The sequence below is a fragment of the Photobacterium makurazakiensis genome (assembly GCF_050336715.1).
GTDB lineage: Bacteria > Pseudomonadota > Gammaproteobacteria > Enterobacterales > Vibrionaceae > Photobacterium > Photobacterium makurazakiensis.
Genome location: NZ_JAKJSJ010000009.1, coordinates 1 through 57,671 on the forward strand (window position 1 = coordinate 1; position 57,671 = coordinate 57,671).

The 57,671-nt window shown below is 43.5% G+C and carries 50 protein-coding genes (1 of these 50 running past the window's edge); 26 read left to right on the forward strand and 24 right to left on the reverse strand.

Annotation, left to right across the window (positions count from 1 at the left end; all coding sequences use genetic code 11):
* Positions 1–87: 87 nt before the first annotated feature.
* Entirely contained in the window at positions 88–678 is a 591-nt protein-coding gene (mocA, locus tag L4D09_RS00365; protein WP_428455501.1) for a molybdenum cofactor cytidylyltransferase, read from the reverse strand.
* A 44-nt stretch (positions 679–722) separates the two neighbouring features.
* On the opposite strand from mocA, the gene yqeC reads away from it, so the two are divergent.
* The 4 genes from yqeC (at position 723) to L4D09_RS00385 (ending at position 4,188) form a co-directional block, all read left to right on the forward strand.
* Positions 723–1,631 carry a selenium cofactor biosynthesis protein YqeC gene (yqeC, locus tag L4D09_RS00370; RefSeq protein ID WP_428455502.1) on the forward strand — a complete coding sequence of 303 codons (909 nt, stop codon included), beginning with the start codon at positions 723–725 and terminating at the stop codon, positions 1,629–1,631.
* 24 nt (positions 1,632–1,655) lie between these two features.
* A complete protein-coding gene (gene yqeB, locus L4D09_RS00375) occupies positions 1,656–3,254 on the forward strand; it encodes a selenium-dependent molybdenum cofactor biosynthesis protein YqeB (RefSeq protein ID WP_428455503.1) in 1,599 nt (532 codons plus the stop codon).
* A gap of 82 nt (positions 3,255–3,336) precedes the next feature.
* Positions 3,337–3,780 carry a MauE/DoxX family redox-associated membrane protein gene (locus L4D09_RS00380; RefSeq protein ID WP_428455504.1) on the forward strand — a complete coding sequence of 148 codons (444 nt, stop codon included), beginning with the start codon at positions 3,337–3,339 and terminating at the stop codon, positions 3,778–3,780.
* Between the two features lie 171 nt (positions 3,781–3,951).
* Complete coding sequence (locus L4D09_RS00385; RefSeq protein ID WP_428455505.1) at positions 3,952–4,188, forward strand: hypothetical protein; 237 nt, start codon at positions 3,952–3,954, stop codon at positions 4,186–4,188.
* Between the two features lie 33 nt (positions 4,189–4,221).
* On the opposite strand, the gene L4D09_RS00390 is transcribed toward L4D09_RS00385, so the two are convergent.
* The 7 genes from L4D09_RS00390 to ygeW form a co-directional block, all read right to left on the reverse strand.
* Positions 4,222–4,815, reverse strand: coding sequence for a DUF3157 family protein (locus tag L4D09_RS00390; protein ID WP_428455506.1), 594 nt, complete (start codon positions 4,813–4,815; stop codon positions 4,222–4,224).
* Between the two features lie 65 nt (positions 4,816–4,880).
* On the reverse strand, positions 4,881–5,765 hold the full coding sequence (gene yddG, locus L4D09_RS00395; protein WP_428455507.1) for an aromatic amino acid DMT transporter YddG: 885 nt from the start codon (positions 5,763–5,765) through the stop codon (positions 4,881–4,883).
* Between the two features lie 111 nt (positions 5,766–5,876).
* Positions 5,877–6,782, reverse strand: a complete 906-nt coding sequence (gene arcC, locus L4D09_RS00400) for a carbamate kinase (protein WP_428455899.1) — start codon at positions 6,780–6,782, stop codon at positions 5,877–5,879.
* A 103-nt stretch (positions 6,783–6,885) separates the two neighbouring features.
* Positions 6,886–8,349 (reverse strand): dihydropyrimidinase, encoded by a 1,464-nt coding sequence (gene hydA / locus L4D09_RS00405; protein WP_428455508.1) that lies wholly within the window; start codon positions 8,347–8,349, stop codon positions 6,886–6,888.
* Between the two features lie 166 nt (positions 8,350–8,515).
* The gene (locus L4D09_RS00410) at positions 8,516–9,733 is read right to left on the reverse strand and encodes a YgeY family selenium metabolism-linked hydrolase (protein WP_428455509.1); all 1,218 of its coding nucleotides are present in this window, start codon (positions 9,731–9,733) and stop codon (positions 8,516–8,518) included.
* Positions 9,734–9,962: 229 nt separating this feature from the next.
* Complete coding sequence (dpaL, locus tag L4D09_RS00415) at positions 9,963–11,165, reverse strand: diaminopropionate ammonia-lyase (RefSeq protein ID WP_428455510.1); 1,203 nt, start codon at positions 11,163–11,165, stop codon at positions 9,963–9,965.
* Between the two features lie 179 nt (positions 11,166–11,344).
* Positions 11,345–12,532, reverse strand: a complete 1,188-nt coding sequence (gene ygeW / locus L4D09_RS00420) for a knotted carbamoyltransferase YgeW (RefSeq protein WP_428455511.1) — start codon at positions 12,530–12,532, stop codon at positions 11,345–11,347.
* A 480-nt stretch (positions 12,533–13,012) separates the two neighbouring features.
* Between ygeW and L4D09_RS00425 the strand changes: the two genes are divergently transcribed.
* Positions 13,013–14,728, forward strand: a complete 1,716-nt coding sequence (locus L4D09_RS00425; RefSeq protein WP_428455512.1) for a sigma 54-interacting transcriptional regulator — start codon at positions 13,013–13,015, stop codon at positions 14,726–14,728.
* A gap of 74 nt (positions 14,729–14,802) precedes the next feature.
* Here the strand turns inward: L4D09_RS00425 and L4D09_RS00430 are convergent, their stop codons facing one another.
* A complete protein-coding gene (locus tag L4D09_RS00430) occupies positions 14,803–15,267 on the reverse strand; it encodes an RNA-binding S4 domain-containing protein (RefSeq protein WP_428455513.1) in 465 nt (154 codons plus the stop codon).
* 23 nt (positions 15,268–15,290) lie between these two features.
* Between L4D09_RS00430 and L4D09_RS00435 the strand changes: the two genes are divergently transcribed.
* The 5 genes from L4D09_RS00435 to L4D09_RS00455 all read left to right on the forward strand — a co-directional run bounded on the left by L4D09_RS00435 (position 15,291) and on the right by L4D09_RS00455 (position 20,413).
* Complete coding sequence (locus tag L4D09_RS00435) at positions 15,291–15,863, forward strand: NUDIX hydrolase (protein ID WP_428455514.1); 573 nt, start codon at positions 15,291–15,293, stop codon at positions 15,861–15,863.
* 212 nt (positions 15,864–16,075) lie between these two features.
* Complete coding sequence (locus tag L4D09_RS00440; RefSeq protein ID WP_428455515.1) at positions 16,076–16,237, forward strand: hypothetical protein; 162 nt, start codon at positions 16,076–16,078, stop codon at positions 16,235–16,237.
* A gap of 306 nt (positions 16,238–16,543) precedes the next feature.
* On the forward strand, positions 16,544–17,395 hold the full coding sequence (locus tag L4D09_RS00445; protein ID WP_428455516.1) for a TPR end-of-group domain-containing protein: 852 nt from the start codon (positions 16,544–16,546) through the stop codon (positions 17,393–17,395).
* Between the two features lie 110 nt (positions 17,396–17,505).
* Entirely contained in the window at positions 17,506–19,050 is a 1,545-nt protein-coding gene (locus tag L4D09_RS00450; protein ID WP_428455517.1) for a DEAD/DEAH box helicase, read from the forward strand.
* A 76-nt stretch (positions 19,051–19,126) separates the two neighbouring features.
* Positions 19,127–20,413, forward strand: a complete 1,287-nt coding sequence (locus L4D09_RS00455) for a sulfurtransferase (RefSeq protein WP_428455518.1) — start codon at positions 19,127–19,129, stop codon at positions 20,411–20,413.
* A gap of 83 nt (positions 20,414–20,496) precedes the next feature.
* On the opposite strand, the gene L4D09_RS00460 is transcribed toward L4D09_RS00455, so the two are convergent.
* Together L4D09_RS00460 and torS are read right to left on the reverse strand one after the other, a co-directional pair.
* A complete protein-coding gene (locus L4D09_RS00460; protein WP_428455519.1) occupies positions 20,497–22,659 on the reverse strand; it encodes a DUF6351 family protein in 2,163 nt (720 codons plus the stop codon).
* 180 nt (positions 22,660–22,839) lie between these two features.
* Positions 22,840–25,812 carry a TMAO reductase system sensor histidine kinase/response regulator TorS gene (torS, locus tag L4D09_RS00465; protein WP_428455520.1) on the reverse strand — a complete coding sequence of 991 codons (2,973 nt, stop codon included), beginning with the start codon at positions 25,810–25,812 and terminating at the stop codon, positions 22,840–22,842.
* A 139-nt stretch (positions 25,813–25,951) separates the two neighbouring features.
* Here torS and torT point away from each other — a divergent pair, with 139 nt between their 5' ends.
* The 3 genes from torT to L4D09_RS00480 all read left to right on the forward strand — a co-directional run bounded on the left by torT (position 25,952) and on the right by L4D09_RS00480 (position 28,916).
* The gene (gene torT, locus L4D09_RS00470) at positions 25,952–27,025 is read left to right on the forward strand and encodes a TMAO reductase system periplasmic protein TorT (RefSeq protein WP_428455521.1); all 1,074 of its coding nucleotides are present in this window, start codon (positions 25,952–25,954) and stop codon (positions 27,023–27,025) included.
* 286 nt (positions 27,026–27,311) lie between these two features.
* Positions 27,312–27,770 (forward strand): methylglyoxal synthase, encoded by a 459-nt coding sequence (locus L4D09_RS00475; protein ID WP_428455522.1) that lies wholly within the window; start codon positions 27,312–27,314, stop codon positions 27,768–27,770.
* Positions 27,771–27,929: 159 nt separating this feature from the next.
* Positions 27,930–28,916 carry an alcohol dehydrogenase catalytic domain-containing protein gene (locus L4D09_RS00480; protein ID WP_428455523.1) on the forward strand — a complete coding sequence of 329 codons (987 nt, stop codon included), beginning with the start codon at positions 27,930–27,932 and terminating at the stop codon, positions 28,914–28,916.
* A 40-nt stretch (positions 28,917–28,956) separates the two neighbouring features.
* On the opposite strand, the gene helD is transcribed toward L4D09_RS00480, so the two are convergent.
* Complete coding sequence (helD, locus tag L4D09_RS00485) at positions 28,957–31,056, reverse strand: DNA helicase IV (RefSeq protein WP_428455524.1); 2,100 nt, start codon at positions 31,054–31,056, stop codon at positions 28,957–28,959.
* Positions 31,057–31,257: 201 nt separating this feature from the next.
* On the opposite strand from helD, the gene yccS reads away from it, so the two are divergent.
* Positions 31,258–33,444: a YccS family putative transporter gene (gene yccS, locus L4D09_RS00490; RefSeq protein ID WP_428455525.1), complete on the forward strand. Its 2,187-nt coding sequence runs from the start codon at positions 31,258–31,260 to the stop codon at positions 33,442–33,444.
* 42 nt (positions 33,445–33,486) lie between these two features.
* Here the strand turns inward: yccS and L4D09_RS00495 are convergent, their stop codons facing one another.
* The 7 genes from L4D09_RS00495 to L4D09_RS00525 form a co-directional block, all read right to left on the reverse strand.
* A complete protein-coding gene (locus L4D09_RS00495) occupies positions 33,487–33,855 on the reverse strand; it encodes a RidA family protein (protein WP_428455526.1) in 369 nt (122 codons plus the stop codon).
* Between the two features lie 90 nt (positions 33,856–33,945).
* Entirely contained in the window at positions 33,946–34,239 is a 294-nt protein-coding gene (locus tag L4D09_RS00500; protein ID WP_428455527.1) for a GNAT family N-acetyltransferase, read from the reverse strand.
* A 294-nt stretch (positions 34,240–34,533) separates the two neighbouring features.
* A complete protein-coding gene (locus L4D09_RS00505) occupies positions 34,534–35,313 on the reverse strand; it encodes a DUF1194 domain-containing protein (protein ID WP_428455528.1) in 780 nt (259 codons plus the stop codon).
* A gap of 281 nt (positions 35,314–35,594) precedes the next feature.
* Positions 35,595–36,920 carry an ethylbenzene dehydrogenase-related protein gene (locus L4D09_RS00510; RefSeq protein WP_428455529.1) on the reverse strand — a complete coding sequence of 442 codons (1,326 nt, stop codon included), beginning with the start codon at positions 36,918–36,920 and terminating at the stop codon, positions 35,595–35,597.
* Positions 36,913–37,446: a cytochrome b gene (locus L4D09_RS00515; protein ID WP_428455530.1), complete on the reverse strand. Its 534-nt coding sequence runs from the start codon at positions 37,444–37,446 to the stop codon at positions 36,913–36,915. Before L4D09_RS00515 ends, L4D09_RS00510 begins: the two co-directional genes overlap by 8 nt.
* Positions 37,447–37,835: 389 nt before the next feature.
* Entirely contained in the window at positions 37,836–38,468 is a 633-nt protein-coding gene (locus L4D09_RS00520) for a response regulator (RefSeq protein ID WP_428455531.1), read from the reverse strand.
* Positions 38,465–39,844 (reverse strand): sensor histidine kinase, encoded by a 1,380-nt coding sequence (locus L4D09_RS00525; protein ID WP_428455532.1) that lies wholly within the window; start codon positions 39,842–39,844, stop codon positions 38,465–38,467. Before L4D09_RS00525 ends, L4D09_RS00520 begins: the two co-directional genes overlap by 4 nt.
* Positions 39,845–40,153: 309 nt before the next feature.
* Between L4D09_RS00525 and pstS the strand changes: the two genes are divergently transcribed.
* The 4 genes from pstS (at position 40,154) to pstB (ending at position 43,892) form a co-directional block, all read left to right on the forward strand.
* Positions 40,154–41,200, forward strand: coding sequence for a phosphate ABC transporter substrate-binding protein PstS (gene pstS, locus L4D09_RS00530; protein ID WP_428455533.1), 1,047 nt, complete (start codon positions 40,154–40,156; stop codon positions 41,198–41,200).
* A 72-nt stretch (positions 41,201–41,272) separates the two neighbouring features.
* Positions 41,273–42,202, forward strand: coding sequence for a phosphate ABC transporter permease subunit PstC (gene pstC / locus L4D09_RS00535; protein ID WP_428455534.1), 930 nt, complete (start codon positions 41,273–41,275; stop codon positions 42,200–42,202).
* A complete protein-coding gene (gene pstA / locus L4D09_RS00540) occupies positions 42,199–43,035 on the forward strand; it encodes a phosphate ABC transporter permease PstA (RefSeq protein WP_428455535.1) in 837 nt (278 codons plus the stop codon). The genes pstC and pstA overlap by 4 nt, the downstream gene beginning before the upstream one ends.
* Entirely contained in the window at positions 43,032–43,892 is an 861-nt protein-coding gene (pstB, locus tag L4D09_RS00545; RefSeq protein ID WP_428455536.1) for a phosphate ABC transporter ATP-binding protein PstB, read from the forward strand. The genes pstA and pstB overlap by 4 nt, the downstream gene beginning before the upstream one ends.
* 65 nt (positions 43,893–43,957) lie before the next feature.
* On the opposite strand, the gene L4D09_RS00550 is transcribed toward pstB, so the two are convergent.
* Positions 43,958–44,395: a GNAT family N-acetyltransferase gene (locus L4D09_RS00550; RefSeq protein ID WP_428455537.1), complete on the reverse strand. Its 438-nt coding sequence runs from the start codon at positions 44,393–44,395 to the stop codon at positions 43,958–43,960.
* A 110-nt stretch (positions 44,396–44,505) separates the two neighbouring features.
* On the reverse strand, positions 44,506–45,342 hold the full coding sequence (locus tag L4D09_RS00555; RefSeq protein WP_428455538.1) for a helix-turn-helix domain-containing protein: 837 nt from the start codon (positions 45,340–45,342) through the stop codon (positions 44,506–44,508).
* Positions 45,343–45,674: 332 nt separating this feature from the next.
* Between L4D09_RS00555 and L4D09_RS00560 the strand changes: the two genes are divergently transcribed.
* The 3 genes from L4D09_RS00560 (at position 45,675) to L4D09_RS00570 (ending at position 47,738) form a co-directional block, all read left to right on the forward strand.
* A complete protein-coding gene (locus tag L4D09_RS00560; RefSeq protein ID WP_428455539.1) occupies positions 45,675–46,313 on the forward strand; it encodes a LysE family translocator in 639 nt (212 codons plus the stop codon).
* 327 nt (positions 46,314–46,640) lie between these two features.
* Positions 46,641–47,144 (forward strand): hypothetical protein, encoded by a 504-nt coding sequence (locus L4D09_RS00565; RefSeq protein ID WP_428455540.1) that lies wholly within the window; start codon positions 46,641–46,643, stop codon positions 47,142–47,144.
* A gap of 189 nt (positions 47,145–47,333) precedes the next feature.
* On the forward strand, positions 47,334–47,738 hold the full coding sequence (locus L4D09_RS00570) for a hypothetical protein (protein ID WP_428455541.1): 405 nt from the start codon (positions 47,334–47,336) through the stop codon (positions 47,736–47,738).
* A gap of 64 nt (positions 47,739–47,802) precedes the next feature.
* On the opposite strand, the gene treC is transcribed toward L4D09_RS00570, so the two are convergent.
* The 3 genes from treC to treR form a co-directional block, all read right to left on the reverse strand.
* The gene (treC, locus tag L4D09_RS00575) at positions 47,803–49,482 is read right to left on the reverse strand and encodes an alpha,alpha-phosphotrehalase (RefSeq protein WP_428455542.1); all 1,680 of its coding nucleotides are present in this window, start codon (positions 49,480–49,482) and stop codon (positions 47,803–47,805) included.
* A gap of 69 nt (positions 49,483–49,551) precedes the next feature.
* Positions 49,552–50,976, reverse strand: coding sequence for a PTS trehalose transporter subunit IIBC (gene treB, locus L4D09_RS00580; protein ID WP_428455543.1), 1,425 nt, complete (start codon positions 50,974–50,976; stop codon positions 49,552–49,554).
* Positions 50,977–51,200: 224 nt separating this feature from the next.
* Entirely contained in the window at positions 51,201–52,145 is a 945-nt protein-coding gene (treR, locus tag L4D09_RS00585; RefSeq protein WP_428455544.1) for a trehalose operon repressor TreR, read from the reverse strand.
* A 410-nt stretch (positions 52,146–52,555) separates the two neighbouring features.
* Between treR and L4D09_RS00590 the strand changes: the two genes are divergently transcribed.
* The 5 genes from L4D09_RS00590 to L4D09_RS00610 form a co-directional block, all read left to right on the forward strand.
* Positions 52,556–53,722, forward strand: a complete 1,167-nt coding sequence (locus L4D09_RS00590; RefSeq protein ID WP_428455545.1) for a Card1-like endonuclease domain-containing protein — start codon at positions 52,556–52,558, stop codon at positions 53,720–53,722.
* Positions 53,723–54,028: 306 nt separating this feature from the next.
* The gene (locus L4D09_RS00595; RefSeq protein WP_428455546.1) at positions 54,029–55,168 is read left to right on the forward strand and encodes a tetratricopeptide repeat protein; all 1,140 of its coding nucleotides are present in this window, start codon (positions 54,029–54,031) and stop codon (positions 55,166–55,168) included.
* 179 nt (positions 55,169–55,347) lie between these two features.
* Positions 55,348–56,862, forward strand: coding sequence for a reductive dehalogenase (locus L4D09_RS00600; RefSeq protein ID WP_428455547.1), 1,515 nt, complete (start codon positions 55,348–55,350; stop codon positions 56,860–56,862).
* Positions 56,862–57,173, forward strand: a complete 312-nt coding sequence (locus L4D09_RS00605; RefSeq protein ID WP_428455548.1) for a hypothetical protein — start codon at positions 56,862–56,864, stop codon at positions 57,171–57,173. The genes L4D09_RS00600 and L4D09_RS00605 overlap by 1 nt, the downstream gene beginning before the upstream one ends.
* Before the next feature lie 65 nt (positions 57,174–57,238).
* A protein-coding gene (locus tag L4D09_RS00610; protein ID WP_428455549.1) for an FMN-binding protein crosses the window boundary here: on the forward strand, positions 57,239–57,671 show its 5' end (the start). Its footprint extends 812 nt past the window's final position; only the first 433 of its 1,245 coding nucleotides appear in the window; the start codon lies at positions 57,239–57,241; its stop codon lies off the right edge, out of view.

Here is a 57,671-nt window from a genome sequence, read left to right on the forward strand (position 1 = left end):
GGATTAAAGTGAATACACCTCATAATCAGATTGATTACTTATATCAAAATGAGAGTGATATTTTCAACAGTCTCATTTTGATAGCAATTAATGCTCTTGCTCACAAAGTTGTTTATACGCTTCGGGAGTATCGACATCAAAATAAATTGAATCGGAACCTAAGTTCAAATATTTAACTGAATAACGATAAATAATGGCTTTCATTGACTGGTTAATATCAGCGTCAATAATATTTTGCTTTATCGTGCTAGGGAGTAAAACGGGGTGWCCAGGCTTAGTCAGCGTACCGGGGAAAACCGTATACTCTCCGCGGTTCACCCATGTTTGATAGAAGATATTCGAACTAATACATGGCATATCAGCATGGCAAATGAAAAAATGTTTTGACTCAACCCATTGCACCCCCTGCTGAATAGAACCAAACATCCCCAGTTTAAAGTGTGGATTTACAACCACTTTTACACCTTTACATGACTGATATTTTTTCACTAATTCATCCGAGCGATAACCTACAACTAAAATAACCCTGCTACAGAATGAAAGTGCATTTTCGATACTTACATCAAGGACTGTCTTGTTTTGATACGGTAGCATCAATTTCCAACGCCCCATTCTGCTCGACAGCCCAGCCGCGGGCATAACACAGTCTAGATGATTTGGGCGAGTTCTGATCTTCATAATTTACCTTATAAACTAGTAATTCTATATTGTGGGTGATGAGTATGAATAATCGATATGGTTCGCAACCTCAATTACTATCACTCTTTCCTATGTTAGATATTAGTCGCCTACATGCTCTGCAAGTTTCCCCTCTAGTTATTTCATTAGTTGGTGCTGGCGGGAAAACAACAACAGCTTATTGGCTTGCTGATTTGTTCAAACGTTGGGGACACCGTGTCTGTGTTACCACTACAACAAAAATGTACTTACCTGAATCCAATCACGTTGATTATATTGTTCAATACGATTATTTGAATGATATTAATCGTCACTTTTATGCACCGATAAACGATAAAGAGCACCACCAATATCTACCAGATAATGACTTCTATTTTTCTGAGCCAAGTATCACTTTTTGCTATCAAAGTTTGATTAAAAGCCGTAATGATAAAAATAAGATAAAAGTCTCAGGATTAACAATTAACGAGATAGAAATATTAAAAAATACCGGCCATTTCACAGTATTCATTATTGAATCTGACGGTGCCCGTTCATTACCGATAAAAGCACCGTTTGGGCACGAGCCTTGCATTCCAAACTGTACGGATATGGTTATCGGTTTAACAGGCGCAGAAGCGATTAATAAGCAGGCAGACCCCGATGCAATTCATCGTTGGTCGGCATTTTCTTCCATAACCCAGTGCCAACAAGGTGATGAAGTTAACCATAATATCTTAAATAAACTCATCGCCCACCCTAATGGGATGTTCAAGAATACACCTGAACACGCTATTAAAATATGGCTTATCAACAAGGTAGATTTACATCATGACCTTCATCAACTTTGCGCAACCGCTGAAGTAGTCATGATGCAAAATAAACTGCTTGATGCCATTTGGCTTACAGAAATGATGTCTGTTACACCGATAAAAAAGATTTTAGTGAAGGAACAGTTTGCACTTGCAACCTGACCTCACAGCACAGAGGTTGAATGAATGAACATTTTTGCCAAGGCAGCCCAGCTCGAAGAACAAAACACCCCTTTTGCCCTTGCTAATATTATCGAAACTCGGGGGTCGGCTCCGCGCCACTCAGGGCAAATGATCGTCAAGACTGATGGCAGTATCATAGGTACGGTTGGCGGTGGAATGATTGAGCGCTATGTTATAGAGCAGGCTCTCGAAGCTCTGCAGCAAAGAAAATCTCGAGTTATTAAAGGACGAATGACACGCTCTGGACCAGAAGCAATGGGAATGGATTGTGGTGGTGCCATGAGCGTACTTATAGATGTCTATGGCCTACGCCCCAGCCTACTACTAATTGGGGCGGGTCACGTTAATCGCGCCGTTGCACATGCGGCGGATGTCGTTGGCTTTGATATTACCGTCGCAGACGCCTATGCCGAGAGCCTCAACAAAGATTACTTTCCAACAGGTACCAAACTTGTGCAAGGAAGCTCTATGGTAGAGGCAATTGATAAACTGGATATTACCAAAGATAGTTTCGTTGTTATCGCCACTAACCATCAAGATCAAGATGCGATCACGAAGGTCGTTAACTGTGACACCCAATACTTAGGACTTATGGCAAGCCGCCGTAAGGTGCAAACCTTATTTACTCATCTACGACAATGTAATGTCAGCGAAAGCCACATTCAGGCTATCCACTCTCCCATTGGCTTCAACATTGGCGCAGAAACCCCTGAAGAAATAGCAATTAGTATCATGGCCGAAATCCTTAAAGTGAAACATCAATCGGCAGGTGGGCTAATGAAAGATGATTCCCGGTTGAACAAAAATAAATTGGTTCTTATCCGTGGCGCAGGAGATATTGCAACAGGGGTGGCTATCCGGTTATTTAATTCAGGTTTTAAAGTAGTCTTGAGCGATATTGCCCAACCAACCATGATCCGCTGCTCTGTCTCTTTTGGTCAATGTTTATATGGAGAACCATGTAACGTTGAAGGGATCACAGCGCGTAAGGCGCTTAACTGCGAAGATGTATTCAAGGCTATTGACGATGGCCAAGTACCGGTAATGATCGATGAAACCTGTTGTTCGTTAGCCAAGATGAAACCAGCGATAATAATAGACGCCATTTTGGCCAAACGTAATATCGGCACCACCAAAGATATGGCCCCCATCACCATTGCCTTAGGCCCCGGTTTTACCGCGGGTATAGACTGCGATGCAGTCATTGAAACTAACCGTGGCCACCACCTTGGGCGGATTATTTATAATGGCGTAACCCAAGCAAATACAGGGATTCCCGGTAATATCGCTGGTTATACCCATCAGCGGGTTTTACGAGCCCCCTGTGCTGGTGTCATGCATAACCACGTTAAACTTGGTGATATTGTCGAAGAAGGTGATGTCATTGCCCATGTTGACGATAGCCCTGTTATTGCTCCACTTGGCGGCATGATGCGGGGGTTATTAAATGCTGGATTATCGGTGACTGAAGGCTTCAAAATTGGCGATATCGATCCAAGAGGTATCGAAGCTGATTTTACAACCATTTCAGACAAAGCACGTGCTATTGGCGGCAGTGTACTTGAAGCCATTATGCACCTAGAAAATAAAAAGTTGGACTAGTTATTCAAAACAACGCCTTTGCACTGGCAATGTTCGCCGTTGAAACAATAACGTATAACGACAACATACAGGGATGAAAACAATGAAAACTAAAGGGTATTTTCATTTTATTATCACCAGCTTTGTGCTGATATATGTCTCGGCTTTGAGCCTCAAGGGGTTTATCGTGCCAGAGCAAATGGCTTTGTTACTCACAGATACTGGTTTGTTCTCATCAACATATGCCAAACCCATTTCTTTTGCCCTTCCACTGGCGCTTTGTCTTAGCGCCATCATGGCTTATACCAAGCTCACCTCTTTTCTACCAGTGGTGATTTGCTTCAGCCTCTATATCGCTTTGAAAGGGCTAGCGCTATATCAAGGTCTTCATTTCGAGTGCGCCTGCTACCTCCCTGGATCAATCCAATCAGAAGTTTATAGTAAACTTGAACCGCAATTTCTGATTCTAGCCCTTGTGACCTTAACCTCTGGTGCACTGTATTATTACAATGGTCACTATCCTGCACTGTCACCAGACGATAACTGATGCCAACATCTGACAGTTAGAGCCTCATGACACCATCTAAGCGAGTCTATTCATCTGCTCGTAAACCACACACCTGCAACAACAATGCACTAATAGTGCAAAACCATTGAAATATTCCGCCATTAGAATCGCTTCAAAATTAAACCTTCACACAATATAGCTGGAAACATAATGACAACCGCAGCAAGTAAACCTGTAATCAATGGGATGAATGAAGCGATAGATACTATTTACACCACCTTTCCTAACTTAAGCTACAAGCCAAGGCCAGATGATGTAAAGCTGCTGGCCGCATATATAAAAAGTCAGAAAACTGCTTATCCCGCTCATTTGGATATATTACTTTCAGAAGAAAACCGCCATATAGAGCAAGCATTAAAAAAGTACCATAACATCAACAAAATCTAGCTAGAGATTGTTTCAGTACCATTATTCAGAGGCTTACCAATGTTCAACCTCTGTAATTTCCAGCTCTAAATAGTAATGCTTTGCTGCTGGTACACTGAAGTCCAGTACCTTCCCTTCCCGTTCTGTATCAGGGCGAAAGTAGGTTTCTGGCATGCGCTTAATAGATGTCCACACCTTCTTCTCTTTACGGGCCATTACCTCACCTTTCTCACTATGCAGCTTAAGTGCAAGCTTCACTAGAACGATAGCGTCTGTTCCATCATTTTTAAGCAATGTTGGGATCACTAACTCACCATTTTGATAATAGGCAGGTTCTAGCATTACCGTTACTCCGCTACGTTGCGCTGCTTCAACCTGCTTGCCAGTACCGGGTTCAATCAATATTCCATCAGGTGTGGGAAAACTTGGCTGAGGTACTGAGCTAACCACAGACAAGGCTGCTGCAGATGCCGTCGTACCCGCATTCGGTGTTAAGAAGCGCCAAGTATTATCTGAATAAAGGATCACTTCACGCCCGTCAGCTAAAGTAGCCTTCAACGGTTCAGCGACCACACTCGTTGCCAATAATCCAACCCCGAGCAGGGTAAACACAAGTTTTATTAGATACATGAAATTCAGTCGTTTCACAGCAGCCCCCTCTTTTGAACGATTGTAGTCAAATTAAAGGAAGCTGCTGACTTATCGATGAGTTTTTACTGTTTTCTAGTCAGCCACCAGCAACTTAGCGATGCAACAGTTACCATTACCACACCTTGCCAGAACGACGTCGTTAATTCGATATCAAGCAAAATTGCAGATAAGAACGTCGAAAAAATCGGGGTAAAATAGGAAAAAGTTGCCAGCATCACCATGTTGCCGCCAATAATGGCAATATTCCACAACGCATATCCTGCTCCCATCACTGACGCAGCGAGCATTAAATCGATACCAGCTTGAAGTGTCCAGGCCATTGGCGGCTCGTTGCTCAACAAGTACTTAACCCACAGAGCAATCGCCGTCCCAATGAAAAACCAGGTGATCCCGTTTTCACCCTTTGCCAATCTTTTTGTTAAATTACAGTAAATTGCCCAAAGAAATGCACCGACAAAAGCGAGGCTGTAACTTACAGGGTTCGATGCCACATTGGCAGCAAGCAGGGCAACGGACAACCCCTCATCCCCGCTAACTGTCCATGCTACACCAAAAAAGGAAAGTGCCATTGCAGGGTACAATAGAGGGTTAACGGGCTTTTTACTCACGATTACGGCCAGCAAGACAGTTAAGCACGGCCACAAATAGTTGATAACCCCCATTTCGACAGCCTGATGGCGAGAATTCGCCATACCTAAAGCCAGCGATAAACACATTTCATAGGCAACAAATAAGCCACCACCAATCAACAAGTATTTAAGGGAAAATCGTTTAGGGTTGGGTAAACCAATGAACAGTGCCAGAAAAACTGAGCTTACTGTGTAAATCATGGCTGCGCCCCCAATCGGACCGAGCTGCTCGGTAACGTTACGAATAAACGCAACAATACAGCTCCAAAGTAAAATGGCAGTACAGCCAGCTAAAGTGAACTTATGTGTTGAAAGCAAGGGATAGACCAACAAAAACAAAAAAGGAAACGCAGATTAACAGAGTTATTATGGGCTTTGAAGCGAGGAAGTGGCAGATAGTTTAGCTACCTACCACCGAATAAGGAATGGTTATACACTCACGCAGGTACCTGCTTTTTCAGCTAATACATCTAAGCCTTGTTCTAGCGCACCGATATAAGCTTTACCACCGAACGTGGCAAAATCTACTGCCGCTTCTACCTTTGGTCCCATTGAACCGGCTGGAAATTGATATTCGCTGAGTTGGGTTGGTGATGCTAGGCGTAACGCTCGCTGGTTATCTGTGCCCCAATCAAGGTAAACGGCATCTGCATCGGTCAAGATCAGTAGCTTATCGGCTTTAAGCTGCTTCGCAAGCAAGGTCGCCGACAAATCTTTATCGATCACCCCTTCTACACCAACATAACCAAAATCACCTTTCCGGACTGGAATACCACCACCTCCGCAACAAATCACAACCTGCCCGGCATCAAGCAAAGTTTCAATTGACTGTTTATCGATAATATTTAACGGCTTAGGTGATGGAACAACGCGCCTGACATATTCGCCATCTCGCTTCATGGTCCAGTTGTTGGCCTCAGCCAGAATACCAGCTTCATCTTCGTTATATACAGGGCCAACAAATTTTGTTGGATCCAACATGCTTGGATCATTTGGGTCGACTTCGATACGTGTTAATAAGCTAGTTACTTCAGTTTGTGGCATCAAATTTTGCAGTTCTTGCGCTAACATATAACCAATCATACCTTCACTTTCAGCACCAAGAACATCAAGTGGATATGGCGATACTTTGTCATAAGCGAGATTTTGTAGTGCTAGCAGCCCTACTTGCGGACCATTACCATGCACAATAGCAACCTGATACTCTTTGGCTATTTGCGCGATCGCTTTTGCGGCAATTTTGATGTTAATGAGTTGGTTTTCAAAACTTGGGGCATCGCCACGACGCAGCAACGCATTGCCGCCAAGGGCAACAACAGCAATAGGCTTCATAATAGTTCCTTGAATTATCCTTGTTAGTTGGGTGAAGCCTTCCCRTCGGTGATATGGGAAAACCTCTCCTTAAGCCGTTACAATAAACTCGCTATAACCAATCTCGTTATAGTAATTGATGAGTGTGAAACGGATGGCGGCGAATAAAGCGGCCATTCCCAGCTTTCCCCGTAAATTCGCCATTGCACGCCACCACCTGTCCTCGGCTAATAGTCATCACTGGCCAGCCTTGAACTTGCTTACCTTCATACGGGGTGTAATCGGTGTTGTCGTGTAATAATTCGTGTTTGATCGTTACTTGCCGCTTAGGATCGAACATCACCAAATCGGCATCTGCACCGACCTGTAATGTCCCTTTCTGCGGGTACAAGCCGAAGAGTTTCGCTGGCATATAACTAGTCAATTCAACAAAACGGCTGGGGCTAATTCGCCCCGCCATTACCCCATCAGAAAACAGTAATGGCATCCGTGTTTCCACACCGGGTAATCCATTTGGGCAAGCACTGAAATTATCTTTACCCTGTTGTTTCTGTACTTGATAAGTAAAAGAGCAATGGTCTGTCGCAATCGTATTGATGCTACCATCTTCTATGCCCTGCCAAAGTTTGCGGGACTCCTCTACCGGGCGCAGTGGTGGACTGAGAATAAACTTGAGTGCATCTTCGCGTTCATAACACGCATCGCATAGCACAAGGTACTGTGGGCAGGTTTCTGCCCATACGGGTTGATGGTTCTGCCGAGCAAGTCTGACGTAATCCAAACCCAAGCCATTCGACAGATGAACAATATAAAGCGGCGCGTTATCGGCGAGGCTTGCCAAGTTAATCACTCTTGCAATGGCTTCTGCCTCACAAGCTAGCGGTCGACTCTCGGCATGGTATTTAGGGGCGGTTTTTCCTTGGGCAAGTAGCTGTTCTCGTCGTAATGCGATCGCGGCGTCGTTCTCAGGGTGAACCGTGGTTAGCGCATTGACCTTGTTCAACTCAATCAATGCTTTCAGCACATCGCTATCATCCAACTTGTAATTGTAAGTTAGATACAGCTTGAAGCTCGAAATCCCCTCTTCTTCCACCATCGAGGCCATTTCCGCCAAGATCTCTGCATTAATGTGCTGAATCACGCCATGAAAGCTATAGTCAATCACAGCCTTGTCTTTGGCATACTCTTTGTATACGGATAACTGGTGGTGAAGATTACAGCCTTTAGGGCCAAACCCCATATGATCGACTATGGTTGTGGTTCCGCCGCAGGCTGCTGAGCGAGTACCAGTGTAAAAATCATCGCAGCTACGGCTGATCCCAACATCAATATTAAAGTGGGTGTGAACATCAATCCCGCCTGGCATTACATACAAACCGGCGGCTTCAATCACATCACAACCAGAGGGAACACGATGGATTTCAGGTGCAACGTCGGCAATCTTGCCGTCAATAACTAAGATATCAGCCTGTTGGGCTTTCAAATGATCAACGACGATTCCTTGGCGGATCAGTACGGCATCACTTATACCTGAAGTGTGCTGAGAAACGTCACTTACCCGTATGTTTCCATTCAAATTATTGTGACCCATGATTCCCCCACCGCTGTCAGGTTACTGTTTCGTTTTAAGGCTCTGTATCAGTACCAACAAGTTAAGCCTGAAAATGAAACAGAAAATCCATCCTAGGGGGGTATGAGGCCAACGTTAGGCATAGGGTCGGCACCCCTAGGACAGAAAAGCTTAAACCACTAACGGGTTATTTTTTTAGTTCTTTCAAGTACATCTGTGGGATCACCGCGTACATGGCAGCACAGGTGACTAAATGCTTTTTCCACGTTTTTTCGTTTGGCGCATGAGCTTCTGGCTCTTTACCTGGACCAAAGCCAATTACTGGAATGCCGTAACGACCCATAATTGATACGCCGTTGGTTGAGAACGTCCACTTATCAACGATTGGTTTTTGGTCAAATAGCAGCTCGTAAGACGCTTCTAATGTTTTGGTTGCAACATGTTCTTCATCGATTAACCACGTTGGGAAATAACACTCTGTTGGGTATACCAAGCCGGTATAAGCAGGACGGTCATATTCATACATAGAAACCACCGCTTGGGCTTCTTGTACGGCAGGTAAAGCACGGATCTCTTCCAATGAACCTTCCCATGTTTCGCCCCAAGTTAAGCGACGGTCAATTGATACAGCGCAGCTATCAGCTACGGCACAACGGCTAGGTGAGGTAAAGAAAATTTCAGAAACAGTCAGCGTACCTTTACCTAAGAATGGATCGTCTTTTAGGTTATGAGAAAGATCTTCAAGCTGGTTGAGGATTGGCCCCATTTTAAAGATGGCATTATCACCACGCTCAGGTGCTGAACCGTGGCAGCTCACACCGGACACATCGACACGAATTTCCATACGACCACGCTGACCACGGTAAATTTGGCAATCTGTCGGCTCAGTCGATACCACAAACTCAGGGCGTATTTTGCTCTCTTCAATAATATACTGCCAACATAGGCCGTCGCAGTCTTCTTCCTGCACGGTACCGGTTACCAGCAAGGTATACTCATCTTCAAGGCCGAGATCCTTTATGATTTTTCCTGCATACACCATTGATGCCATGCCGCCTTCTTGATCCGATGCTCCACGGCCACCAATCACTTCATCATCTTCCATACCTTGGTATGGGTCGAATTCCCAGTTATCCATATTACCGACACCAACGGTATCGATATGAGCATCCATCGCAATTAAATGTGGGCCATGGCCGATCCAACCTAGCACATTCCCCATAGGATCGATTTCAACCTTATCAAAACCCACTTTTTCCATTTCTTCTTTAATACGGAGTACCACTTTTTCTTCATCACAGCTTTCGCTTGGAATAGCAATCATGTCACGGAGGAAACGGCTCATATCCGCTTTATATTCTTGAGCTTTTTCTAATACTTTTGCGAATGGAATATTCATTGTCATTGTAATTCTCCTTGCGCCGGATTAGGTTTTTCGCCTCCGGCATGTGTGATTTTTCAGGTGCTTGAAAGCGGTTATCACCACCAAACACCATGTAATTTGTTTTGAAAGATTGATAGTTTGCGCATTTAATGACGCGAGTAAGTGCAAATAAAATCATGGCGTTTATAAGCATAAATAAGCACTCCTGTTGCAATATCGAACTAAAGCGCAATATGAATGGCTTCAGGACTCAAAGCGTTGAGTGCAAACCTTGCCATACGACTTCCCGATAATGCACCGGGTCGGTATCCCCCTCGGTATTAACCAGCAATACTACCGAGTCTTTATTCAGACCAAGCTTCTCCATTAATTGCTCTCGCTCTGGGTGATAATGCACCGCAGCTAACAGACCTGCACCAACGGCGCCGGACTCTCCAGATACGACTCGAGGATCATCGCCTAGCGGGTTACCAAGCACACGCATTCCTAATGCAGCAACACTGTCTTGGCATGAAACAAACTGGGTTGAACAATCACGTAACACTGGCCAGCCAATTGGGTTCGGCTCTCCACATGCAAGGCCAACCATGATGGTTGCCATATCACCACCGACATTGACCATTTGGCCATTTTCACTAATACCGGAGCGATAAATACAATCAGCGAGATCAGGCTCAACAATCACTGAGTGCAATCTGTCAGAACCAAATTGGTCGCAAAGATAACCTAGAACCCCACCAGCCATCGCCCCGACACCCGCTTGTAGAAAAACATGGGTTGGATGCTCGATCTGCTGAGCTTTCATTTGATCTACGGCCTCAGCTGCCAGAGTGGTATAGCCTTGCATGATCCACGTTGGAATTTCGGTATAACCTTCCCACGCGGTGTCTTGCACGACTTTCCAACCATTTTCTTCAGCCGTTTTAATTGCTAAACGTACGGTATCGTCATAATTCATCTCGGTAACAATGCATTCAGCACCTAAGGCACGAATATTATTAACCCGCTCATCTGCAGCCCCTTTGGGCATATATACCACAGCATTTTGACCGAGCTTATTGGCAGCCCAAGCAACACCACGACCATGATTACCATCCGTTGCTGTTGCAAACGTCATCTTTTCAGTTATGTCTTTTTTCAAGGCATCGAAATCAAAGGCTTTAATATCAAGTTTGTATTCATCACAGAGCAAACGCGCTATCGCGTAGGCGCCTCCCAACATTTTAAATGCGCATAAATCAAAGCGATGAGCTTCATCTTTAACTAATATTTTTCCGACACCAATTTCTTTGGCTAAATGGTTGAGAGAATGTAATGGCGTTGGCTGATACCCTTCTACTTTTTGGTGAAAAGCGCGCGCTTTTTCCGCTTGTTCAATGGTGAATAGAGGAGATAGCTGACCGTTATAATGGCGGTTATCGGCGATCTCCATTTTTAGAGAGAATGTAGACACGACCAGACCTCATTGAATATATAAAAAGAAAATGCGGGGGGTACCAAGGAGTAAACGCATGATGATTACCCCCGCCATGAGCAAGCAATTAGCTCAAACTGTATAATTTCAGATAGATCGACTTTGGACCTCACTGCCTGCCTATTTACTGGCAGTGAGTAACTGGAGTATTAAGTGATTTATTTCACCCGCTTTTGCCCGTCATCTAGCAATTCTTGTAAGATTTGAGCAGGATTCTGGTATTTTCGGTTCATGATCATTGCCGCGATGACGTATGGCTTCCAGCTAGCTTCTTTGTAGGTTGCGATACGATATTTTTCAAATACCGACTCTTCCACCTCACCTTCTTCACACGACACACCGGTAATATCGGCTGGCAAGCAGTGCATGTATAACGCTTCGCCTTGCTTAGTCAATTTCATCATTTCTTCAGTGCAATGCCAGTCTTTATGATTAGCATTCTGAGCAAGACACTCTTGCTCAAGCGCTTTCAAGCCATCATGATCGTTAGCGCGAAGTAGCTCGGTACGGCGGCCCATAACTTGATAAGGTGCCCAAGACTTCGGATAAACGATATCGGCATCTTGGAAAGCCTCTTCCATAGACGACACTTCCGTGAAACTACCGCCAGATAACTCGGCATTCTTACGCGCTTCTTCTACCACTTCAGGGATCAGGTCATAGCCTTCTGGATACGCTAGTGTTACATCCATACCAAAGCGCGTCATCAAACCGATAATGCCCTGCGGCACAGATAATGGCTTGCCATAACTTGGCGAGTACGCCCACGTCATCGCAATTTTCTTGCCTTTAAGCTTATCTAAACCACCAAAATGCTCTTCTAACCATGCTAAGTCAGCCATTGATTGAGTTGGGTGGTCGATGTCGCATTGCAGGTTTACCAAGGCAGGGCGATGCGGTAGTACACCTTCTTTAACACCATCATCCAATGCTTCACCGACTTCGCGCATATAAGCATTACCGGCACCTAAGTACATATCATCACGAATACCTATCGCATCTGCACAGAATGAAATCATATTTGCGGTTTCACGTACCGTTTCACCATGAGCGATCTGTGATTTACCTTCGTCAAGATCCTGCTGTGCTAACCCCAGCATATTGATGGCTGAAGCGTAAGAGAAACGGGTCCGAGTAGAGTTATCACGGAACAACGAAACAGCAAGGCCATTTTTAAACACGTTTGTCGCTAAATTTTCCTGGCGCATTGCTTTAAGCACCTGCGCTGTTTTTAGTACACTCTCGAGCTCTTCAGGCGTTTGCTCCCACGTTAATAGGAAATCTTTCTCATGTAGATCAGACTTTAGTTCATTGATTTCCTTTATTAGTTCATTAATACTTTTCATTTTATTCTTCCCAATATTTGATTGTGATTTTATCTACATATGGAAACGCATTGAATAATGCATACAAGCTATTAGTTTTGATTCAGAGTAACGATTAGTTTTCACTGTTATTTAATAGCTTCCAATATCTATGCCACTTTTCAAAAATCGGGGGAAACATAAAATAAAAATCGTTCAAAGCCGCATTACCATTGGCCTACTCATAAAACTCCCAAGTGGATTTTTATTTTCATCAGATGATTTTTCAATAAAACTATCAAAATTTATCAGGCCTCAAAACCAAAATGATAGTTATACTCTGGACTAATATCATATTGATATTAGCTTGTGACATTGTTAACACTTATCTTTATTTTCCTTATACGCAACATAAAACACTGATATATATCAAACAGAGATTTATTAAATTCATCTAACTTGTTTTATTTACATATTTCGAAGTCTTATATTATGCTGAATATGCCTGTGACCTCCGAGCTGATGAAACTTCAACCTACGATCCTTCGTTTCACCCAATCGCTCTCGGCGGTATTAAAGCTCGATGCTGAAGTCGTCGATGCTGATTTAGTTCGTATCGCTGGTACTGGGCCTTATAGCAAATTTTTTGGCAAAAAACTCAATACTAGTTCAAGAATATTCAGGTATATAATTGAGACACATGAAGAAAAAGTTGTTTTAAAATCACGTACTGATCCTCTTTGTGATGGTTGTACCAATAAAGAAACCTGTCGCGAAACAGCATTCCTTGGTGTGCCGATCATGCTAGAGAATCGCTGCCTTGGTGTGATTAGCTTAGTCGCTTTCACGGAAGAGTCTCGAGAAAGAATAAAAGAAAATGTACAACTCTTTTCTGACTATATAATACACATCGCCCAAATCGTGGTATCAAAGGTCGAGGAAAAGGATAATAAAACTGATGGCCTTGATGAAGTGTTTACCAACCTTATTGGAAACATGGATCAAGGTGTACTTGTACTTGATGAAAATAGTCGTGTTCAGTATGGTAACCAGCAAGCCCTTAATAACTTAAATATCACTAACGACGTTCTGAATAAAACCGAAATAAATATTCAACCCCTATCAGTTCACAATAATGAATTAAAAGGCCATCAACAACACATTATTTCATTAGGCGAAAGACAAGAGTTAGTCGTTGGCCAATTTTATAATGCCCGATGCCACCAACTTTTTTTGATGTCTTACTATCAACCTAACCGTTCAATCTCGATAACCGAACCCTCTCCTCAATTTTCAACCGTTATTGGTGAATGCAAAAAGATACGCCAGTTAAAAACATTAATATCCCGAATTGCGAGTAGCCCTTCAAGTGTTCTAATTAATGGCGAAAGTGGTACAGGTAAAGAAGTAATAGCCCATGCGGTTCACGATCTTAGTGAGCGCAAAGAAAATCCATTCATCGCCATTAATTGTGCCGCAATCCCAGATCAACTACTTGAAAGTGAGCTATTTGGGTATGTAAAAGGGGCTTTCACGGGAGCCTCAAGTAAAGGAAAAACAGGTCTTATCCAAGCCGCCAATAAAGGGACACTCTTCCTTGATGAAATTGGTGACATGTCGATGACACTACAAGCTAAGCTCTTACGGGTACTGGAAGAACGTGAAGTCATGCCAATCGGCTCAAACAAAGCGGTCGCTGTTGATATCCGCATTATCTCAGCAACCAACCGTAATTTTGCCGAAATGATTGCAACCAACAAATTTCGCGAAGACTTGTACTACCGCTTGAATGTCATCCCGATCCATCTTCCCCCCTTAAAAGAGCGCGAGGGGGATGTCGAGCTACTCATTCGTTTCTTCTTAGAAATTCACACCCAAAGGATCGGCGTGGGTTACCCAGGAATCACTCCGGAAACCATGAACCGACTTAATAGCTATCATTGGCCGGGCAATGTGCGTGAACTGAGCAACCTAATTGAATATTTAGTCAATGTCGTACCAGAAGGAGACCAAATAGACGTAGATTTACTTCCTCCTTACTTTGATACTATTCAGCCAAAGCAAGAGATTGAGTATATTCAAGATGATAACGCGATGAGTCTCGAAGAAATGGAGAAGATCCGCATTGAAGAAGCGGTTAATCGACTTAGTAATCGCAAGTTAGTAGCAGAAGAACTCGGAATTGGTATTGCAACGCTGTACCGCAAAATAAAAAAATACGGTTTGGGCCAACACTAGCATGACAGGTACATATCGCATATAAAAAAGCCGCAATAGTGCGTCACTATGGCGGCTTCTTCATTTCAGTCTAATTAAAAGCTCATTAGCTTTCGTCCAGTTGCTTTATCTGCTGGTGTTGACTGCGGCTCTTCAGGTTTTGATGCTTTTTTACTTAGCTTAGACTTATCACCTGATTTCGATTTGTTACCATTATTTGCTGGTGAGGCCGATTTCTTGCGTGGGGCTTTGCTCGACTTTGATGCTACTGGTTGTGCTTTTTCAGCCTTCGATTCCGACGGTTCGGTTACAGGTTGATCACACAAAACCACATAGAATTCATTGTTAAACTCAATCACATCACCGTCATAGATCTTGCAGCGCTTGCGCTGCTCTAATTCACCATTAACCGCAACATACCCTTCAGAAATGGCAAATTTCGCTTCACCACCACCACTAACTGCATTGGCAATTTTCAACACCTTATAAAGCTCTATGGGCTGGACATTTACCTCGACGCCAAGGGCTTCTACTTCATATTCATCATTTTCTTCAGACATAACTAAACCGGTGTTGAAATAATTTGCGACAGATTCTACCCGAAACCACGCTAGCAATCACGAATTGGCTACGCTATTCTCGCGCTTTCGTTCTTTTTGGTGCTCAAAGTATGTACTGCCCACAGTGTGGTAAACAATCATTCACGCCACAGAATGACAAGTCACTGTCCTGTTATCAGTGTGGCTTTGTGTATTTCCATAACACAGCTTCAGCTGTACTTGCCGTCATCACTTATCAAGACGAAATATTGATCGCTATCCGTGGTCAAAATCCAGGTAAAGGCATGTATGACTTTCCTGGCGGTTTTGTCGACCATGATGAAAGCTTAGAACAGGCGCTAAGCCGAGAATTACAAGAAGAGCTTGGCTATGAACAAGCTCACGGTAAATATTTAGGTTCACACCCAAATACTTATCATTATAAAGACGTGACATATAAAACTTGCGACAGCTTTTTTCATCTTAACCTTAAAAGCAAACCTGCTTTTAAGGCCGCTGATGACGTTGAAAAAGTGCTTTGGCTCAAAACCAAAGACGTAAACAGTGAATACTTTGCTTTTGAATCCGCTAAACAGGCACTGGCGTTATTAAGGTAAATATGACGAGCGGCTACAGGCAGGTGATGTACGTAGGGTGATTACATGGCGAGGCAACTACGCCTACCAAAAGTAATAAAATGTGATCTACGCCCATGTACTCATCCCTGCACAGAAAACTCAAGGATGATGTTTTTTTGTTCAACCACGCAGAGAATAAAGCATATCTGTTGTGGTAATTACTACACATTATGACTTGAGGGTATTACAACATGCTTATTTTTAATAAAGACTTTGTTTTTTCCGCTGTACCAGAAACTGAAGCGGAACAACAGGCAAGTCAGCACACACAGACAACCGAACAAGAGCAGAAGCGCTTAGCGATGCTTGCTTCCGCTCAACAAGCAGGTGGACTTGATAAGCCAACGATATAAGCATTGTACGGACATTCACGACTCGCTATATCGTAGGGCTTGCAAATAGCTCTCCAGCGCTGGTGGTAAAATAGACTAAGGTCGCCAACCATAGACTTGCCTGTATCTCGTTGTTAGTAAGCACATCAACTCATTCAGGCCCCCAGCGCTACTTCTCTGCCAATCCCTATACTCCCCCGACAACACCCGCTCCCTCCACAAAAGATTTTTCATTATTCATGCTATGCTATCTCTAACAATTATGTTGATAATATCGACACTTACGTTATTTTTGAATTAATGATCATTGCAATAAAAGGAACGCTCATGCTTTATCGGCTATTTCTACTCTGTGTATGCTTCTCATTCGCCTCTGGGGCATTTGCTGAAGAAAAATATTCAGAGCAAAGCATTTACGAAAAGCCGCTGATGGAGCGATATGTTCTTGATGAACTAAAGTCATTACGTAAAGAACAACAAGACCTAGAACGACGAATGGTTGTTGAAATTACGGATCGTGAGCTTTCCGTTGCTGATAAGTCACTAAATTACGCAAATGTGACTGTGACTTATTTTTTCTATCTTATTGCTGGTGCGGCCTCATTGTTCGCATTAGTCGGTTGGCAATCACTGCGTGATTTAAGAGACAACACAAAAAAGATTGCCGACCAACAATTACAAGAAATTGCCGATCAATATGAAAAGAAATTCCAACTCCTTGAACAAGACTTGAAACGTAAAACACGGATCATCGCGCAAAACAATAAAGAAATAGAAGTCATTAACGAAATCCACAACCTCTGGCTACGTTCGCAAAATCTACAAACACCAGAGCAGAAGATTGAAGTGTACGACGAAATTCTAACAATTCGCCCTGGTGACCTTGAAGCACTGACTCACAAAGCCGATGCAGCAATGGAAATCCGAGAATTCCATTGGGCGCTCAGCTTGTGTAATCGCGTACTTGAATTAGACCCAACCAATGCTCACGCCCTTTACCAACGAGCATGTGCTTATGCTTGTTTAGGCGCTGAAGAGCAAGCGGTTGACGATTTAGAACGCGCAATCCTTGGTAGCTCATCACTCAGAGAGTTAGCTTCCGAAGAACCTGATTTTGAATCACTTCGAGGTAATGAACGCTTTGAAGTTTTAATCACCTCATCTGATGCTTATCCTTAATAAATAAGGCCAAGGTCAAATAATTAGGACTTTTCTCTCTCGTAATGTAAGCTATCGCGCTTGCTGCCGTGTGAGGCAGATCAAACTTTTTACTTTATCGAGAATTGTCTATGAGTTTTGCCTCTCTGGGTCTTTGCGCCCCGATCCTTAAAGCTGTTGCTAACCAAGGCTATGAAACCCCCTCTGCTATTCAAGCTCAAGCCATTCCGGCTGTACTTGAAGGTAAGGATGTCATGGCAGCTGCACAAACAGGTACAGGCAAAACTGCAGGCTTCACCTTACCCATTCTTGAGCGCCTTTCTAAAGGCCCTAAAGTACGTTCTAACCAAGTACGTGCTTTGATCCTAACGCCTACTCGAGAGCTAGCCGCACAAGTTGGTGAAAATGTTGCAACCTACTCAAAGCACTTACCGCTTAGCTCTGCCGTTGTATTTGGTGGTGTAAAAGTAAACCCACAAATGATGCGCATGAGACAAGGTGCTGATGTACTGGTCGCGACACCTGGGCGTTTACTTGACCTTTACAATCAAAAAGCGATTAAGTTTAACCAACTTGAAGTATTGGTATTAGACGAAGCTGACCGTATGTTAGATATGGGCTTTATTCGTGATATCAAAAAGATCCTTGCTTTCTTACCTAAAGAACGCCAGAACCTACTGTTTTCTGCAACGTTCTCTGATGAGATCCGCCAACTGRCAAAAGGCTTGGTTAACAACCCTGTTGAGATCTCGGTTACACCACGCAATGCAACAGCAAAATCTGTAAAACAGTGGGTTCACCCTGTTGATAAAAGTAAAAAGTCAGCACTGCTAACCAAGCTTATTCAAGAGAAAAAGTGGAAGCAGGCATTGGTATTTACTCGCACCAAACACGGCGCAAACCGTCTTGCGGCTTTCCTTGAAGCACGTAACATTACCGCAGCAGCTATTCATGGTAACAAGAGCCAAGGTGCTCGTACCAAAGCACTAGCAAACTTCAAAAGCGGTGAAGTCCGTATTTTAGTTGCAACAGACATTGCAGCACGTGGTATTGATATCGATCAGTTGCCGCAAGTAGTTAACTTCGACTTGCCGAATGTCGCAGAAGATTATGTTCACCGTATTGGCCGTACAGGCCGTGCAGGTGCAGAAGGCCAAGCTGTTTCATTGGTTTGTGCCGACGAATTCAAAGAACTAAATGCTATTGAGCAGTTAACTCAGCAGCACCTTGAGCGTGAAGATGTTTTCGGTTTTGTACCGAGCAGCAAGCTACCGGTATCATTAGCGCTTAAAGCAGTTAAGCCGAAAAAACCTAAAAAACTGAAAATGGATAACGGTCGACAATCGACTAGCGCCAATAATACTGGCTCTAATAAGCCGTCACCAAAAGCCAAAACATCGCCAAATGGTTCAAACAGTTCAAACAGTTCAAACAAGCCTAAAGCACGTAATGGCCAGTCGCGTAAAACGGCGAATGGAGAAAATGGTACCGGTCGCGATGCAAAGCCAAAAACAGGTAATCGTAAGCCAGCCTCACAGCGCCAACGTAGTGAGAAAAATGGCAACACCACTAAAAATGGTAGTGGTGTAAATACGGGTAGCAGCCATAAGAAGCCGCAAAATAAAAAACCAAACCAAGGTAACACTAAGAACAGAAAACCTGCTTTAGCAAGTTAAGGTGTGATCTTACATAGGTAATGTTCAAGGCTAGCATCATATAATGCTAGCCTTGTTTCATATATGGGCTATGTGCATGTCAACGCAAAAATGGTTTACGTTACCTCTTCTCTACCTGTTTAGTCCCCAGCTACTCGCTATTACTTTTGATCAGCTGGCTGAATTTCAAACGACACACCAAATCATCGACTGCCGTTCAAGTAACAATTACAACGGCTGGCCTGAGGGCGAAGCTACACGTGGTGGCCACTACCCTGGCGCGATTAACTTTGATGCTGATTGGCTCAGCACCTTGCGCCCACCTAAGTTACAAGCGCTACTCGATAGCCACGCCATTGATATCAATAAACCGACTTACCTTTATTGTGATAACGATAAAGCTAAACGTGTGAAGCAACAATTTGCTCAACTTGGCAACGATAACGTGACTATCATCGCTGAGCCTATTACTCACTATTCAGGTGAACTGGTTGCTTTAAAAAATTACCAACAACTTGTACCTGCTGCTTGGATACAACAGCTACTTCAAGGTGAACAAGTCGTTCACCCACCAGCCAAAGGGTTTAAGGTAATCGAAGTCGCCTGGGGGCCACCCGCTAAATATCTCATCTCCCATATTCCTTCCGCTCTGTATTTAAATACTAATGATATAGAATCAGAGCCTTGGTGGAACAGAGTCTCTGATCAACAAATTACTGAAGTTATTAAGAACCTCGGCATACGCTATGACACGACCGTGATCCTATATGGCCGTGATAATACCGCCGCTGCTCGAGCCGCCAGTATTATGATGTATGCGGGTGTTGAAGATGTTCGGCTACTTAATGGTGGCTGGAAGTCATGGGTCAATGAGGGGTTCAGAACACAACCAATGAGAAATAGAGCGACGCCCGTTGAATTTGGCCGACCTATCCCCTCTAACCCTGATTTTATTATTGATGTACCCGAAGCGAAAGATATTCTCGCAGACCAACAGAACCAATCTCTTGTGAGTATTCGTAGCTGGCCAGAATACCTTGGTGAAACCAGTGGCTATAAATATATTGATCCAAAAGGGCGAATTACTGGCTCTAAATGGGGTCATGGCGGTTCAGATCCCTATCATTTAGAAGACTTCCGTAACCCTGACGACACTATGATCAGCCCTGATATTATTACTCGCTTTTGGCAAGACTGGGGAATAGAGAAAGATCACAATGTTTCTTTCTATTGCGGCACAGGCTGGCGTGCTTCAGAAGTGTTTTTCTATGCTTATGTGATGGGCTGGGAGCACATCAGCGTCTTTGATGGCGGTTGGTATGAATGGAGCGGCAATCCAGAAAATCCGTTCGAAATTGGTGATGTTTCACCGCAAAAAAGCTAGCGACTCAGTACCTTCTATAACAGCAGTCATCACTTGAACTTTAACGCCGATAGAAAGGATTTGGAGCATTCAGATCCTTTCTATTATAACTGCTTTGGCCGCCCTGCATCACCGAGGCTATAGTCACATACCCCATCAGGAAACGTTAGTTTTAGAGTGCTGACTTTCGAAGATAAATCTAAATCACCGTATATGCCACGTTCGATCGCAGCTTCAACAGTCATAAGGTGGCATTTAAAAATACTGCCTTGCCAAGGCACACCCGCTTGTATCCGGCTATTACTGTAAATGGGGAAACGCTCAGTACAAGTTCCATTAACTTGCTGATTCCATCGGCCATCAAAAACGCCATCACCAGTCGCAATAATACTGCCACTTTCATCAAAACAAGTGTCTTTGGCCAGCACTGGTTTTGCAGCTAGTACTTTTCGTTGATAAGGCCAGTGCTTAGGCAACTTGTTTATCGCCAACAACCATTCATCCATCACCTCATACGCTTTTTCAACTGGCGTATGTTGCTTTTCAGATATCCAAATAACATGGTTTTGAGCATGATTTTGTGAACTGAGGATCCGTAGCCGGCTAACAAAAGAAGCTGATGTATGATGCATATTTAAATCATCTTCAAGGTAATGGCGAATATCGATAATAGGTAACGATATTCTGCCAATAAACACCTGACCATATTCATAAGCTTTGTTAATAGCAGAGATCGTTGCCGATTGCCGCTGTGCAGAAATATTATCGACTTCGGTAATATTATGATTACTCCAGAGTGATAACCAAATCGGAGGAATAGCCGCCCCTAGTTTCAATTTTCGCTCGGGCTTCATTTTATATAACGGCTTCCATGCGCCTATTTTTCTGTTTATATCAATAAACTCATCAAATGATATCTGATTATTAATGAGCGCCTGCAGACCATACTGTACCCCTATATTATCCCACGTTGATAATCCCAAACCGGTTTGGTCTGTGCCGTAGATCTGCGCCATATCTTGCCAATAATTCCACTTAACCGCTTTAACGACAGTGTCATGGTAATAGGGCTTGAGAAAGCCTTGCTTAGGGTTATGAATATAGCTACTTAAGCCAAAATAACCGTTAATACATTCGTTGTTCCCTGTTGGATATCGGGGGAGTTGCCAATGCCATAGCTGGTTCAACGGTTGCAACCAACCATATTTTTGTTCTGCCCCATTAATCGCACGTAGCCCTTCTACGGCTTGTCGTTTGTGCCAATCTTGCCAGTTATCTTTATTACTGGCACGAAAGCTAAAGTAGTTATTAAATAAGTCGCAATCTAAGGCATAAGTGCTAACGCTGACCATATCAGGGTAAGAGTACAAAGGAAGAATACCATCTAAAATGCCCTGGCTATTTTGACCAATAAGGTATTGCGCTAAGCCACCACCAGACCCCCCGATTCCAACGGTGTATAACGGTTCACCAAAAAGGCTAACAAACTGTGTTTTCACTCTTCTCGCAGTATCTTCAGCCAGCAGCATATTATAGCCATAACTGGTTCTATTGCCGCTTGATGTAATTAAGGCATACCCTTTTTGTAATTGTGATAGCTCTTTATTTATTAAACGGAATAACCTGATCCGCCCCTGCCGATAGCCAATTCCCGACCCGCCTTCAAACCGGTAAATTAAGCGTTTATTCCAAACATTGGCGCTCTTCTGATCACCGACTTCATCCAGATTTATTGGCATTAGAATCGTGTAGATATAGCGATTAATTGTTCCTTGCTCAACCCTAAGCACCAGCTCATCTTTTCGGGGGGGGGATTGGTGTAATTCAAGTGCGGTTTTACGATGCAGCTCATTGTTAGCACCGACAACAACATAGGATAAACGCGTTTTCACTGAACAATCTTTCGAATAACCGATAACGGTTTCAGCCTTCTCTTCACCGTAGACAGGGACGCCTAAACCTAACTGATTATCGACCAATGGTTGCTCTAAACCAGAGTCGAGAGTCATGCAATAGAAAGGGTATTGGTTAGAACCAGAATATAGGGATTGAATTGGCCCAACCTCCCCCACTTTGATAGGAAACGAGAACGTTTCATTAGGTCTTGGTGCTTGGCTAATATGTTGCTCGACGTCAAGCAGGTAATTAGGCTGTGGCTCTGCTATTGCTTTAACTTGCCTAGTGGCAACCGGATCTTCAAAGCCCAATTGCTCCGCAATGAAAAAGACAAGAGCAAGAACAAGTAAACCGAATATCACTTTTGTCATAACCTATATTTGCCGCTATCAAAGCCATAGTCTTGAGTTTAGCTTCTAGGTTGCTGAACTGACTAACTAGGAAATAAAATGATAAATAGCACTCATCCTTATTTATCAGGACGATTTTTTGATGGCATTAGCTCTGGTTTATATTCGATACACCATGTTATTCCAATGCCATACTTTGTCTTATTTAAAAGTCTCTACTAATGCTTGCTCTGAAGCAGAAAAAGTACGTTCAAGATCTTCGATTGATAAGTCTTCAATCGACCCTTCTTTGGCTGACTTTTCATATGCTGAGCAAGCTTGATGTAATCGGGTAAGTCCCATCGTACCTGCCGCACCTTTTAAGGTGTGTGCATAATTAGCAACCTCAGGTAACTGGTTGTTTTCAATCGCAATCAACAGCTTTTCAAATGTTTCAGATGAGGAGCTAACAAACAACTCAATCATCTTTGCCACCATACTTTCACCCAAAACTTTCAAGTCACTACCTAGAATGGTTTCATCTAAAACAGGTACAGCATTATTATTCATTGTTTGGTATTCCTGACATTGCGTTTCATCTACCTTTGTATCAGCTATCATTTTATTCGACGTTGGTTGATCATCCTTAATATCACTTTCGACAATCACGCGATCTTTTCCAGCTAACACATTACCAATTACTTCAACGAGTTGCTTTTCAACCAAGGGTTTAGGCAAAAAACCCGCAAAGCCTTTGGTTAAATACAGCTCGACTTCCTCGTTAAAGACATGCGCAGAGAAAGCCACCATCGGCATCAAGCTACCGCCGCCATGAACCTGAGAATGCTTTTCTATCTCTCTTAATCGAGCAAGCAATTCGACCCCATTGGTATCGGGTAAATTAATATCCAGTAACGCAATATCAAATGCTTGCTCGCGATATATCTCTTCAGCTTGCTTGCCATCTTCAGCAACGACAACACTATGACCAAGACGATATAAGAAACCCTCGGCGACTAAGCTGTTTACTGGATTATCTTCAACCAATAGAATACGGGCAGAAACCGCAGAGTTCATCGGCAACGGTACTCCAGTATCAACGACCTTTTCACTGGGTTTTAAGTTGAGTGTAAACCAAAAACAGCTGCCCACATTTGGGGTTGAATATAGACCAATCTCGCCGTTCATGGCTTCAACAATACGCTTACTTATCGCAAGCCCCAACCCAGTACCGCCCGCCGTTTGCCGCCCCTCACTCGATTGTTCGAATGCATTGAACATTTTCTGCTGTTCATCGAGGGGGATACCAATACCTGAATCTTCAACTTCAAAATGTAACCGCCCTTCAACATGGGGAGCGGCACTGATGTTGACCTGCACCGTGCCTTCTTCGGTAAACTTAATCGCATTACCGATTAAATTCACCAGCACTTGTCGAATACGAGTAGCATCGCCTCGCCAAAACTCTTTAACGTTATCGTCGATGTTGATAGCCAGTTGGATATGCTTTGCAATGGCGCGATTTTCTAGCAAGTTATGAATATCATTCAGTAATATGGGCAACGAAAAATCGCTCGGCCGAATATCCAAATGACCAGCCTCAATTTTCGAATAATCGAGTACATCATTAAGAATATCTAACAGCGTTTCACCGCTGCGATTAATAACGTCCAAATACTTGGTTTGCTGTTCATTTAAACCAGTATCAGCAAGTAGGGACGCGGTGCCCAAAACACCATTCATGGGCGTTCTGATTTCATGGCTCATTGTGGCTAAGAAAGCCGATTTCGCACGGTTTGCATTCTCGGCTTCAGCCCTGGCTACCGCATGGTTGTTTACTTCTTCATTTAGTTTACTATTGGTACTTTCAAGCTGACTCGTACGTTCTGCCACCTGCTGTTCCAAACTATTTTTATGCTGCTGAAGCTCAAACCGTATTTTAGACTCAACTTGCGCTAGACGGTGACGTTCATAAGCGGTATCTCGTGCCACCATAATTGCCCGCCCCATTTGTGCTAATTCATCATCGCCTCTAATCTTCAAACGGATATTCAAGTCACCCCGTGACAATGACATTAAGGCTTGGCTGTAATCATTTATTCGGCGGATCACTCGCGCATATACATAACGCCACATAATCAGCACAAGCGCGAGCATACCAAGAACTGAAATTACAATAAGGCTATTTCTTGCTACATTCAGTGCGTCATCAACTTTTGTGATTGCTTGCTTGGTACCCGTATTGGCCGCTTTAATAATGTCATCAACCGTTTGGTTTAGCTGCTGAAACAACACTAAGTTTTGTTGTTCCATACGCTCAACATCTTGCTTGGCCTTGGTGAGCTGTTCTAGCTGGTGAAAAAGCTCTCCGCCTTGATGAAGGGTTTCCGTTAATGCTAATAACTGCACAGAACGGCTTGGGTCTTCTACTGATTTCACCCGATGCTGTATAACAGACACTGAGTAATTAAACCGTTTTTTTAACGCCACAAGTTGGGGCACGGTATTAACTTGATTCAAGTCATCAAGCATATTGATCACTTGCAAAGACAGAAACCGTAGTTCAAACAAACGCTCAGCTAAATCCATATCCACTTCAACAAGGCTATCTAATGCATTGTAAACAGCTGGCTTATCATCATTTTCTACCAAGTCATAAATTCTCGATACATTAGCGACGGCAATAGTATTGGCATTTGAAACCTGTGATTGGGAAAGGGTGTCGATTTGCACCGCAGCAAGCGTCATCTCATCGTTAAGTTGCTGTACTTGATCGGTTAATGTCAGTTTACGGCCAACCAGTACCCCTAGCATGGCTAGGTTATTGACAATATTTTCAACATCTTCATCCAGCTGCTGCATTAATGCCTGCTCAAATGGGAATTGCTCTAGCGACTTTAAGCTTTGCTTTAATGCTTCAATATGAATCGTTAGTGATTTCCCTTGCTGATCGCGCTCAGCTTCATCTTTCGACTTTGCCAAGACTTGAGCGGTAAAAATAATACGGGTACTGAAATCAGAAAGCTGCCGAGCTTCAGCTAATGCGGGTACAGCTGAATTAATTACTGTCCGTTCCGTTTTGGCAACCAACGAGAACCCTGCAACACCAATAACAACAGCAATAATCATTAATCCAGCCATCATGGAAAAGGCAATCAGCAACTTCTGCCCGATACCATTTGGAGTAAATGTCATACTAACAACCACGAAAATAAAATAACAAGCCGTGCGATAATGACTATTATGAATAGCCAAAACAATATGATGGTATTATACCCTAGTTACTTCAAGATGCTCGTTTCTACGAGATGACTCATTAAATTGGTATTAAGCAATGAACAAAAAATTGATCCTTTCCCTATTAATACTAATAACGACCATTCCTTTAACTCAAGCCGTAGAAATAATCACCTACACGCCACCTTTTGCGATGGATAAACAGCCAGTCTCAATAAACTATCAGCCATTAAAAAAATCCCAACAAAAGTGGAAGTTATGTGCTGTCTACCCCCACTTAAAAGACTCCTATTGGCTTTCTGTCAATTACGGTATGGTTCAGCATGCCCAAAAACTGGGAATACAACTGAAAGTACTCGAAGCTGGGGGCTATCCCTACCTAGAAAAACAACAAAGCCAGCTTAAAGATTGTAAGGAATGGGGAGCCGACGCCATTATTCTTGGCACCGTTGACAGCCAAGCATACGATGGCCACCTTACTGAGCTTACAGGTAGTATCCCTGTCTTTTCCACGATCAACGACCTCGATATGCTAAACCCTGACAGCCACAAAAATATTGTTGCTCGAGTCGGAATCAATTGGTATGAAATGGGTTATAAGACGGGTGAGTTTTTAGCCGCCCAACACCCTAAAAACAGCCCAATAGTCAATGTTGCATTACTGCCAGGCCCGAAGCAACGCGGCGGCACAAAACCAATGGTACAAGGCTTTCTTGACGCCATCCAACAGGGCAATATCAATGTGGTAAGAACGGCGTGGGCTGATAACAGCAAAGAGCTGCAAAGGAACTTACTGCAACAACTCTTTGTAAGTGGCCACGATATCGATTATATCGTAGGAAGTGCGGTCGCAGCCGAAGTGGCTATCAGTGAACTACGCACGAATAAGATGACCGCCGACGTAAATATTTTATCTACCTACCTGAGTCACGGTGTATATCGTGGCCTATTAAGAAATAAAATACTCTTTTCACCAACGGATAAAATGGCACAACAAGCCATGCTGTCAGTCGATCAGGCGGTTCGTTATCTTGAAGGTAAACCTTTAGAAAAAGATCTCTCGCCAAAAATTGAAGGACTAACGCCAAACAACCTACCAGAACAGGCCATTCTTGATTCTCTGTCATCATCAGAGTTTCGCCCTGTATTTGATGTCGGTATCAATAAATAGGCTTTAATGGTAAATCCGTTGCTTATGGTTATCCATACACTCTACTCTGACATCATAAAAAAATGTGTTAGCTATCTTTGATTTCAACCAATTAGGATGTACATCTACCGCAAGCTCTGGTAGTTATAGCTAACCAACTTGAAGATGCTCGATTTAACCTAAATGAATATCTTCAAGTTGGTTAGTACACATATTCAGACATTAATAGGCTAAATCGCCAAAATCTGGTGAATGGATATTTAGCCAAATATTCAGTTGGTCATTTCGTATCGTTGTGGAGTTATAGATGCACGTTACAACCCGCAAAATGGAAACAAACAAACATATCGCTCTTGTTGCTCATGACAATTGTAAAGAACACCTACTTCGCTGGGTACTTGAGCATAAAAGTAAGCTTGAAAATCATACGCTATATGCAACAGGTACAACTGGTCATATGATTTCACAGAAATCAGGACTCGCTGTGAACTGCTTACTAAGTGGCCCAATGGGTGGCGATCAGCAACTAGGCGCACTAATTTCTGAAGGTAAGGTCGATATGATGATCTTCTTCTGGGATCCACTTAATGCAGTGCCGCATGACCCTGATGTAAAAGCCCTGCTGCGTATCTCTGCGGTATGGAATATTCCTGTTGCAACGAACCGTGCAAGCGCGAATTTCATGATTTCATCACCAAAGCTGGCTGAAGAAGTTGAAATCGAAATCCCAGATTACGATGCATACTTAACCGAACGTTTAAGCTAATCTAACATCGAGTTTTAATGGCCTGCTTTTTAATAAAAAGCAGGCTTTTTTTATATGTTTTCATATCCAACGACTAAAGAAATAATGCTCTGCACCACCCCACTAAGAGATTTCTGGTTTATTGTTTAAAGACATAATAAGAATTTGCTGTGGTGGCTCATGAAAGCATGGAAACTAACAAAACCAGAAGGACTCGATTGCCTCAAACTACTAAAAGCCGCAAAACCTACCCCTGCAAGGGATGAGGTCTGTATACAGGTAAAAGCTGTTGGCCTTAACCCTATTGATTATAAGTTGGCAAACTGGGGCTATGCGACTTGGCAATATCCGCAAGTTATAGGGCTTGATATTGCCGGTGTAGTGTCGTTTGTCGGTGAAGATGTTCATCACTTTCAACCCGGTGATAGAGTCATGTGTTTTGTGGACCCTCGTGATGCGGGAGGCTTTGCTAACTTCGCCATTTCTAAAGCCTATGCGCTAAGCCGAATCCCACACAATGTTAGTTTTACCGATGCCGCAGCGCTACCTTGTGCAGGCTACACCGCTTGGCAAGCCGTACATGATAAGCTTCGACTCACGGCAGGGCTCAGCGTTGCAATAACGGGCGCTGGAGGCGGTGTCGGAGGATATGCTGCCCAGTTAGCCAAATTAGCAGGGGCACATGTTTATGCGATTGCCCATGCTCAGCACCATGACCGCTTACTGCATTACGGTATTCAAGATGTCATCGATCCAAGTACAGAAAATACTGCGATGCGGTTAATCGAATTAACAGAAGATAAATTGGTGCACAGCGTTATTGATTGTATATCAGCAAAGTCTGGTAGCGTTATGAGCGCCTTAATTCAATACAACGGCCAAATTGTGATGATTGCCGATCAATTCAATCAGGTGCCTTTATTGGCAACGACAAAAGCGCTAAGTATTCATGAAGTTGCCATTCATGGCACCTATGCCCATGGTCATCAAGAGCACATCCAGCACTTAGCCAATATTGGCAATTCATTGATTACTTTGGTTAATGACGGCCTACTTCATCCGATGGTCGATAAAGTTTTCACATTCGAGGAACTCGATAAAGGGCTTGCATACCTACAAAGCCAGCAGCATAGCGGAAAGGTCGTGGTATCACTTAGCGAGAAATAATCAACAAAGGGGATATATCTCCCCCTTGCTCATTTCTAAACTATTTTTTCGTTCTTTTTTCAGTGTTTTTTATTCGTTTAATTTTATTGATGACAGGGTATTTTTCATCAATAAGCTCATTAACAAAAGAAGATGTTTTTTCTGGGTCCGCACATACCCAAACATGTTTCTTCGCTCGAGTAAGCCCAACATAAAACAAACGGCGTTCTTCTGCATCAGCAAAATGCTCATTTTTAGCCTGAAGGCAAGCTGCTAATCCTGTGTCTCTATCAGGTGCGGGGAAAACACCTTTATTAACACCAAGTATGAAGACAAAATCAGCTTCACGCCCTTTACTGGCATGACAGGTCATAAAGTTCAAACCTAGCTGGGGCCAACGTTCTTGCCACTGTTTTAGAGCTTCCGGTCGTTGATTATTATTACGCCCTAACAGCAACACCGTTACGGGTTCTTTTTGCTGTGAAGCCAATTGTGCCAATTCTTGATCAATAAGATCCTGACATAATAGCGTGACAGCTTTGCGCTTTTGTTTTTTATGGCTCGCCAGCTCTTTTTGTAACTGTGTTGGGTTTTGTTGAATAAACGTATTCGCTACTTCACCAATCATACTGTTAAAACGGTATGTCGTACCCAGCTCAGTGATATGACAAGCACCAAATCGTGATTCAAACCCTGTCGTTAAGTTAACATCTGCGCCAGCAAAGCGATAAATTGCCTGCCAATCATCCCCAACAGCAAACAACGTCGGTTTATTACTTTGAATCTTTGAATTACATAAAGCTTCAATCAGCGCTAAACGATGGGGAGAAATATCCTGATATTCATCAACCATAATAAATTGCCAAGACGGTGAGAATTTACCGTCTATAACATATTCGGTCGCACGCTGGATCATGCTATTAAAATCAATGTGTTTACTGGCTTTTAAATGTTGCTCATAAGCACGATAACAAGGCCATAGCAAAGCCAGCTCACTCTTCATTCTGGCTTTTGCGTTGTCCTGGCTATGCTTTTCTATGCTTTCGCTTAGCTGCGATTTATTCGCACCTCGCTGGCCTATCAACTCGATATGACGCCATACCCAACTGATAAGCTGTTCACTACGCGCCTGCTTTTCCATTGAATTATCAGCTTTAAAGCCCGGAATACGCCATTGCGTCAAATGCTTTTGCCAACGCTTTGCTGATGCGGCGTTTTCCCACTGCTCGGTCAGCATTGCCGATATCCATTCTGTTTTTGCCTTATCATCAAGGGCTACAGGTGACACGCTTGGCATCGAACCTTCAACTGCCTTAATAATCTGCGTACCCAAGCTATGGAACGTCGCGACTTTAATTTGGTCATTCACCTTGGCAGCTAAGCGCTCACTCATTTCTTCTGCGGCTTTACGCCCAAATGCCAACATCAAAACATCTTGAGGTTGTGCAATTTGATTAGCTATTAAGTAGCCAGCCCGCGCAACCAACACACTGGTTTTACCCGTCCCTGCCCCCGCTAAAACTAAATTGTGATCTTGGTTGATGAGCACAGCTTCTCGCTGTGAAGCATTTAAAGGCGACGACTCGAACGCATCAAACCATGATGACCATTTTTCAGCTTCTTTGGTTAACCATGTTTCGTTGGTTGATGTTACCCAATTGCCGTTGCCTTCAAGCCAAGGCTCTACTTTTTCAAGTGCAAGCGGCCTGAATGATGATGCTAGCTCTAACGTTAACCCCGTCGACGCGAGCGATGTTTCTAGGTAATGATGCAAGTCATGATGATCAGACTGACGTAAATACCCAACCTGATTAACATAACCATTGATACGGCTAAGCATATCAGGAAGTGCCGTGTCTAATTTTTGGACGCGGCCTTGCGCCCACTGACGATAAGACTCAAGCAGTGTATTGGCGAATGATTTACACTGATGCCATGGTAAGCCATGTACCACCCAGCAGTATTCCTGATCAGCAGAACTGATTTCGAAGCTTCCCCAAAACACCCCGCGATGAATAACAATTGCGCCATCCCACTCATCAAACGGTATTTCTTCTGTTTCAAGCTGACTATCAAGTATTAGGCAGTCATCACCTAATGCAACACTGCAATAATCACCTTGAGAAAGCCATTGGGCTAACCACCCTGCTGTTAAACGCATCCTGTCACCAAACTGTTCTTTAAACGCCGTTAGAATATCAAGAACTCTGTATCCACCATAGCTTCACACCCCTTTTTTACGTCAGTTTTGTGCTAAAAAGTCCACTGACCCAGTATATAACTATTTTTTTTATATGGATTTATCCCCTTTAACTAACGAACTTTGCTATCTTTAGCGCTTCACCGATTAGATTGAACTGAAATGCAAACCAGCCGCCTTAAATTAACGTTACGCCGCTACTGGGCAAACGAAAGAATTAATTACAGTATCCGTGTATTTATTGCTCTTGTGGGTGTTGCCCTTCCCTGTTGGTATTTAGATGCCAACACTGCTGTAACGCCGCTCGTACTCGGTATTATCGCCTCAGCCTTAGCAGAGACTGACGACAACTTAACGGGACGTATAAAAGCGTTTATCACGACGCTACTTTGTTTTTTCATCGCCGCGATATCGATTGAACTGTTATTCCCTTACCCAGTATTTTTTGCCATTGGTCTGTTTACTTCAACCTTTGGCTTTATCATGCTTGGGGCGATGGGCGCTCGTTACGCCAGTATCGCTTTTGCCTCGTTATTACTGGCGGTATACACCATGCTAGGCGCAGCAGAAAGTCCTAACTTATGGTATCAGCCCATGCTATTACTGGGCGGGGCGACATGGTATGGCCTTCTCTCGCTCACTTGGCAAATACTTTGGCCAAATCGCCCCGTACAACAAAGCTTGTCGGCTGTTTTTTCTGAGTTTGCTCATTACCTCGACAGTAAAAGCAAGCTGTTTGAACCTGTTTCCAACCTAGTGCCACAGCCACTTCGCTTAGAAGCGGCAAGCCAAAATGCAAAAGTGGTGACAGCACTAAATAATGCTAAGGCCACCTTGCTTCATCGGGCTCGCCGCGGGCACCCCAATGAAGTCGGTGACAAATTCCTGAAAATTTACTTTTTAGCGCAAGATATTCACGAGCGAGCCAGCTCTTCTCATTCACGCTATCAAGACTTGGCTGCAGAGTTTCATCGCAGTGATGTATTATTCCGCTTTCAACGCTTATTAGCATGTCAGGCTCAAGCCTGTCGTGAAATATCGCATGCTTTGGCGATGGGTAAGCCATATCGCCACGGCGCTGAAAGTGTTCGCGCTCTTGATGAGCTTCAAGACTCATTACTGTATTTAAAAAATCAGTCCAATCCAAAATGGCGAACCTACCTCGCCCAGCTCGACTACCTGTTTAGCAACCTAGCAACAGTCGAACGCCAACTCTCAAATGTCAGCAACCCTGACGTTGCCCAAACAGGTAACGACACTGAACTGGATGACACAGAAGCACATAGTATGAAAGAGCGCTGGCAGCGCATTTCTAGCCAGTTTACGCCCAATTCGATGTTATTTCGTCATGCCCTTAGAATGGCGATCGCACTCACTGTCGGCTACGGCTGTATTTTAGCGCTTGATTTGGAACGTGGTTATTGGATCTTGCTAACCACTTTGTTTGTCTGTCAGCCCAATTACAGTGCAACTCGCCAAAAACTAGTGCAACGGGTAATTGGTACATTAGGCGGCTTATTAGTCGGTATGCCTTTGCTTTATCTGTTCCCTGGGCTGGATGGACAAATGGTGCTGATGGTATTAGCTGGTGTGCTATTTTTCTCATTCCGCACCGCTCATTACGGTATAGCTACCTTTTTTATTACCTTACTCGTATTGTTCTGTTTCAATCAGTTAGGTGAAGGGTTCGCCGTAATATTGCCTCGCCTTGGTGATACATTATTGGGCTGTTTACTGGCAGTACTGGCCGTCAGCTTTATTCTGCCTGACTGGCAAGCCAAACGTCTTCATAAAGTCATGGCAGCGGCAGTTCAAACCAACCGCGATTACCTAGGGCAGATTATTGGTCAATACCGTATCGGTAAAAAAGACAGCTTAAGTTATCGTATTGCACGTCGAGATGCCCATAATACCGATGCACAACTCAGCACCGCTATTAGCAATATGCTGTCAGAGCCCGGACGTTACCGTATGGCAACGAATGAAAGCTTCCGCTTTCTGACTTTGAACCATGCAATGCTGAGTTACATCTCAGCACTAGGCGCGCACCGAACTCGTCTCGAAGATGAACGTACACATCAGCTGGTTGCACAAGCACACCGCGAGATCCACGCTCATTTAGATTGCCTTGCTGAACAACTTGACGGTAACCACTGTGCCCAAGCGCCTATCGGCGATAGTGAGCTTGAACAACGCGTATCGCAATGGCGAGATGAGGATTGCACCTCCATACGTATGGTGCTGCAGCAGCTACACCTTATTCAGCGAATGTTGCCTGAACTGCATTCATTGGCGAACAAGCTGGCGGCAAGAACCAACCCACAAGCAGAAGTGCCAGCGAAACCTTAATCCATAGATTAGAGCCCTGCGGGGCTCTATCTTTTTAAGGGGCTACGCCTGTTGATACTCAGCACCAGCCGCGGCAACAAACGCCATTTCCACCAGCAAATCTGGATTAGCTAATTCCACTTTGACACAGGCGCGACTTGGTGCACAGCCTTCCGGTAACCATGCTTCCCATGCAATATTTAGTGCATCAAAATTGGCAAAGTCTGTTACGTAAATTGTGACCGAAACAAGCTTAGATTTATCGCTGCCTACACTCGCTAGCATCTCTTCTGCTTGCGAAAAAACCTGGCTAACCTGCCCTGCCATATCAGCGCTGGTATCAGCTTCTGCAACTTCAACAAAATGCGCCATACCATTAAAAATCGTGACATCTGACCAACGAGCCGTTGGGTTTATGCGCTGAACATCCATTCCGTAGTCCTACTGATTGTGAAATAACAAATAAAGCTCACCATAATAAATGGTGACTATGTGGACTGATATTATGCATTGAATTAATAATTAACGCTGCATTAAATGCTGCCATTCTTCGTGACGCTCAAGGTAATAAACTATGTAGCTGCAAGTCGGAATAACCTTATACCCCTCTCGCTCTATCACTTGTAAAACGGCTTCCATCATAACGCCCGCATAGCCTTTCCCTCGCAACGTTTCAGGTACATAAGAGCGATTGAGCGTCAGCACATTACCATCAGCTTGATAATTAACCTCTGCATAGTGGCCTGTTTCCAACTCGACAAAATACGTCTGCTTGTCCTTATCGTGATCTGCGTTATATTGTTTTTTCTCCGGCATCGTTTCCTATCCCCTTATTTCATGTCTTACCTGTACTGATTAAAAGTGTAATACCAATCTGGATAAGTAATTGATCTAAATATTACACAGTAAAAATTGTTGTTATCAAGGCAGAGATTGCAGTAACTAGTGGTTCTAATTACAAAATCTCTAACGTAAAGAACAACGGTTTTAACCAGTAAGACTGATCAAGTACTTGTGTAGGTTGGTATAAGCCAAATTTAGACAAAAAAATCCCCCGATATAATCGGGGGATCAAATTTATACCTCAAATAGATACTGTGATGGCTTACATTAAGCTTGCTTTTTATTCTGACGAAAACGTAGACCTAATAACCCGATAGAAAGTAGTGCTAACGACGCTGGCTCTGGCACTTCAGCTTGAGGACCTCCACCGCGAACCTCTTGGTCTAGTTTAGTCTCAAGCGTACTACCAAACTCGGAAAAATTTGAAGCCGTTAAAAAGAAGCCTTGCGGTGTAGCAATCGGGTCAATACCAACTAACCCTTCTAAAAATGTACTGCCGATACCACTACCTACCCCTATGGCATTAATGGTGACATCTGCTGCTCGCGCATTATCCGCCGCTGCAATTGCACCAGCTGAGCCACCGCCCGTGTTTGGGTTACCGTCAGTTGAAATATCGATGATCATATTATCACTTCCAGTACCACCGATCCCATTACCGATTAATGAGGCAACCACTGTATCAATCGCAAGACTCGTATTTGTAGAACTATTAAGTTGAGCCATATCCGTTGTATTAAATTGATTACCAAAGGTATCCGCTACAGCATTTGAAGTTATTTCTGTCCAACCAATTTCTGATACAACGGTACCGGAAAACTGCCACGTCGCTAAATGTACGCTATCATAAATGCTATTTTCAACATAATCGCTCCAAAACGAGCCACTTGCGATGATATCTCTATAACCCTGTAACTGTAGTTCATAGTCTGATGTACTTATGCTCCCTGAACCATCAAGTACTAAGGCGAGTTCTAATACATCAGCTTGTGACTGAGCTGCAAATGTAAGGCTGGCTGCTAATACTGCTACTTTCAACTTCAACATTATGCTCGTTCCTTTATTCATATTATTTAGGTTTACCACAACCTGAACATAGCAAAATAAATGCCATTTTTTTGACCTTATAATTCAATAGATTATATTTGCGCTATAAAAACATCAGCAAGAAGGGCTAACAAAATATAATTTAAAATACTTTATTGCGACGCATTTTTGAGGGTTACGTTCTGAAGCTCGCCAGTGTCTACTTACAATAAGAAAATCCCCCGAAAAATTCGAGGGATTTATCTTAATACTAACAAGTTCAGTGAGTCATTTAATTATCGTTACTTCAGCGTTTGGCTGACTACATCACCTTCTGCACCATCACCGATACCCACAGTAAACGGGAAGGTCACATAGTGGAAACGCGTAGTGGTTTCACCATCGTGAATCGCAATGTTGAAGTCATAAGTACCGCCCACTTCCATAATTTTGTCATCTTCTGGGCTACCGGTATCTAGCTTACGCTTAAAGATAAGCGTGTATTTACCGTCTTTCCATTCAGAGTGAATTTCATTGTTATCACCCGCAGAACCACCGCCCTCACGGTTTAAACGACCTTGTAAGTACTGACCTTCTTTAATTTTGCTTGCATCGTATGGCATAGTATTCACGCCTTCGATTAGTGCAATATTTTTGTTTAGGTCATTAAAGTCTTCTTTGTTTAGTGCGTAGAAACCCGTCACCGACTTATCGTACATATATTTAGGTACGCCAGCTTTTCTATCGAAGTTCCAGGTAAATACGGTTTTACCTGCATCGCTTAAGCGGTATTCCAATACATAGCCATCATCAGCACTATTGGTTGGTGCTGAGCGAGTCGAACGCCACTGCATAAGATCAACAAACTTACCGTCTTTCTTCAGCTGGTCGATTTCTTCGCGGGTTTTCAGCTTGTCCCAGTTTACGCCGTAACGCTCTGTGCGCGTATCTGGTAGGTATTTGCGGATGTCTTTCTGATCAAGCCCCTCAAAACCAATCACGTCAAGCGCTTGTACATCACGCATTGTTGCCTGACCGATATCACGCATACCACGGTGACATGACATCCAGCAACCTTGCTGGGCAAACTCATCAACGCTGCCATCATCAATCATGATAGAGAAGCGGTCTTCATAAATTGGGGTATACGGGTTTTTACCACGGTCGCCACCAATAATGGTCCATTTACCACCTTCAAATAATAAGGTGTCATGCAAGCGCGCAGGGTAAGGTGATTGAGTTTCCCACGTTGCTTTAACATAAAGATGCTCGTCGTCATTAGCAAACTGGAAATCAACATCCAACGACCCCGGTTTACCCGCCATTTTATCCAGACGGTCATGCTTGATGAGTTGCTCACCCAAGCCTTTTTCTTCACCGCTATGGCAGCTGGTACAGGTTTTTGATTCAAAGTCTGGACGTTGCGTGCCTTTATGCTCTGGCGAGTTAATCCAGTCATAGGTAATTAAACCAGGGAAAAACATTGTCTTTTCAATAACTGGAATATTATCCCACTCAATATCTGACTCAACGGTTTCATTGCTCATGTTATATGCGTGAGCATTCATCGCAACGCCAGATAGAAGTGCTAAAACAACACTTTTTTTCATTGTAATAGTCTTAAGCATTCTTGTTCACTCCCATCATTCGAGCCAGTGTTCCGTCTTTCAAAGCAACTTGGTGATAAATAGTGCCGACACAGTGCATAGCAACCAGTAAATAACAGAAGATTTCTAAAAATGAGTGAATTTGATATGCGAATTCAATAAGCCCTGAATTTCTTTCTGCAAAACCAGGAATGGTAAACATCCCGAAGACAACCGTATCTTTAGCCTTCGCTAAGGTGATCAATAAGCCTGATAATGGCATTCCAAGTGAAATAGCGTACATGGCAAGGTGAGCGGAATGAGCAATGAATTTTTGTACCTGTGTTCCTTGTGTAGGTGGCTGGCCAACCCAGTTAATCCACGCTATACGTGCAACAAAAAGAACAAGTACCAACATACCCAGCGATTGGTGAAGGTTGAAACTGAATGAATCAGGGATAGGTTCAAACAACATGATGATCATGGCAACTATAAACGCTATAGCTGACACAATGTGCATTACCTTGCTCCCTGTACTAAAATGCTCGGTCGGTACAGATACCTTCATATTTTACTTCCTAAGGTTATTAAAAATGGCTAATTAATAAATTTAACTCTTAGGTGTTATTTTAATTTCTTATCGTCTATAWCATGATTGACAATAATCAAATTCCATTTCAGATAGAACTTAATTATACATAACCATCAATAGGCAGCTTTATATTCGACACTTTCAACTGGTTAAGTTTTAAATAAAAAATCCAGATAAATATCCTCATCGCATTTATTGTAATTCCGATAAATAAACTTATCAGATCGTTTTTCCGCACCCAGTCAAACGTAAGAGAATGTGAATAAATGCCGATATCAAGCTCTCTGAAATCGGCAATTTTACTTTATATATCGTGTAATGATTAGATATGTAAGATTAATAAGAACATTAGAAATAAATAAAATCTATTGCAACATACCGGAATGTACTTGTAACCCCGTGTCAGTTAGCGAGTAAACTCGACCTTCTCCTTTACTAACCAAGCCACTGTTAACTAACTGCCGTAAGTGAAAGTTAAACTTGGTATGATCTTCTATACCCACAACTCGGCATAAATCCATGAACTTCATCTTACGATGGATTTTTAGCTGCTTCACCACAGAGCGTCGAATAGGGTTCGACAAGGCACTAAAAATAAGGTCATTATTACGCTCATCCAAGACCGATTTCGGAGAACGCTCCGCATGTACCCGCATTAGAGTGACAGACAGTGCAGCAAGATTAAATGGCTTAGTTAAAAACTCGTCCGCGCCTTTTTTCATGGCATCGACAGCCACATCCACGGTTGCAAACGCAGTGGTGATAATAATGCCAATATTCGGATGAAGGCGTCTAAGCGTTGTAAGAGCTTCAATACCCGTCATACCCGACATAACAACATCAAATAGTGCGAGATCAAAATGCTGATTCGCCGCAGCATCAAGTGCATCTTCTGCACTCGTACAAGCCGTCACTTCGAAAGACTCTAATGATAAGGCTTCAACAAGTACCTCGCGTAGCTGCTGATCATCTTCAGCAAGAAGGAGTTTCAACGTCATGACATTTTCCTTGGTATTCTAACTTCAACGGTAAGCCCTTGCTCTGTGTTATAGAGTACTAATTCACCGCTATGCTGTAACACAATTTGTTTAGCGATAGCGAGCCCCATTCCCGTTCCCTCCCCTTTTGGTTTGGTGGTGAAAAATGGTTTTGTCGCTTTTTCAATGACATCCTCTGTGATACCACAACCACTGTCTGATATCGCAATAATGGCGTTTAGTTTATCTTGGTAACTTGTGATGCTAATGCTCTGCTCTTGCGCACATGCATCAATTGCATTCGCTAAAAGGTTCGTAAAAACTTCCTCTAATAAGCCAGCGTCACCTGATACATGCAAGTTATCATCGAGTGCTTCGGTAAGTGTAAATGACTCTAATCGATATTGGTTGAGTGAAACAGCTGATTTTATGACTGAAGACAGTTTCACGTCGTCACGTTTAATTGGCCGATGATGAGCATAGTTTAGCACCTCATGACTAATCTCTGCGGCTCGCTCAAGCCCATAACGAATACGATCTAATTGGCGTTGATGCAGCTCGTTTTCTGGTAAATGATGTTCGAGTAAATCACAGCTCATCATTGCACTGCTCAACGGTGTTTTGATTTCATGAGCAACCGCTGATGTTAGTTCACCAAGTTCTTTCAATTTGGCATCTTGCAATGATTGATGCAATGTTGATTCAATTTGACTATTCCGTTCTTGATCAAATATACGCAATGCATACCATAAAGAGACCAATATCGCGATAGCACACAGTGTACGTACGAACAGTACCCATAATCCAAGGTCAACTAGCAATACGCCAGCACTGAATCCGTAACAGATTAACGCGACCCCCGTCATTTTAAACGGCAGCGAGGCGCCATGCCCTTCGGTCTCTAATTCATTGGCGTAGCTATATATTGCAACCCCCGACAAAACGCCTGCGCCTAGGCCGAAAATCCAACGAATTTGGTTGGCAGTATTACTTAAATACGCAGTGTAATCATAATGCCCATAACGCATAATTAAACTGACTACAAACATCAAAATAACAACTACAGCCACCCGCTTAACCCACAGCACATAATGCCAGCGCGTAATATCGAGCATTTTCCACGCAAAAGCACCGAGAGCAATATAGGAAAGCCACAGCTTGAACACTTGGAAGGTATGAAGCGCTGTTGTTAACCGATATTCATGCTCATAAATTTCGAGATACAATTCAGACCATTCATGCAAGCCATGGATCAAGCCAAAAACTGCAAGTATTGGAAGTGCCTCAGCAATTCGTATCCGGCTTTTGCTTAAATCTTGAAAAAGGATCGCAAAAAATATAGCAAAAAAAGCCAATCCGTAAACGAGGTATATATTAAAAGTAATAAGCATATTCATGAGCTAAGTCTAATGGAGTTAATTAATACCAGCAACGAGAATAATGTACCATTCCGTGAAGTTTTATTATCAAGTGAATATTGATTAATATAATTGTTATTCACACATATGCCCTTTTCGTATTTCTTTAATATTTTTGTCACATTAAATTTCTAATCTCCGAATCGTTGATTGGCCAACACCAGTTGACGGTTTGAATTTATTTCAAATCCTTAGTTTGTTTGAACGCAAAACTAAATTGGGCTATTCGAGGATACGCGCAACACCTCGAATAGCCCATCTTTATGGTTATGATATCGGAGATATATCGTGAATTTAATCAAGTCAGCTCTTGTCACATCTGTACTGATTGCCACCTCTTTTGGTGCTTCTGCCAACACTACAATCAATGGCGCTGGTGCGACATTCCCTCACCCAATCTATGCAAAATGGGCTGAGCAATATCACAAAGAAACGGGCATTCAAATTAACTATCAGGCTATTGGCTCTGGTGGTGGTATTCGTCAAATCACAGCAAAAACCGTTGATTTTGGTGCAACAGATGCACCTTTAACTATCGAAGAGCTGACAAAAGAAAAAATGCTGCAATTTCCAATGGTAATGGGCGCAATCGTTCCTGTTATCAATCTACCAGGCATCGATGCTGGTGACATGAAACTGACGGGTGAGGTGCTGGCTGATATCTACCTTGGCAACATCAAGTCATGGGATGATGCTGCAATTGCTGCGCTAAACGAAGGTTTAGATCTGCCTAGCCAACCCATTTATGTTGTACACCGCTCTGACGGCTCAGGCACAACATTCAACTTTACCGAATACCTCGACCAAGTAAGCCCAGAATGGAGCAAAAGCATCGGTGTCGGTAAAGACATAACTTGGCCTCGCAAAGCGACAACGATTGGCGGTAACGGCAATGCTGGTGTGGCGAACTTTGTAGACCGTACCCGTGGTGCGATTGGTTATGTTGAGTATGCCTTTGCGAAACAAAATGACCTTGCTTATACGCAAATGGAAAGTAGCGAAGGCAAATACTTGATGCCAACAATGGATACGTTCCAATCAGCAGCTGCTAACGCAGATTGGGAAAATGCTCCGGGTTACCACTTACTACTGAACAATCAACCAGGTGCCGATTCTTGGCCGATGACTGCTGCTACTTTCATTCTGATGCACGAAGACCAAGCTGATGCAGACAAGGCACAGAAAATTATCGATTTCTTTGAGTGGAGCTACACCCAAGGTGAGTATGCAGTTGAACTTGACTACATCCCTATGCCACAAAAAGTGGTGAGCATGGTTAACGAAACTTGGAAAGAAGGCCTTAAATCAAACGGTCAGTCAATCGTTACGAAATAAGTCCAACTAATTGAAACCACACAGTGACTTTAATTAAGCCTCTACTAAGCGTAGGGGCTGTGAACTACCATTATGACAACACTAACTTTTAAACATAAAGTAAATGGCGATTCAGTTTTCAATAAGCTGAGTTTCACCAGTGCTTTACTTATTTTCATTACCCTTGCCGGTATTGTTCTTTCTCTGGTTGAAGGCGGTTGGCCTGCATTCAAAGAATTCGGTCCAGGCTTTGTATTTCGCAATATCTGGGATCCTATTAATGGTGAGTTTGGTGCTGCCGCTGCTATCTACGGTACACTTGTCACCTCATTAATCGCTATTACCATTGCTGCACCTATCGCATTAGGTACGGCTATATTCCTTGCTGAATTGACACCAACATGGGTCAGTACTCCTGTCAGTAAGGCTATTGAATTATTGGCTGCCATCCCAAGTATTATCTATGGCATGTGGGGCCTATTTGTGTTCGTACCTTGGTTCTCAGAAGGTTTCCAAATGTGGGCAGGTATGCATTTAACCGGTATACCTCTGATTGGCACTTGGTTCAATGGTCCACCAATTGGAATCGGCTTACTAAGTGCCGGGATCATTCTTTCTTTCATGATCTTACCAATCATGACGTCATTGACCCGCGATGCCCTAAAGTCAGTACCCAATGTACTGCGTGAAGCCGCTTATGGTACAGGGGCAACACCATTTGAAGTCATTACCAAAGTACTGCTACCTAAAGTAAAAAATGCCACAGTAAGTGCTGGTATTTTAGGCTTAGGGCGTGCGCTGGGTGAAACAATGGCAGTTGCATTCGTTATTGGTGGTGCAAGCCGTATCGAAATGTCGTTCTTTATGCCGGCTAGCTCGATTTCATCAACCATTGCTCAACAGTTCAATGAAGCTACAAATCCTATGCACATCGCTTCGCTAATTGGCCTCGGCGTCGTGTTATTTATTATTACTTTCTTTGTGATGGGCTTTGCTCGTCGCCTGCTGAGGAAGTCCTCATGAATACCAGAAAAATAAAGAACTACCTGTTCCTATCATTCTGCACCCTGTCAGCTGGATTTGGGGTGTTTGTGCTTGCATCGATTCTTTACACATTAGTGGGTGAAGGTATCAAGGGTATGAGCCTTGCGGTTTTCACCGAAATCACACCGGGGCCTGGTAGCGAAGGCGGTTTAAAAAATGCTATCTATGGCAGTTTGAAGCTCACCGCACTAGGCATATTAATTGCCGCTCCTGTCGGCGTGCTTGCAGGAACCTGGCTTGCTGAAGCCGATGACAACAACAAGACTGCAGAAACACTACGATTCTTGAATGGGATGTTAATGAGTGCACCTTCTATTCTGGTGGGCTTGTTCGTTTACGCAATCATTGTGGTGCCAACTGGTGGCTATTCAGGCTGGGCAGGTGCGATAGCTTTAGCCGTACTGGCACTGCCTGTAATTGTGGCGTCCACCGAAGAAATGCTACGCCTCGTACCGCCAACGCTAAAAGAAGCGGGTAGCGGTATGGGAGCGCCAAAATGGCGAGTCATTACTCAACTAAGCTATCGCGCTGCTGCGCCAGGGATTATCACTGCGATCTTACTTTCTGTTGCGCGCATTTCTGGTGAAACAGCACCACTACTCTTTACAGCATTAAACAGTAGTTTCATGACAACTGACTTAAGTAAGCCAATGGCGAACCTACCAGTAACGATTTATCAGTTTGCGATGAGCCCATATACCTCATGGCAAGAGCTCGCTTGGGCGGGTGCACTGATCATTACCACCTTTATTTTGATTGTTAACGTATTGGCGACCACGTTGCCGCAACTATTGAGAGCTAGAAAATCATGAACACGGCAACAGTACAAACATTCGATAACGCAACAATTAACGGTATGTCGATGAACACAGATGCCATGGATACCGTAACGACTGACGTGGCGGCAAGCCCAACTCATCGCATGGAAATCCAAGCGCTAGATTTCTACTACCAAAAAGGCGGGGAGGCAGCATTGAAATCTGTATCCATGCCTATTTACAAGAATCGGGTAACCGCTTTAATTGGCCCTTCTGGTTGTGGTAAGTCAACATTACTTCGTACCATGAACCGAATTTATGATCTTTATGGCAAGCAACATGCCAAGGGTGAAATACTGCTCGATGGAAAGAGTATTTTCTCTAATACTGATGTGAATGAGCTTCGCTCTAAAGTCGGTATGGTCTTTCAGAAGCCCACGCCTTTTCCCATGTCAATTTATGACAATATGGCGTTTGGTCTAAAAGTACAGGGGACATTCTCTAAAGCGGAGATCAAAGGCCGTATCGAATCGGCGCTAAAGCGCGCTCACCTATGGGAAGAAGTCAAAGATAAGCTAAATGCCGATGCGAATGGCCTATCTGGTGGTCAGCAGCAGCGTTTATGCATTGCACGTACGATTGCACTAGAGCCAGAAGTGATATTAATGGATGAACCAACGTCAGCGCTTGATCCAATTGCAACGGCAGCAATCGAAACCTTAATTACTGAGTTAAGAGAAAAATTCACCATCGTGATCGTGACTCACAATATGCAACAAGCGATGCGAATTTCTGATTACACCGGATTTATGTACCTCGGTGAGCTACAAGAATTTGGTAAAACCAACAAGATTTTCAACTCGCCTGATAATGACCGTACTCGCCGCTATATCTCGGGTGACTTTGGTTAAATAAGCAGGGTTAAATAAAAAAAGTTAAACAAAAGCCTTCCTCGTTAACCACAGGAAGGCTTCTTTTATTTAGCAGTGAAAGCTAACTTTAACAAAGTATCACCCGTCTCTTCCCAGATGCTTTCTTCGACAAACTCGAAACCATAGCGATCATAGAAATGGCGACCAATACTGTTCTCTTTAAATACTTGTACGACTAAATTACCGTGTAGCGATTGTGCTTTATTCATCAAGGCTTTACCTAAACCGCTACCATGTAGGCTTGGGTCAACAAAAATACCGCCGACCTCATTACCAATTAACGCGATAAACCCGACAACTTTACCCTCAGCAACGGCCACCCAAGTGTCAGCATTCGGAATATAGAGGTTCGGAATGTTATGGCGTTCTTGTTCAAAAAAAGCCTCCGTCATAAAGGGGTGCGCAACTCTTGATGCACTTTCCCATGCGTCGAGTAAATCTGTTAAGTCGTTTGCTTGATATTGTCTAATTACTTTATTCATTGTGCTCTACTTTCATTCATTATCGTTGAGCGGTGCTAGTGTGCCGCCCTCGTTATAAAAGCAGATATTAGTGACATCGAAATCAATAAGATTGAACAAAAACGACAATATCAAATCGACTCTACGCCTCCGTAGACATCTACGACCAAATCACGCTGCTTGGCATATTGCTTGGGTGTTACCCCGATACTGCTTTTAAGATACCGAATAAGATGCGGTTGATCACTGAAACCAAATTCAAGCGCGACATTCGTCCAGTCAATGTCCTTTGCCTCTTGCTGATACAACGACGTCAGTAATGCATCTAACTTGTTCATCGACTGACACTGTTTGAGGGTGATACCTGTTACCCGCAGGAAACTACGTTCTAAGGTACGTTGCGAACAATGCAGCAAGTCTCCGAGCTGGGAGATGGGAGTATCATTTAATAATGGCAGCGCCTGATGAACAAGTTCACTGTGCCTATCTGGTTTAGCCTGTTCAAGCAGCGGGATCAAGTAGTGCTCTAGCTGAGTTTGGCACAGTACTGGGTTTGTACGAGCATTCGTAAATAATTTTTCGCTATTGAATAATTCATCATCAAATAAATCACTCAATACAAGATCATAGACTTGATCACAAGCTGGCTGCGTAGCAGAAATGCCTAGCGCATATAATGCACCGGGATGAAACTTAATCCCTAAAATCACAACCGGCTTTGAATGATCCATCTGATAAGTCTGGCTATGTGGACATAGCCAATGGCTACCTTGCCCTTGCTGAGTACTATCCGATAATGCGTAATGATAATCTTGCACCTCAGGGGCAATGATTAAATGTGCACAGGGATCGGGGTTCAACTTAGGGTATTGTGAACCATCGTTGTCAGGTGTTCGCTCTAAAAACCAATAGCACTCTATATATTTAGCAATCAATGGGTTTTCAGGTGCATGTAGCCAGCTAATCATTTTGTTTCTCTAGCAAATAATAAGATTTTAGAATATGGGTACCGATAGAAATCGTCAGGCTATCGAGAAAATGGGATATGACCTATTGTAGCATTTTTCGCTTTCGGCTTTAGTACCAACCTGTTTAAGTCACTGTTGGATGATTGTAATAAATGACGACATCTAATTTAACATTTAACCATGGCTGATTAAGTAATACACAACATCAGAACACCAAACCATAGTTTATGATAAGGACGGAATCAAATTCCACCCAATCACAGCAAAACAGTTCATTTACCCTGCATTTACCGCTAGAATCCAGCTCCTTGTAAATCAACCAGCTTATTGTGATGATCGATCTAACTATTCTCCCTGTATATTTAACCGCCGTTGTTGCCCTTTTACTGATCCCAGGCCCAGACATGTTGTTGATTGTCAGCTCTAGCCTTAGCTATGGTAAAAAGGTCGGCGTGTTTGCAAGCCTTGGTAATGCAACCTCTGGCATTATCTTAACATTGCTTGCTGCGATGGGAGTCTCAGCATTGATCGCCATGAACCCAATTGCATTGCAAGTATTACGTGTACTCGGCGGTGCTTACCTACTAAAGATGGGTTGGGATTGTATGCGTACCCAACCATCTGATGCGCCTGATGTTGAAGAAAGCAAAAGTATTGCAACCACGCTATACCGCCGTGCGGTGATCAGTAATTTGCTAAACCCGAAAGCACTGATTTTCTTTGTACTATTTTTGCCCCAGTTTGTATCAACTCAAACAACGGCAACCTCAGGTGAGCAAATGCTTGTACTTGGCCTACTGCTGAATGTACTTGGCCTGCTATTCAACCTTTTCTTAGTTACCATGATAGGCAGCCTCGGCCAGCCCCTGCTGAAAAACGAGAAGTTCCGTACTAATCAGCACAAATTCATGGGCCTGATCTTCTTTGTATTGGCTATTTGGCTATTGGCTTCGCAAGTACCAACCGTCTAGGCCATTATTCGTCCCCCAAGAGCAATCTCCTAAAAAGGTAAAACTGACTGTTCCGTTCCATAGTCAGTTTTACCTTTGAAAATATTACTTCTATACATGACCACTAACGCTATATCAGACCAAATACTCCTTTCTTCTTGATGCATAAATAACACTATTGTTCACGTTAGTTATTCTAAATATAGTGTTATAAAAAAATGAACATCTTACCTCCAAGAATCATGCTACTTTGAAACTCGTATTAATAAACAAGGTTCAGAAGGCTGACTTCTTCCTCTCAATAGGCTCGCTGTATAGCGTTTAAATCACCATGTATGAGAAGAAACAATGGAATCAACAGTCGTAAAAGTATTTGAGTCAGAAAACTCAGTACTCTATTCCACCTGTATAGATAGCAGAAATTACAAGCTTGTTACCGATTTTTCAAAATCTCGCGCAGGCGCTGTAGAAGAGTTATTGGTGTCTAATGATATTGCAACAAAAGGGTCAGTCGAAATAAGAGACATCCAAGTAAGAGAACAATCTGGCACTCATACAGAATTAACTGTCTACGCCTATTACTTCCCTGCTTTTATTGATGTCTCTATTCAAGCTTCGCGTAATCTAGAAACGTTTAATTTCCAGGTGAAAATGGCAAATAGCAACTTTCATTATTCCTCCGACCATCCGCTTAGAGCCAGTGACATAACCAGAATGTCGTTAAAAACGCATTACCCTGATATTAAAGACTTTAAGATCTCTCTTATCAAAAAAGAAACGAAAAAGATGCCATCTGAAATTGAGGTGAACGAATACTCTCATGTAGTGATGAAAGCAGTAATACTTATATAAAAGTTCATATAAACATTTATCGTTTCCGAGAAAGTCGTTATAGCATATTAACCACTCACTATTCTTTAATATAGTTATGAGGATAATTATAAATATACAAACCAGAATTAAAAATCAGCTTTCAATATATGTTAATCATGACCAATAAGGTATGTCTTCTTTAATGAAGATAAAGTGAGAGGATGGATAATGACTCCTTTGAAATATATTTTAGAAACTCAACAAGAACTCAATACCAATGCAGATGAGCTAATGAACATATTATCCCATACAGCCATTGGAATATATCTGAATAAACCACTCGATCGAGGTCGGTGGATAGCTGCATATTTTACTAAGGTTAAACCTAACTTAACGCCTAACGGCTCCGCTTGGAAAGTGATCGAAAGCTGCCTTCGCGAGTCGACTCCCAATCGAATAGCTCGCAGCTTTGAAACCTTCTATCAGTTCTATTGGGGTGACCGTCCCTATCCTGCAGCGCGCCCATTGTCTGGAAAAGTTGAAAAGGCCCATGCTCGTATCAATGAATATTATCACCTTAAAAAGGCAGCCACCACTGCGCCGCCACCAGGTTATATGGCGATGGCATCATGAGCTTTCCCCGTGTAATTTAGTTAATAAAAAAGCGCCAAACGGCGCCTTTTCATTAGCGTTCATGCTACTTAGTAATGACAATAATTCTTGTCTCGTAAGGCTTCATGTTAAACAGGTTACTTTGGGTCACAGCCATCGAACTCGGATAGTTAGACAATAGGCAAACTCCGCTGGACACATCAAGTTCAGAAGGCAATTCACAGTTAACGCCTTCACCGTAGTAGTTATTTATACATAATAATATCTGGCTTTCAGACTCACGCTTGTAGCAAAAAATGCGATCGTGCTCAGGCATCAAATCCGTATAATCACCATCGGTGATCACTGCAATATCTTTACGTAACTGAATCAGCTGGCGATAGAAATGGAATACTGAGTTCTCATCAGCCACTGCCACTTTGGCATTAAGCTCAGGGTAATTTGCTGCCACTTCAAGCCACGGTTGGGCTGTTGAAAAACCAGCGTATTGGCTGCTATCCCATTGCATTGGCGTACGGGCGTTATCACGCGATTTCTGCGCCAAAATCGCCAACATATCTTGTTCTGATACACCCTGTTCATTCACCATGATGTCATACATGTTCGTACTTTCTACATCTCGGTATTGATGAATAGAAGTGTAAGCTGGGTTGGTCATGCCTATCTCTTCCCCTTGGAAAATATATGGCGTCCCCTGCATCATATGTACTGATGCCCCTAGCATTTTTGCCGACTCGACGCGGTAATTTTTATCATCGCCCAAACGGCTCACAACCCGTGGCTGATCGTGGTTACACCAAAATAGTGCCCCCCAACCATTACCGTTCAAGCCCGTTTGCCAATGATTGAAAATACTTTTCAGCTGATGAAAATCAAATGGTGCTTTGGTCCACTTTTCACCATTCGGGTAATCAGCCTTTAAGTGGTGGAAGTTGAAGACCATCGAAAGTTCTTTACCATCTTTCGAGGAATACCGCTGGCAATGTTCAAGGGTGGTCGATGACATTTCACCCACGGTCACCGATCCGTATTTTTGGAACACTGCTTCACTGATCTCTTGAAGGTACTCATGAACTCGCGGACCATCAGTATAGAAACGGCGGCCATCGCCAATATCATCATTAAGGAAGTCTTGCTGCTTGGAGATCAGGTTGATCACATCCAAGCGGAAGCCATCCACGCCTTTTTCAGCCCAGAAGCTGATCACGTCTTTAACTTCTTCTCGTACTTTTGGGTTTTCCCAATTCAGGTCTGCCTGCTCTTTGGCAAAAAGGTGCAGGAAGTATTGGCCAGTTTCTTCATCCAACTCCCATGCATTTCCACCAAATTTTGACTGCCAGTTGGTTGGTTCGCAGCCATCAACTGGATCTTTCCATATATAGTAATCGCGGTATGGGCTATTTTTGTCCCCCAATGCCGACTGGAACCAAGCATGCTCAGTAGAGGTATGGTTAACCACTATATCCATGACAATTTTGATGCCCTTCTGATGTGCTTTTTCCAGTAACTCATCAAAATCAGCCATGCTGCCAAACTGCGGGTTAATGGCGTAATAATCAGAAATATCGTAACCATTATCGATCATTGGTGATTGATACACGGGTGTTAGCCAAATGGCCTCAACACCCAGTAATTGCAGATAATCGAGCTTCGAAATAATCCCTTTTATGTCGCCCGTGCCTTTGTTACTACTATCACAAAAGCTTTTAGGGTAAATCTGATAAATAGTCGCGGTACGCCACCATTCAAGTTGCTCTTTCATCATATAAACCTGCACACTTAAAATTTGAATCAGTAAATTAGCCAGCAAGCTGCTGGCTATAGTAAAACGTTGTTACGCTGTTGCTTCTGTTAGCTCACCTTTTGCCTCAGCGCGCTTATACATGAACAGAGTCAGTGCAATCGGAACCACAATTGCGACAGCCATCGCGACAAGGAAAATCAACCAATATTGCGGCTGAATTGATAAGATACCCGGCAAACCACCAACCCCAATGCCGTTCGCCATCACACCTGCGCTACCACAGATAGCCGCAGCCAAACCAGAACCGATCATTGCGCTGAGCATTGGGAATTTATATTTCAGGTTAATGCCGTACATGGCAGGCTCAGTAACACCGAGATAGGCAGAAATTGCTGCTGGTACTGAAATTTCACGCTCATTTTCTTTTTTACTGATAATGATAATGGCAACAACAGCAGAAGCCTGAGCGATATTAGAAAGTGCAATTAAAGGCCAAATTGGGGTGCCGCCCATCGATTGCATCAACTGCAAGTCAACGGCATTGGTAGTGTGGTGAATACCTGTGATAACAAGTGGGGCATAGAGGAAGCCAAACACCATCGCACCGAGTATCGCAAAATCCCCAGTCATAGCAGCTTGCGCGGCATAGCCAACACCGTTACCAACCATACGACCAAACGGGCCGATAAAAGCGTGAGCCAGTACTACAGAAATAATGATAGAAACAAACGGTACAATCACAAGATACAAGTAAGCTGGAATGATTTTCTTCAAGTTAGTTTCAATCAGTGCCAACGCGACGCCTGCCAACATGGCGGGGATCACTTGCGCTTGATAACCAACCTTCTCGATAACAAACAAGCCAAAGTCCCATGTTTCGGGAACTTGCTGACCAATCAGGTATGCATTCATTAATTGCGGCGACACCAACGTCACACCCAACACGATACCCAGAATGGGCGTACCATCGAGCTTCTTCACCGTAGACCAACATACCCCAACAGGCAGGAAGAAAAAGATAGCTTCGCCAATCAGCCATAGGAAAGAGTGTACTGTTGCCCAGAACTGGCTGATCTCCGTTAATGTTTGGCCATCAAACATTCGGATGTCACCAATGACGTTACGGAAACCAAGAATCAAACCGCCAGTAATAATCGCGGGTAGCAAAGGAACAAAGATTTCTGCCAAATGCGAAATACCGCGCTCCAACCAGCTCATATTCTGGCGAGCAGCCACTTTCGCATCTTCTTTGCTTGCAGTCGCAGTACCAGTCGATGCCGTTAGCATCTTATAAACCTGATCGACCTCAGTACCAATAACGACCTGAAACTGTCCTGCGTTGGTGAAACACCCTTTCACCATTGAAATAGCTTCAATTGCTTTAATATCAGCTTTCTCAGTATCTACCAGAACAAAGCGTAAACGTGTTAGGCAGTGGCTAACGCTTGCGATGTTCTCGCTGCCACCGATCAGCTCAACCAAACGGTCAACTTGCTGTTGGTTAATCTTACTCATGCCGAAGTCCATTGTTATTAAAATAGGAATATTGTATGAATCGCCAGTGGGAATGTTCCCAATTGATAATGCAATAATCCCAAAAATTTACCCGCATTAAAATGGGAACATTCCCATCACGAGAGGTAGCTCACAACTTAATTATACTTAGCGAACTTATGAAGATAATCAAATTGGTGCGAATAGGCACCAATTTGTGCGTGATAAAGAGAGGATCTACCCTATTACGAGGTCGGTTGTTGGATCAAATGTGTCACCGATTCTTGTCCAGCTAATTGCTTTATCAATAGTTGGGCCGAGGCAGAGCCTGCCTGATAATAGCCAGGATCAATACTGAATGTATTCGGGAAAATAAAAGACAGCAGATCAGTCGCTCCCACCCCTGAGATTTTGATATCAGTGCGCCCCAAGTCCTGCAATCGCTTAGCAACGCCCATCGCTAAGGTATCACTGGCACACACGATAGCTTGGGTCTCTGGAGTCAGAACATCATCGGTAATTTGATAAGCACTGTCGTAGCTCAGTTGCCCTGTTTGGTAATAAGGCTGAATACCTAAAACTTCACAACGTTCTTTATAGGCATTTAAACGCATCAAACCCGTGGTTTTATCACTTGGGTCAACACCAATATAACTGATTGCGCGATTTCCCTGATCCACCAGCTGCTGCATTGCTAACTCAATCAACCCCTTATGATCATAATCAACCGACGAAATGGTGTCGGTATCAACCGCAATCACGACCGCTTTATTGCCTAGAGCTTCAATTGAACTAAGATCACAACCAGAAAAACCAAACACAATAACCCCATCGACATGGCGTTTTTTCAACACCTCAAGGTGCTCATTGGTTTTCTCAGCGCAAAATTGGCTTTCCATAATCACCGCATCATAACCTTCACGGTAGATCACATCGAGAATGCCACTCACTGCTTTATTTTCTGATGGTGAATCAAGACGGGAGAGTATAACGCCGACCACTTTAGCACTACCGCCACGCATTGATTGCGCTGATTTTGACGGCACATAACCCGACTCTTTGATCACCCGCTCAACTTTCTCACGGGTTTCAGGTTTCACCTTAGGATCATTGGTCAAAACGCGTGAAACCGTCGACTTTCCTACACCAGCTAATTTGGCAATATCTAAAATAGTGAGCTTTTCAGTCATAATGGTGTCTATATAAAAGGTTCATCGTTATTGTCTCTTTCAAGTCGATAATTTCAATCTTTTTTTTCGAGTAAGTATCAACTATGGTGGTTTACGAACGATGGCAGCCAAAATAGGGTTATATTTCTGTATCAATTCTGACAATAACTTACATTGTGCAGACATTAGTTGAAGTTTGTTCCGTTAGATTGAAAGAAAGCAATATATCGCAAACTTAATCAGTTATATTAGCTTGAAAACCAAGAAAACTGTCTACATATATATACGAGAACAAAGGTATTTACCTTTAATACTAAACAATATTGTTTAGATGAATAAAAGCGGCAACAGCAGACTACCGAGCACAGGCTTCCATCTTTCGTTTCTCTATTTTGTGCCGGCACGAGCGATAAGAACGCTTAAGGATTATTATGATTACTCACGTTGGCATTATCGATCAAGACCCTGTCAGGTTGATCACCCCGTTACTCGATCACGACATTCCTGCCGATAAAATGATATTTATCGGAACAGAATCGCAGCGCGAACAATATGAACGCTTAGCTTCCATTTTAACGCCTCGAAATATCAAGGCTGAGCTGTTTGTTATCCCTGACTCAATCAACATCACCTGCATTCGTAAACGTGTCATCGAGCTTGCTGAACGACTCAAACAACAAGACTCTGATGTATGGTTTAACTCAAGCTGTGGCTTACGTCATCGCCTACTCTCGGCCTATGAAGTATTCCGTACTTATCATTGGCCAATTTATGTTATCGAACCATACAGCGATGAGATGTGCTGGTTATATCCTGCAGATCGCGAACAGCAACAAGTCGAAGATCGTATTCAGCTCGAAGATTACCTGACCATTTTTGGTGCTCGCTCAGAGTTTACGGAAAATCTTGTACCCGAATCACTTAACGATCAACTTTGGGAGTTAGGCCAACGCTGGGCAGGCTCAGCACTTGAGCTCGGTCCTGGACTTGCAACGCTTAACTACTTAGCGACAACCTGTCGTAAAGAACAAAAGCTTGATGTTGCATTAAGCGAAAAACAGCAAGGCTATAAAGAGTTGGCAATGCTGCTTAACGACCTTGAAGAAACCGGATTAGCGACGTATAGCAACGGCGTTCTGACCTTCAAGCATGAAGAAGCTCGCCGCTTCGCCAATGGTGAATGGTTAGAAAACTTGGTTCACAGTACTGTGCGTGCGATTCAGAATGAACTGCCGACAATTCAGGACCACTCTTTAGGTGTTCAGGTTTACCGCAAAATCGGCGATCGTGAAGTACGTAATGAGCTTGATGTTGCTACCGTTGTAAACAATAAGCTGCATATCATTGAGTGTAAAACCAAAGGCATGCGTGACGATGGTGATGATACCTTGTACAAGTTGGAATCACTTCGTGATCTTCTTGGCGGGCTGCAAGCACGCGCCATGCTGGTGAGCTTCCGTCCACTGCGTCACCATGATTTGGTACGCGCACAAGATTTGGGCTTAGCCATTATCGGCCCAGATCAGTTAGGTGACTTACAAACCCACCTACACAACTGGCTAAAAGATGCTGGTGGCCACAGCCATAATATTGCCTGATTAACCGCTGCTAACCGTATATTAAATTAACCATGGCTAGAGGGAGTACCACTCCCTCTACAACCTAAGCACCTAAGCACCTAAGCACCTCGTACATTATCGCGTTACCTCATACTTCCCTGCCCTATTGAACCTCCAACCTGTTCATCATTATCACGCAGCACAATCAATAGCCCTTTGATTTATTGATCAAAATCATAATTAACCACGAAGGGATAATTTCCACCCTAAGTGGGTGAATTTATACCTTTTGACCATAAGATGATTCCCCAATACTGATACTGATCTTTCACCAAGGACACTCGAATGATTAGCAGTAAGTGGATCGAGCTTTACCAATATATCAAGGGGCAGATTGAGCAACTCCCTGAGCCTACCAACGTATTAACACCGCTCAATGAGCGTCTGCTGTTCCTGCAGGTACAGTTTCCCAAAAAACAACATCGCCAACACGCGAATTGGAATTTGGACGAGACACAAGAGCAGAGTCATGGCGACTGGTTAGAGCATGAAGCTTTTACCTTTGTCATGAGTGATGAGATAGCCAAGCTAGAACTCAACCCTACCCAGCTAAAATTCTTGTTCGAAACACTCATGGCTGCACAAATGTGCCAGCTCGCGATGGTGACCATCAATAAGCACAAACATCTTTTAACAGAAGACGAATTCAAAACCAGTTGTGGCTTGGTGTACCAACAGCTAGGTGATTACGAAATGGCAAAATCAATGTTTGAAGACTCGATAACACTTAATGCCAGCAACCCATTACTGTACTGTCACCTCGGCTTTACCCACCTATACCTTGGTAACAGTGAACTTGCTGAAGAGAACTTCAAACGAAGCATCACGACCGATCCAGGGTTCGTTGGCGGGTATCAGAACCTTGCTGGCCTGTACTACCAAGAAGGTAGTTTCGAGCTTGCAGCCCAGCAAGCTGAACTCGCTTACACCAAAGACCAGTCGCTGATTGCAACCTACATCACCGCCATCAGTAGCTACTTGGCACTGGGATCGAACAACCAAGCTGATAACTGGGTCACCCGCGCCTTCGACAACAACGTTTCATCCATAGAGCTGGTGCGGTTAGCTGGAATTTGTGCCTATCAACAGGGACGCCTCGAAGAAGCCCTTGAGGCGTTAGATCAATATCTCAGCGTCAATCCTAGCAACTTTGATGTACTTAATATCCGTACCCATATCAAAGCCGATCTCAAACGCTATGACGATTTGGAACCTGACCTACAGCAACTCCTAATATTTGAACCTCATGACGAGTGGTGTCTCGAGCAGCTTTTTCTCTGCTATTTCCACAGCAAGCAATGGGGGCTAGCACAGCAAATCATGGTTGACCTTAATAAGTTATCAGCCCACTACAAAATTACTCATCGTGAGCTCATCAATACCATCAACAAGAAACTGAGCCTCGATGTTGTCGAATTAAACTAATACCAACCTGGATAAGTAGTTGATCCAGAATTTGCACTGGAAAAATCGTTGTTATCAAGGCAGATATTGCAGTAACTAGTGGCTCTAATTACAAAATATCTAACGCAGAGAACAGCGATTTTAACTTGCAATACTGATCAAATATTTATGTAGGTTGGTATAACACACAGGGAGCAAACGTGAGAGAGAAAACAGAACAAGGCGTTGCCGATACGTCGCGGCGCGACTTCTTAAAGCTCGGTGGTGTTGCTGCTGCGACAGCCACTGTCGGAGCGGCCGCTGGAGCCGGCTTTGTGCTAGGACGCGACCCGGATGCCAATGTCGGCTGGGGTCGTACCGAAGCAGGTAAAGATATGTATTTCAACCGCGAGCCCTTCCGAGTGGATGTACCACCAACGATGGAAGTGGTGAGCGAACCAGTCCGCCCTGAATGGAGCGACTTCCTGTTTCACCGCACCCGAGCTTTAGGCTCAGAGATGGGCAATGGCTGGGTGCCGACCCGAGACTGGCGTGATATTCCCAATGAGCGGGTCAAAGAATACTATTCCCGGCACCCTGAACGTTGGGATGATATGTACCAATCGTTCGAAGAAAAAGCCAAGCACGAACAAAATATTGAGCAACATCGAGACCGGTTTGCACTCGCTTGGGCCTATTCCGCAGCTTACTTAAAAGGCAATAGCAGTAACTTTCCTCCTAAGCCCAACGGACACCCTGATGAAGTCGATTTCCAATGGGTAAAACGCGAGCCTAAGCCGTTTAAATCGCCCAAACATGCATCAGAACTCATCAAGAAGATGGCATTTAAGTTCGGTATGAGTATTGTCGGAATTACCAAGCTAGACCCAAGCTTTGTATTCAAAAATACCATGCGTGGCATGCCTGATTGGGATGAGAGTATTCCAAAACACTGGAAAAACGTGATCATCTTCGGTACTCCAATGAACTGGGATCCAATGTATGCTTCCATTGGTTACTCAACCTCCTATGACGGTTATTTCCGAGCTAAGAGTGCTTCTGGCTTGATGGCAGCCTTCTTGGGTGAATTAGGCTATGCCGCCCGCCCTCAATGGCCGGGCTCTGATTACGAAATTGTCGTCCCCCCACTCGCGATTCAAGCGGGTATGGGCGAAGCTGCTCGTAATGGTATTCTGCTCACGCCTGAGTTGGGGCCAAATATCCGCCTTGCTGCAGTGATCACCGACTTGGACATGGAATCTGATAAACCAATCGATACCAAGATCAAGCACTTCTGTGAAGAATGTAAAATCTGTGCTGACTCATGCCCAAGCGGCTCGATCAGCAAAGCCGATAAACCCGATACAGTCGTGCGCGGCTACCGAAAGTTCGACTTCAACCAAGACAGTTGCTGGACCATGTGGCGCCAAGGCCCAACTGAAACTGCCATGGGTTGTCGAGTCTGTATCGCGGTATGTCCATATACCCGTAAGAACAATTGGATCCATGCATTGGTTAAAGAGACCGATCCACGAGACCCAACAGGACTAACGCGCAAAACCTTACTGGCAATGCAGCATAACTTCTTCTATTACCCAGAAGCAGATGCGTACCACGGCGACTGGAACGGTGGACGATTTGCGGGTTACCACCAGCCACCGGAATGGCTGCGCAGTGAAGACTACCTCAAGGTTGAGAAAACTTGGGATTATGACGGTAACTGGGAGGGCTTCTAATGTTTCCACAATCAACCATATTGGATCCACTGTTCTGGATGGCCTTGGGCGCCCTTCAAGTGTTGGTCTTCGCTGGTGCTAACCAATGGGCAAAGCAATATCAACTCGGCATGAATTGGTGGAAATGGACACTCGCAGGTAGTTGGTGGGCATCAATCATTCTCACTATTGCAGGCGCATTCACTTTGCTTGGAGAGAACGAAGGCATGGCCGGTTGGTATTTCCTTGGCTTTGTCGGTACAGGGCTCATCATCGTTGGCGCTATCTTACTTAGGGTCATTATTGCTTTGAAACCTAAARCCTTAACTTGACCTGACTATCGGGTAAATCAGAGAAGGAACAAGCCACAAGAGCCTTCTTGTGGCTTTGAATACCAATGGAAAAACAAACAATCGTTCAGCAGCACAAATTACAACGATCCAAACGACAGCCACATGTGCGGCGTAATAACACCTTTGATAAGATAGTGAGTGTTGTCTCTATTTTGGCTCTTCTTACTGCTTGGTACTTAGGCGGACTTCGTACCAATAATGCTCAGGCCCAATTTTTCGACTCTGTGGTGAGCAACCAAGAGCAACTGCTCGAAGTGACACCACAACTCTTTAAAATTATCTCAACCGATACTGATACTGCAGACCCCATAAAGTGGATTAGCTTCGGCACTGGCGTTGGTTATGGCGGCGATTTAACCGTTGGTACTGTGGTCACCAATAGCGGTGAGGTAGAAACCATCGCGCTACTCAATTCAAAGGAAACAACCTCTTATTTCGATAAAGTTATCGAGCAGAAATTGCCTGAAAAGCTATTGG

Bases quoted from the DNA above. Each gene is read 5' to 3' on its own strand.
- yqeC (WP_428455502.1), top strand. From the start codon at position 723: ATGAATAATCGATATGGTTCGCAACCTCAATTACTATCACTCTTTCCT.
- yqeB (WP_428455503.1), top strand. From the start codon at position 1,656: ATGAACATTTTTGCCAAGGCAGCCCAGCTCGAAGAACAAAACACCCCT.
- L4D09_RS00380 (WP_428455504.1), top strand. From the start codon at position 3,337: ATGAAAACTAAAGGGTATTTTCATTTTATTATCACCAGCTTTGTGCTG.
- L4D09_RS00385 (WP_428455505.1), top strand. From the start codon at position 3,952: ATGACAACCGCAGCAAGTAAACCTGTAATCAATGGGATGAATGAAGCG.
- hydA (WP_428455508.1), bottom strand. From the start codon at position 8,349: ATGGGTCACAATAATTTGAATGGAAACATACGGGTAAGTGACGTTTCT.
- L4D09_RS00410 (WP_428455509.1), bottom strand. From the start codon at position 9,733: ATGACAATGAATATTCCATTCGCAAAAGTATTAGAAAAAGCTCAAGAA.
- ygeW (WP_428455511.1), bottom strand. From the start codon at position 12,532: ATGAAAAGTATTAATGAACTAATAAAGGAAATCAATGAACTAAAGTCT.
- L4D09_RS00425 (WP_428455512.1), top strand. From the start codon at position 13,013: ATGAAACTTCAACCTACGATCCTTCGTTTCACCCAATCGCTCTCGGCG.
- L4D09_RS00430 (WP_428455513.1), bottom strand. From the start codon at position 15,267: ATGTCTGAAGAAAATGATGAATATGAAGTAGAAGCCCTTGGCGTCGAG.
- L4D09_RS00440 (WP_428455515.1), top strand. From the start codon at position 16,076: ATGCTTATTTTTAATAAAGACTTTGTTTTTTCCGCTGTACCAGAAACT.
- L4D09_RS00445 (WP_428455516.1), top strand. From the start codon at position 16,544: ATGCTTTATCGGCTATTTCTACTCTGTGTATGCTTCTCATTCGCCTCT.
- L4D09_RS00455 (WP_428455518.1), top strand. From the start codon at position 19,127: ATGTCAACGCAAAAATGGTTTACGTTACCTCTTCTCTACCTGTTTAGT.
- L4D09_RS00460 (WP_428455519.1), bottom strand. From the start codon at position 22,659: ATGACAAAAGTGATATTCGGTTTACTTGTTCTTGCTCTTGTCTTTTTC.
- torS (WP_428455520.1), bottom strand. From the start codon at position 25,812: ATGACATTTACTCCAAATGGTATCGGGCAGAAGTTGCTGATTGCCTTT.
- torT (WP_428455521.1), top strand. From the start codon at position 25,952: ATGAACAAAAAATTGATCCTTTCCCTATTAATACTAATAACGACCATT.
- L4D09_RS00475 (WP_428455522.1), top strand. From the start codon at position 27,312: ATGCACGTTACAACCCGCAAAATGGAAACAAACAAACATATCGCTCTT.
- L4D09_RS00480 (WP_428455523.1), top strand. From the start codon at position 27,930: ATGAAAGCATGGAAACTAACAAAACCAGAAGGACTCGATTGCCTCAAA.
- helD (WP_428455524.1), bottom strand. From the start codon at position 31,056: ATGCGTTTAACAGCAGGGTGGTTAGCCCAATGGCTTTCTCAAGGTGAT.
- yccS (WP_428455525.1), top strand. From the start codon at position 31,258: ATGCAAACCAGCCGCCTTAAATTAACGTTACGCCGCTACTGGGCAAAC.
- L4D09_RS00495 (WP_428455526.1), bottom strand. From the start codon at position 33,855: ATGGATGTTCAGCGCATAAACCCAACGGCTCGTTGGTCAGATGTCACG.
- L4D09_RS00500 (WP_428455527.1), bottom strand. From the start codon at position 34,239: ATGCCGGAGAAAAAACAATATAACGCAGATCACGATAAGGACAAGCAG.
- L4D09_RS00505 (WP_428455528.1), bottom strand. From the start codon at position 35,313: ATGTTGAAGTTGAAAGTAGCAGTATTAGCAGCCAGCCTTACATTTGCA.
- L4D09_RS00510 (WP_428455529.1), bottom strand. From the start codon at position 36,920: ATGCTTAAGACTATTACAATGAAAAAAAGTGTTGTTTTAGCACTTCTA.
- L4D09_RS00515 (WP_428455530.1), bottom strand. From the start codon at position 37,446: ATGAAGGTATCTGTACCGACCGAGCATTTTAGTACAGGGAGCAAGGTA.
- L4D09_RS00520 (WP_428455531.1), bottom strand. From the start codon at position 38,468: ATGACGTTGAAACTCCTTCTTGCTGAAGATGATCAGCAGCTACGCGAG.
- L4D09_RS00525 (WP_428455532.1), bottom strand. From the start codon at position 39,844: ATGAATATGCTTATTACTTTTAATATATACCTCGTTTACGGATTGGCT.
- pstC (WP_428455534.1), top strand. From the start codon at position 41,273: ATGACAACACTAACTTTTAAACATAAAGTAAATGGCGATTCAGTTTTC.
- pstA (WP_428455535.1), top strand. From the start codon at position 42,199: ATGAATACCAGAAAAATAAAGAACTACCTGTTCCTATCATTCTGCACC.
- pstB (WP_428455536.1), top strand. From the start codon at position 43,032: ATGAACACGGCAACAGTACAAACATTCGATAACGCAACAATTAACGGT.
- L4D09_RS00550 (WP_428455537.1), bottom strand. From the start codon at position 44,395: ATGAATAAAGTAATTAGACAATATCAAGCAAACGACTTAACAGATTTA.
- L4D09_RS00555 (WP_428455538.1), bottom strand. From the start codon at position 45,342: ATGATTAGCTGGCTACATGCACCTGAAAACCCATTGATTGCTAAATAT.
- L4D09_RS00560 (WP_428455539.1), top strand. From the start codon at position 45,675: ATGATCGATCTAACTATTCTCCCTGTATATTTAACCGCCGTTGTTGCC.
- L4D09_RS00565 (WP_428455540.1), top strand. From the start codon at position 46,641: ATGGAATCAACAGTCGTAAAAGTATTTGAGTCAGAAAACTCAGTACTC.
- L4D09_RS00570 (WP_428455541.1), top strand. From the start codon at position 47,334: ATGACTCCTTTGAAATATATTTTAGAAACTCAACAAGAACTCAATACC.
- treC (WP_428455542.1), bottom strand. From the start codon at position 49,482: ATGATGAAAGAGCAACTTGAATGGTGGCGTACCGCGACTATTTATCAG.
- treB (WP_428455543.1), bottom strand. From the start codon at position 50,976: ATGAGTAAGATTAACCAACAGCAAGTTGACCGTTTGGTTGAGCTGATC.
- treR (WP_428455544.1), bottom strand. From the start codon at position 52,145: ATGACTGAAAAGCTCACTATTTTAGATATTGCCAAATTAGCTGGTGTA.
- L4D09_RS00590 (WP_428455545.1), top strand. From the start codon at position 52,556: ATGATTACTCACGTTGGCATTATCGATCAAGACCCTGTCAGGTTGATC.
- L4D09_RS00595 (WP_428455546.1), top strand. From the start codon at position 54,029: ATGATTAGCAGTAAGTGGATCGAGCTTTACCAATATATCAAGGGGCAG.